Below are 57117 nucleotides of genomic sequence, written 5' to 3'. Positions count from 1 at the left end.
TCATGTTCATGATTAGTTTATATTTTATTGTCTTAGCAGCTGCAGGATGGATGTCATATAAGAAAGATCTATTGACATTGGCAGGTGCAGCAGGGATGACGGTGATTGGAATCACGATTATCCTGGCATTTGGTTTGCCGGGACTCGCGATCATTTTTGTTTTCTTTATTTCATCGAGTCTGATCGGAAGTGCTCTAAAAACGAGTCATAAATTCGAAAAACCGAAAAGAACGATTTGGCAAGTGGCCGCTAATGGCGGGATTCCATTTATAGCTGCTGTACTGTTTCTGCTTCATCCCTCACAAGTCTGGTATGGTGTTTTTATAGGGGGGATTGTTGAAGCCGCTTCAGATACATGGGCTTCAGAGATCGGCAAGACAAGTCGTGAGAGGCCGTTTCATTTTAGATTAAAACGAAGGGTGACCGGGGGGTTATCAGGTGCTGTAACGATCAGAGGAACAACAGCCTCTGTCATTGGTTCATTTGCCATTGCTCTGATATCGGCTGTTTGGTTATCAAGTATAGGAATGAACCATTTTTTGTTTTATATTATTTTATTTACAGCCGCAGGCTATTTAGGCAATTTATTAGACACATTTCTTGGCGCATGGCTGCAAGCGCAATATTATTGCCGCAAGTGCTCTTCTTATACGGATCAGCCGGTTCATTGCAATATGAAAACAGAATGGCAGCATGGATACTATTGGATGACAAACGGTTTTGTTAATTTCCTTTCCTCCCTTTTTGGAGGTTTGCTGGGGGCTTTGGTGATGCTGTTATGAGAGCGTATCATATTGCAGGCGTTCTTTTGTGCGGAGGTGCTTCTCGGCGTTTCGGCCAGCCCAAAGCTTTCTATCCATATAAAAATAAACCGATGTTTATGTATACGTACGAAAGTTTACAAGCTGAAACAGAGAAAACAATGGTTATCACCCGTTCTGAATTCATCAGCCGATTTCAAAGTCTTAATATAGGTGAAGTCTTTGAAGACAGGCCTGCATTTTCCGGCAAAGGACCTCTTGCCGGACTATATACAGCGATGCAAGAGATTCCGGCTTCATGGTACATGATTTTACCTTGTGATATGCCCGGTATAACACCGGCCTTCGTCAGGTATCTGAAAGATCAGGTTCTTAGAGAACAGCAAAATCAATGTTTGATACCTTCGGTTAAAGGATATAAACAGCCGGCAGCAGCGGTTTATCATAGAAGCTGCCTGCCGCATATTGAGCTTTTATTAAAGCAGGAACAATTGAAAATGACTGCCTTATTTGAACGGGTGAATACGTGTCTTGTTTATCCGGAGCAAGCAGGGTTTCCATCGAAAATGTTCTGCAACATTAATACGAAAGCCGATCTCTCCGAAATGGCGCATCTTTATGATAGTGATAAAAAGGTATAAAATAGCCCTCTTTCATTCATATTAAACTTAAGGAGGGTGACGCAGTTGAGAATGCCTATAGTCAGATTAATATTAATTATGCTGTTAAGCTGCTTTGTTTATCATAGACGCCATAGAATTTTTCGTCTAATTGTTGCCATGGCCGGATTTGGCTATGTTATTCTATCCCAGTCAGACCGTATAAAAGAAAATTTATGGAATCTGTTTTTTAAAAGTCGCAGCACGGAAACTGAAATCAGTTAGGCTTTTATTTTCTGTTTGAATAAAGCTAATTTTCCGCTTGCGGTCTTAGTAATAATTAAAAAATGAGTGCTGTTTTTATCATATAAAATGAATGGCACAGAACTGCCGATTGGATTTTCAGTTTGGTTTTCCTTAAGCTTGATGCCTAAAATATAGTTTTTATATAATCCTTCCCATAGTTGACTAACAGCCCTATGGGATGTTTTTTTGTCTAATCCCGGCAACGTATTCTGGTTATAAATATGAAGATATGTTAATGGAAAAATATAATACGATGCCAGATGAATATGAAACTGTTTAGAAGCTTCTTCCAGTATTTCTTGTTGATCCTGCTTAACCGCACTGTCTAAAACGTGATACCAGCCCAATTCCTCAGGTGTGACGGGTACTTTAAAAAATGATATTGGCTGGTTTTTCGGCGCCATCACATATCTTTGATCATAGGACATGATATCTTTTCCTGTATAAACGTTTTGATTTGTATGTTTCTCGGCATGATGAATCGTTATCGCTTCGAAATGTCCGCTGTCATGAAAACTGAGCGTTTTTTCTTGATGAATAGTTTGGGCATTTTTGCGCCATTTCGACAGAATAGAAGCCAAGCGGCCATTTTTAAACAACAGCGAGACATCCTCGCGCAAATAAACTTTTTGATTGGTTTTTGACCCCGTTTGCCACAAAATCTTAAATGGTTTTGATTGGTTTTGGGGCTCGATTGTTAGTGTTGTTTTGTTATAAATATAACTTAATTCACTATCTTCCGGAAAATAAGTGATGCTTTCTTCCAAGTCAGAATGTCTTGTAAAATAGTATAGTAAGAAAGCAACTAGAAATGACAATGCAACAATAAAGAAAAAAGATCTGTATTTTTTCATAAAATGCCCCCTATAAAGACAAACTGCCTCCTTGTCCCATTCTATGCATGGACGGTTGTCAGTTATGATTGGCAAAGTGTATGAAACGAAAAGAATGTGTCAATGCTGTTTTTGGTAAAGAGGGGATAAGGCATCGATTAAGACCATCCAGCTGACCGCATGACTCAAGGTCTAAGGTGCTTTTATAAATATGCCGGTTCATCATAAATATGAAGAAACAACTGCATATGCTGAGATAAATGCTGAAGCAAATCTTAAGATAGTGATTTGGAAGTATGGAAGATGTGATTTTCAGGACTTCGATGCTCCGCAAAAAATCGCCGTCCTGTCTCATTAAAAACAAAGGATCCTGATATTTAAAGGAAATGCTCAGTTATATGACTGGACATTTCCTTTATATTTTAGGAAAATAGAAAAGGTGTACGTTTAAAATAGTTTTGTTAAGTATCAAGAAAGACATAAGGGCAGGGTTTGATAATGAGTAGTAATAAATGGTATATAGGTATTGACCTAGGCGGAACATCCGTTAAAATGGCGTTTATTGATGATGAAGCACAAATCATTGATAAATGGAACATAAAAACTGATACAACAAACAATGGAGAAAATATAGTCAAAGATATTAGCGAAAGCATAAAAACAAAAATTGAAGAACATCAAAAAGATAAAGACCATATTAAAGGCATCGGCATGGGATCCCCTGGCTTTTTAGAAATAGATGAGGGGTTTGTCTACCATTCGGTAAACATCGGATGGAAAAACTATCCGCTTAAAGATGAATTAGAAAAGGCAGTCGGACTGCCGGTTATCGTAGATAATGATGCTAACATAGCTGCGATCGGCGAAATGTGGAAAGGAGCCGGCGAGGGCGCCAAAGATGTGCTTTGTGTGACATTGGGAACCGGCGTCGGCGGCGGTGTTATCACTGATGGCGAAATTGTTCACGGTGTCAATGGCATGGCCGGGGAAATCGGCCATACGACGGCGGTATTAAAAGGCGGTGTGCTCTGCAATTGCGGCAAGACCGGCTGTCTGGAAACCGTTTCATCTGCCACTGCTATCCGGAGAATGGCCATTGAAGGATTTAAGGATCACCCTGAAAGCCGCTTGAAGAAAAAGTATGATAAAGAAGGCGATATCAGTTCTAAAGATGTTCTCGATTTCGCCAAAGAACAAGACCATTTGGCGATGGCCGTAGTGAAAAAAGCTTCTTTCCATCTAGGGTTTGCCTTAGCAAACTTTGCTACGGTAATGAACCCTGCAAAAATAGTGATTGGCGGGGGCGTTTCCAAAGCAGGGGATACGCTGCTGGATCCTGTTAAACATTATTTTAGAATGTATGCTCTCCCTAGAGTTAATGAAGGTGTGGAAATAGTCGCCGCTCAATTAGGCAATGATGCAGGTATAATTGGAGCGGCATGGTTAGCTAAGACAAAGCTGTAAAGCCTCCGGGATAAAAACAATAAGTCCCTCTCCGCGTTATATCCTTGTTTCATTTCTCATATTTTTATCAAGACCATTCATAGGATAGATATAGGAAAAGACGAGGAGGGGGAAATAATGAACGTTAATGTTCGAGAGGGCGATACCCTGTGGTACTACAGCCAATTGTTTGATGTCCCGCTGCAATTGGTCATAGATAGCAACCCAAAGATTAATCCCGAAAACTTGACACCTGGACAGACTGTTGCCATCCCGGGTTATATCAGACATAAGCATACATTGGAGAAAGGGGAAAGCTTTTGGTCAATTGCTACAAAAAGGCGTTTGCCTCTTGACGGCCTGTTATTATTAAATAAAGACATAGACCCAGAAAACCTTCACGTTGGCGAAACGATCCATTTACCTTTAAGGGTTGAAAAATCAATTGTCAAAGGCAGAAGGAAATACGATTATGAAACATTGGTCCGGGATTTGAAGCGTTTGGAGGCCGTTTATCCATTTATAAAGAAGGAAATCATCGGCCAGTCGGTTGAGGGGAAGCCATTGTATGAAATCCGTTTGGGAAATGGCCAAAAGCGTGTTCATTACAACGGATCATTTCATGCAAACGAATGGATCACGACACCGGTCATTATGACTTTTTTAAATGATTATCTCGTTTCCTTAACTAACCGCCGGACGATTCGCGGATTAAGCGTAGCGCCGTTTTATGATAATGTCACGTTGTCTATTGTGCCAATGGTGAATCCAGATGGTGTTGATTTAGTATTGAACGGACCGGCTCCGGAAAGCGAATATCGGGAAAATGTATTTGAATTAAATAAAGGGCAAAATGATTTTAACGGGTGGAAGGCAAACATTCGCGGTGTTGACTTGAATGATCAATTTCCTGCCGACTGGGAAGTTGAACAGCAAAGAAGAGAGCAGGCCCCGTCGCCGAGGGACTATCCTGGTACAAAGCCGCTGTCTGAACCAGAGGCAAAGGCTTTGTCAGAATTGACAAGAAAACGTCAATTTGATCGTGTATTGGCCTTTCATACGCAAGGTGAAGTCATTTATTGGGGATATAAAGAACATGAACCTCCAGAAACAGAGAAAATTGTTAAAGAATTTGCCAGAGTCAGCGGTTATGAACCAGTCAGATACGTAGACAGTACGGCAGGCTACAAAGATTGGTTTGAGCAAGAATGGCAGCGCCCGGGTTTTACTGTCGAATTGGGCAAGGGCAAAAATCCTCTCTCTTTGAAACAGTTTGATGAAATCTACCAAAGAAGTTTAGGGATTTTTTTGGCGGGTTTATATATGTAGGAAGATCTTTAAATTGAAAGAGCAGGGGCTCAGATGATAGGCTCCCTGCTCTCGTTATTTATCAGCTTCCGACTTGAACCCCGCCGCCATTAAGAACATCAATAATGGTCATAATAGAAAACCAGCCGAATACAGCGAGTGTGATAACAGCATATCCCGCTCCAAAGAAATTTCTGCTTTTAAACGCCCTGATGGCACCGATCAAACAAAGAATAGCAATAAGCAAAAAAATAATGCCGACGGCCACGAAATATCACCTCCCAAACAATTCTAAAAATTCACCTAATTATATTTCATATTTTACCTTTTTATGATTCGTTTGTCGAGGTTATTTAAATTGTTTATACTTTAGTCAAGCACAAAAAAATAAAATAGCTCTATAAAAAGGGAGGCAGAAGAATGAAGTGGACACAAATACCTTTAGGCGCTATTCAAACCAATTGTTATATCCTTGAAAATGAAAGTAAAGATGCCTTGATTATAGATCCGGGCGATGAATACGAAAAGATTGTCAGCTTTATTGAAGAAAATAGCCTAAAACCATTGGCGGTTCTTTTAACACACGCCCATTTTGATCACATTGGCGCAGTTGATCAAGTACGGTCCAAATGGAAAATTCCTGCGTATTTACACATTAATGAATCTGATTGGTTACAAGATCCGGAAAAGAATGGCTCCGCTCATTTCCCGATTGTGGAGAATTACCATTGTAAGCCGTCTGAGGAAATAATTGGTTCTGAACAAGAGATGTCCATCGGCTCTTTTCGTTTCAAGGTATTAGAAACACCAGGACATTCTCCTGGGAGCGTATCCTTTTATTTTAAAGATAAGGGAGTTATTTTCTCCGGTGATGCACTATTCTATGGAAGCATCGGCCGCACGGACTTATATGGAGGCGATCAAGAAGTTTTATTAGAAAGCATTCACCAAAAGCTTTTGCTGTTGCCAGAAGAAACGATCGTAGCCCCGGGCCATGGTTTTGAAACAACCATTAAAAATGAAAAAGATACTAACCCTTTTTTATAACATTTGAGTTCGAACTTCATCATAAGTGATTGTATTTGTTTTAGAATGCTGTGTATGAACCCCTTTGCCTCACTCTACATAAAATATGTTGATTAATAGGGTAAAGGGGAGGCAATTGTGAATAATCGTAGATACATTGATTTTTTGGCAAAAATGGGCATTAGCAGTGCTCATCCTGGAGGAAAACCGCTGACCGAGGCGCTTTTTTATCATGTACAGCTTGGAGAAAATGAAAAAATTTTAGATGTTGGCTGCGGTACAGGCGAGACTTCGTTTTATATCGCGAATAAGTATCGCTGTGATGTGACAGGAATAGATTTGCACCCGGAAATGGTTAGAAAGGCTCAGGAAAGATCAAAAAATTCATCCGTTCCTTTTCAAATCATCCAAGGCAATGTAGAGAAAATGCCGTTTAAAGAACAAAGTTTTGACAAGATCTTATCTGAATCAGTCACTGTCTTCACGAACATTCCTGTAACGTTAAAAGAATATTGCCGCATATTAAAAACGGGCGGCCAAGCATTAGCGATAGAGATGACAGTTGAGAAACCGCTGGAAGAGAAAGACGCTCAAGAGATACAAAATCTTTATGGCGCCACAAAGTTGTTAACTGTAAATGAATGGATAAATGAATTTAATCAGGCGGGTTTTTCGCAAGTTGATGTTATCCGCGGCGAAAAAATAATCGCCGGACCTCAAAGTATTAGTGATGTGTCAACCTTTAACTTCTCAAATCATCTTGATCTTGAAGCATTTGAGGTATGGTGGGACCACATTCAATTAATGGATAAATATCGGGGAGTATTAGGTTATCGCATCTATAAAGCGATAAAATAAAGACGCTGGGACACTTCACCTTCCCGGCGTCTTTTCATTTATGAATAATTATTTTTTCTCTTCAGCGATTAGCCTTTGCCGGGCATCATCATAAAGGCGGACCAATATGTAAAACCGACAAAAAATAATGTTAAATATGCACCAAAGATATAAATATATACACGTTCAGATAAGTTCAAAAAGCTGACAGCAAAGAAGAAGACTGTTTGCGCATAGAATAGCAGAGCCATTGGCCAGAGGTCGCCAACCATAGCCATTACCCCTATAGCCGCAGTGAAAAAACCAAGCACTCGATACATGTTCGGCATTTCTGTCCCTCCTTTAGAGAACTAATTTTCTTAATATTATTATAAGTTTAAAAAAGTATATTGTAAATGTTTTTAAGCAAAAAGTAAACCGTTTTAAAGAGGCGGTGCCGATGGTTTGATTTTTTTATTATTTTTTTTAAAAAAAAGAAGGATTTTGTCTGTTAAAGGCGAATAATTAGCGTAACCAAATAGAAAGAAGGTGCCAAATTGGATGGAGTAGAAGAAAAGGGGCGGCAAATACTTTGCGAAGCCTGCAGCATAGAAGCCTCAGATATCCACTTTATTCCCCGCCAGAACGACACGCTTATTGAACTCCGCATTCACAGTCATCTTTATGAACTTGAGATCCTCCCGAAAGCATTCAGCGAAAGAATCATTTCACACTTTAAGTTTTTATCAGGCATGGATATTGGTGAAAGAAGAAGGCCGCAAAACGGTGCGATGACCTTAACGATAAATAATCAGAAAGTTAACCTAAGGCTGTCAACGCTGCCTGCCGCGTATGATGAGAGTTTGGTTATCCGCTTATTGCCGCAAAACCGCCAACTTAAGGTGGCCGATTTGTCTATTTTTTCTGAGTCAACATCACAATTATTGTCTCTTCTCAACTATGACAATGGCTTAATATTATTGTCGGGTCCAACAGGTTCAGGCAAAACAACCACGCTTTACACACTTCTTTCCGCCGCACAAAAAAGTTACAACTCCCGGATTATAACATTAGAAGACCCCGTTGAAAAAAAGCATGAATCATTCGTTCAAATGGAAGTAAATGAAAAAGCGAATTTTAACTATGCCGACGGCTTTAAGGCTATATTGCGGCATGATCCAGACATGATTATGGTAGGAGAGATCAGAGATCTTGAAACCGCTAAAATCGCTGTACGAGCGAGTCTGACCGGGCATTTAGTATTTTCAACAGTCCATGCATCGGATACAATGGGAACCATTCAACGCCTTATAGAATTAGGTATTCCCCGTTTTGATTTAAAGGAAACTTTAGTTGCCGTTATTTCCCAAAGACTCGTTATGATTCATTGTCCCATGTGCGGGGCGGTTTGCAAGCCGGACTGTCTGAACCGCGGTCACCCTAAAAGAACAGGGATTTTCGAGATTTTGGCCGGAATGTCTTTACATGACATTCTCACTAATGAAAAGAGAAAAACACGCGTGTCCTTTAAAACATTAGATGATTTTATAAGGCAAGGCATATCTGCAGGCTACATTCCGAAACAGATGCCATTAAAACAGCAAGGTGATCATTATGTTTACCCATAAATGGAGCAAAAAGGACCGTGCCCATTTTTTAATAAATACCGGAAAATGCCTCAGTCAAGGATATCCCCTGCATTTAGCCATTAAACTGCAAGGCTATCATCAGAAAAAAACAGTGATGAGGCTTATAGACAAAATGCTTGGTTTATTGCAGAAAGGCTGCCCCCTTCATCTTGCATTGAATGATTTATCTTTCCCAAATGATGTTTGCAGTTTCATTTATTATGCTGAAAAAAGCGGTCAATTGGCCAATGGTCTTTGTGAAAGCGGCGAAATGCTTAGCAAGCGGGAAGAACATAAAGAAACGATGCAAAAATTGCTCCGCTATCCATTATTTTTGTTATGGATGTTTATGATGATGATGTTTTTGATCTCGCAGTATTTATTTCCGAGTTTTCAAAGGCTGTATCAGTCAATGGACATCGAATTGCCGTTGTTCAGTAAACTTCTATTGTTAGTCAGCGATCATTTGCTGATAATCGGAGGCTTTATTCTGATGTCCGCCTGTTCTGCTGTTGCTTTGATCTTGTTCCTCTATCATCGGCTATCCCCTGACAAGAAAATTTTTATTCTGCTTCATATACCAATCTTACGCATCTATACCCGCCTCTATCTAACCCATTATTTTTCCTTTCATTTTGGCAGTTTGCTTAAAACAGGAATGTCTATTAACGAAGCATTAAAAACGCTCGCGGAACAGCAACTGATGACTTTTTTCCAACATGAAGCCATTAAAATGCAATCTGATTTAAAGAGGGGAGAACGCTTAGAACAAGCCATCCAGTCCCGGCCCTTTTATGTTAAGGAATTCTCTCACGTTATTTACAACGGGCAATTGAACGGCATGCTTGGCGCGGCTCTCTTTGACTACAGCGGCCTAATATTAAGAAAAATGGAGGAACAAACAAAAACATGGCTGGCCGTGATACAGCCAATGACGCTTGTGTTTATCGGCTTGCTCGTCTCGCTGCTTTTTTTGTCTATTATGTTACCGGTATTCAACGTTATGAACGGATTATAAAATGAGGAGGATGTTTCAGGTGAAATGGATAAAACATAGCCAGGATGGTTTTACTCTGATAGAAATGATGATTGTACTGATGATTATTTCAATTTTATTGTTAATTGCTGTGCCAAGCATGTTAAAAAGCAATAAAATTGTAGAATCAAAAAGCTGCCAGGCAACGATAAAGTTAGTCAATGGACAAGTTGCAGCTTATAATATGGATCATGATGCCAAACTAGCGAACCTTGAAAACTTAAAAACAGAAGGATATGTAGACAGCATTAGTTGTCCCGATGGAAGCAAGCTTGTGTTAGACAGTGATGGTAAAGTGGTCAAATCCGGAAAGAAATCATGAATCAAGAAGGCTTTGCTTTAATCGAAACTTTGATTGTCGCATCAATTGCTTTCATCATTATTCCTATATCTTTTATTAAGTTCTCATCTGTCCATCAAACACAATCGCTTGATTATTTTGTAAATCAATTGAAGGAAGCATTGCATCAAGCGCAAATAACGGCAATGGCAAAAGGAAAAACTGTAAATGTGCTGATTGATGATCAAAATCATCTCGTCAAGATTCAAGAAGGCGGAAATGACATTAAAAGTTTTCATTTTGATAAGGATATTGAAGTTGAAAAAGGGACTCAAGGGAAAAAAATAACCTTTTTAAAAAACGGACACATTCAAAAGACAGGTACGATATTTCTAAAGTTGGGAAAAAAGAAGTACAGACTAGTATTTTTACTGGGACAAGGAAGGTATTACTTTGAAAAACAATAGCGGTATTTTTTTAATGGAAGCCATGTATGCGCTGTTAATGATTGTTGTCGCAGTGCTGACTCTTTTTCCAATGGCTTCCCGTGTCTATACAGAGAAGATGAGTATCAGTGAAACGCATTGGGCGATTAATATCTTAAATGACCAACTATTAAACTGGCAATTAAATGATACAGTGCCTCCCAAACAAATCAATGATCATGGAAAGATATTTTTGCTGACTTCGCATTTAATAGAAAAGAACCATTTAAGCGTCTGTGTCCAATGGAAAGGGAGCAATGAACGTATGTTGAAACAATGTGCCGAGGCAAAAAGATGAAAAATCAAAATGGTTTTACCCTTTTATCGATGATGTTGGCAGTTAGTGCGTTAGGAGCAGCTGCTTTTATGTTAACATTAATCATGACAAGTGTTGAAAAAGGATCTAACCCGCTTAAAGCGAATAGCAAAGAAGTGTATACTTTTTTTCATCAGGTTACATCAGAAATTCATCAATCCTCATCGCTGGACTGTAAACACAATAAGCTTTATTTGGATAAAGACAGCGACCGGGTGTCATATCAGCAGTCGCGTCAAAGGGTTTTTCGCCAGGTAGAGGGAAAAGGCTATGATATTGTTCTTCAGCAAGTTTCCAATATAAAGTTTTTCTGTAAAAAAGACAGGGTAACCATAATAGTTAAGGATCTCAACGGGAAAGAAAATCATTGGGCCGCTTCTCTGGTTATTCATACGAGGAAAAAGCCATGAAACAGCAAGGGTTTATTTTGCCATTAGCTGTAATCGTCGTGTCCATTTTTACCTTTTTCCTTCTTCATGTTATCCTCATCTCCGAAATAGACCGCGATTTTCTTAGAGAGAGAATCAGCTTATTTGAATTTGGAGAATTAGGTCAATTAGCCAGAACCGATATAACGGCAAAAATAACAGAAAAGAATGTTCCCAAAAAAGGGAGCATGCATTATGCCGCCGGAGATGTCAAATACCGGACGAGAAAAATAAATGATGATGTTGTAGAGGTTGCTATGACATTAGAAAAAAGGGCGATAAAGAAAAAGCAAACGTTTCATTTTGATATAAAGCAAGGTCACATTGTGAAATGGGAGGAAGGACAATGACAGGTGAAACAATCTACTTAACCGGTTTTATGGGAGCTGGCAAAACAACAATCGGCAAGAAGCTTGGCGAAGAACTATCGATGACTGTGGTTGATACCGATAAGATGATTGAGGAAATATGCCAGAAAAAAATTTCAGATATCTTTAAGGAAGACGGCGAAGTGCGCTTTCGGGAATATGAAAGCCGGATTCTTAAAAGCTTATCGCTGAAACATGCGATTGTAACAACTGGCGGCGGTATCATTAATAGTCAAGAAAATCGGCGTTTTATGAAGGAAAATGGCATCGTGATTTATTTGCATTGCGATCCTAAGGTCATTTTAAGGCGGCTGCGTGATGACACGACACGTCCGCTCCTTGAAAAAAATAAAGATAAGACAGTGGTGAATATGCTTGATGCGCGTCTGCCCTATTATTTAGAAGCGGATTATACAGTTAATACAACGATGAAGAGTGTCGATACGATCATTACAGAAATGACTCATTTTTTGAATAGATATTCGTTTTGTTGGGCACAACATAAATAGGTGATTCTATGAAATCAAATGATTATGTGAAATTTTTGACTGAACAATTCGTTCAGTATATGGAACAGCCGAGAACAGTAAGAAAAAATATAAGGCAAGAAAAGCGCCAATATCGAAAGCCTCTTAAGAATGAATTGTTTGGTCTGATTCCAAATGCTTGCTCCCATTATTATCATTCAGCCAAAAACAAAATATTAAAAAAACGAAACAAATAAAAACGGGCGAATTTTCGCCCGTTTTTATTTGTTTGTTTCATATTCATGTTGGGTCCGGCATGTTATGATACCAGTAAAGGGGGATGAAAATGGCACGGATGCAATCATTGTTAAAGGATAAGCTTCATAGACCGCTTCGGGATTTGCGTATCTCTGTGACCGATCGATGCAATTTTAGATGCACTTATTGTATGCCAAAGGACGTTTTTGATAAAAACTATCCTTTTCTGAATAAAAGCCAGCTATTAACTGATGATGAGATCATCAGATTGTCAAAATTATTTGTTAAATCCGGTGTAAAAAAAATTCGCATTACTGGCGGTGAGCCGTTATTAAGAAGAAACTTAGACAAAATAATTTCCCAATTATCCAGGATAGAGGAAGTTGAAGATATCGCCTTAACGACAAACGGCGTATTGCTTCCTAAAAAGGCAAAGCAGCTGAAAAATGCCGGGTTAAAAAGGGTGACCGTCAGCCTTGATTCATTAAGTGATAAACGGTTTGGAAAAATTAACGGACAAGGCATTCCTGTATCTTCTGTATTGACGGGTATTGCTTCGGCTGAAGAAGCCGGTTTAGAAGTGAAAATTAATATGATGGTACAAAAGGATGTGAACGATGATGAAATAATAAATATGATCAGACACTTTGAAGGTTCGGGGCACATTTTGCGTTTTATTGAATTTATGGATGTTGGAAATTCGAATCAATGGTCATTAAAAAAAGTATTGACCAAAAAAGAAATTTTAGAGAAGATCAAACAATTTTATACAGTTGAGCCTTTAGATCAAAATTATTTCGGAGAAGTCGCCTCAAGGTTTCGTATAAAAGAAACGGGTGAAGAAATTGGCATTATTTCTTCAATTTCTGATGCTTTTTGTTCAAGTTGTACAAGAGCGCGGTTATCCGCGGATGGTTCGGTTTATACATGTTTATTTTCTTCGTACGGTACCAGCTTAAGAAATCCCTTGCGCAACGGCGAGTCTGATGACATGTTATTGGAGCGGATTGAAGAATTATGGCAGCACCGATCGGATCAATATTCTAAAGAGCGGCGACATATACAAGACGATAAGAAAAGAAAAATCGAAATGTCTTATATCGGCGGCTAAAAGAAATATTGGCTTTCATAAAAATGAGCCGGTACCGGTGCCGTCACTTGAACCAATGGGTCTTCGCCGTTGTTAGCCGGTATCGACTCCTGCTTAAAAACCTTTATAGGAAAGTTGATTGATCCAGGTAAAAAAGGCCTCCATTAATCATTTGAACAATGACTTTTGGTTCGTATTGTTCTTTTAATGCTTCTTTTTCCTTTATATAGGCATTGAGAACATCTTCGTCTGTTTCGTTTTCATAAAATTGATCCAGCAATTGCAGATCTTTTTGCCACCGCATCTTTGCCTGTTTGGCCCATTGATGGTCTTCTTCCTTTATTTTTCCTTCAATAAAATGCTCTAAGCGTTTTAACCCGCTGACTGGCTTGATCATTGGCGTTAAGGTATAGCAATAATCCGGAATTTTAGGTGTCAAAGGCATCTGTTTCAGATGCGCATGAAATCCTTCGACAATCGCACCGTTCATTAAATTAAGGCCAAGGGACAGCAAATCATCTTTTTTTAAATCACATTGGCAGCTGACTTTACTATTGATGCAAAGCCAAGGAACTAATGGTGTGAAACGGCCCTTTGTGTCCGTTTCTTGATAAAGCCTGATATATGGCGATAATTGCTTTGCAGCGCGAAAAATTTGGTGCAGCCTTGGGGAGCCAAAATGAATTAATTCACCGTCTTTATCTTCTGCAGGTTCTGTTTTTAACGTTAGTGTCATCGTTTCCGGAACCCCGCCGGTTTTTTCAATATAATGCCAATAGAAAGGTCTATTTGTAAGCAGCTTATCCAGTTCAACGGTTAATTTTACTTTTAACAGACCATTCTTGTTTTCTATGAGTTCGCATTCATTAGCTTTGAAAAATTGCTCAAGAAAGTTATGAATAGCCGCTTGCTGCATTCCCTTTATCCTCCTCTATGTGATCCCGTTCTGAATTAATAACACTTGTTAAATTGTCCATTTTAATTTTAATTTCCCCGGCTGATTCCGATTCCTCAAAAATGGCAGCGATTTGTTTATCGAGATTTTTTATATCCAGACGCGTTAAAATGTCATCAAGTTCGCCGATAACATTTTCAAAGAGGTGGATTTTATCGTAAAGCAATCGCAGAATGTGTTCTTCAACAGTATTCTTCGTCGCAAAATTGTAGATATAAACATCATGTTCTTGGCCAAGACGATGGACTCTGCCGATTCTTTGCTCTATTCGCATAGGGTTCCATGGCAGGTCATAATTGATGATATGGTGGCAAAATTGCAGATTTATCCCTTCCCCGCCGGCTTCCGTAGCGATTAAAACCTGTGCATTGTTTTGGAAGAGTGTTTTCATCCAGTCTTTTTTACTTCTTTTGAATCCGCCGCGAAACGGAACAGATGAAATGCCATTTTGCTGAAGAAACCATTGAAGGTAAAGTTGAGTTGCCCGATATTCGGTAAAAATGATCACTTTGTCGTTAATCTTTTTAATCAGCTCCAATGCTTTTTCTGCTTTAGAATTTCGATTGATATTTTGGATCTTATCCATAATAGGCTGAATATAATCTGCCATCATGCTATGTTCATCAGCATTTTCAAGCATTTTTTTTAAGGTCATATAGACAGCTTCACGGCTTGAGCATGCTTCCCTTTGCAAGGTTAATAATGAGAATCCTTGTATAAAAGAAGCCTCTTTTAATTGATTAAGTGAGTCATATAAATCGCGTTCTTCGTTGGACAAAGGGATTTCCACAGATTCAACGATTCTTTTCGGCCAATTCATTTGAGTGTCCTTGCGCCGGTTTCTTACCATCACTTGATTTATGAGCTCACGCAGTTTCTCTTCATTTTTGATATCATTTTTCCCGGACCGGTAATCTTGAGCAAAGCTATCAGCATTGCCTAAGTAACCCGGCTTTAACAGCGAGACGAGATAAAACAATTCATCTAAGCGATTTTGGACAGGTGTTGCGGTTAATAATAGACAAAATTTCTTTTTTAATGACTGGACAAATTGATAATTTTTCGTTTTATGATTTTTTAATTTATGAGCCTCGTCAATCACAATAAGGTCGTAGTTTTGTTTTGAAATAATGTCTTTATGCGGACTTCGTTTCGCTGTGTCAATCGATGAGATAACGACATCGCATTGTTCCCAGACATAAGACTTCCTTTGGGGAACGGCCGGAATATAAAATTTGCTGTTCAGCTCGCTGGCCCACTGTAAAACTAATGAAGCCGGAACCAGTATCAATATTTTCTTTGCCAGGCCTCTAATCATATATTCTTTCATAATCAATCCTGCTTCTATGGTTTTGCCCAATCCGACTTCATCTGCAAGTATCGCTTTGCCATGCATCTTTTCTATGACCGTTTGGGCTGTTTCAACTTGATGGGGAAGCAATTTAAGATTCGGCAGCTGTTCGGGAGCAATTAAGCCATGAAAAGACGGAACAATCAGCTGTTTTTCGGCTTCATAAGCAAGCTTATACATATCCCAATTCGCCCATGGACCATCCGTGTCAATTTTTGAAAGGAATTCCTCATACCAAGAACGGTGAAAAACGATTTCGGGACTCATATTGTCCATCCTTTCATCCTAAATTAAACATTGCAAAAATTGATGAAAAAAGTTAGGATAATACTTGTAGTATGAACATTATCATTGAGACATATAAGCATGAGTTAAAATTGAAGATTTGAGCGAATGAAAGCAAGGGGAGAGACCCGGCAGTCAGAGCATTGAACCCGGGCGCCGAAGGAGCAAACAATATTTGTGAATCTCTCAGGCAAAAAGACTCTTGCTAGACGCACCTCTGGAGAGCGCTCATTGAGCCACCAACGGGGAATCCAATTCAGCTTATTTTTGGCTGCTTTGGGATAAAACTTTCAGGTCTAAGGACAGGGGAACACAGTCATGTAATGTGTTTCTTTGTCCTTTTTTTACTGTCAGAAACTTTTGTTTTTTGAAAGTTGATGAACAGACACTTGATTTTTCGCTTAAGTCAGATTTTATCAAGACTATTAATGGAGGGGATGGCATGACTCAAGGAAAAAAAACACCGATGTATGACATTTACAAGAGCCAAGGCGCCAAGCTGATTGATTTTGGCGGTTGGGATCTTCCTGTTCAATTTGCAAGTATTAAAGAAGAGCATGAAGCAGTCAGAACAAAAGCGGGTTTATTTGATGTTTCTCATATGGGGGAAATAGAAATTACTGGAAAAGATGCAGAATCCTTTATACAATATTTGGTTACCAACGATCTGTCAAAGCTGTCGGAAGGCGCTTGTCAGTATAATGCTATGTGTTATGAAGACGGCGGAACCGTAGATGATCTCATCGTTTATAAAAAAAGCCATGATAACTTCCTCCTGGTTGTTAATGCTGCTAATACAGATAAAGATTTTGACTGGATTAAATCGCATCAAAAGGGCGATGTTGAGATAAAGAATATATCCGGCGAGATTGCTCAGCTTGCGGTTCAAGGTCCAAAAGCGCAACAAATTTTACAGAAGCTGACAGACTTTGACTTGAGCACAATCGGTCCTTTTAAATTTAAAGAAATTGATGTGAACCGCGTCGGCGCATTGGTGTCCCGAACAGGCTACACCGGCGAAGATGGCTTTGAAATATACTGTTCGTGGGACGAAGCGCCGGGTTTATGGAAAGATATTCTTGATGCAGGAAAGGACGAAGGCATTCTTCCTTGCGGATTAGGCGCGCGGGATACGTTAAGATTTGAAGCAAAGCTGGCGCTGTACGGACAGGAACTCTCAAAAGATATTTCACCGATTGAAGCGGGCATCGGTTTTGCTGTAAAAACAAAGAAAGATGCTGAGTTTATTGGCAAAGAAGCTTTAAAAAAACAAAGAGAAAACGGCGCCCCTCGCAAACTAGTAGGGATAGAAATGATAGATAAAGCGATTCCGAGAACAGGTTATCAAGTTTTTGCCGGGGATAAAAACATTGGCTTTGTCACCAGCGGCACGCAATCGCCGACATTAAAGAAAAATCTGGGCTTGGCCTTGATTGATACAGATTATGCAGAAATTGGCGTCGAATGTGAAGTTGATATTCGCGGCAAACGCCGTAAAGCTAAAGTTGTAAAATCACCATTTTATAAGAGAAGCTAATAAGGGGGCGATACCATGACAACATTTCGATATCTTCCTATGACAGACCAAGATCGTCGTGAAATGCTGGATACTATCGGCGCAGCATCCGCAGATGAGTTGTTTTCTGATGTGCCTGAGAAAGTGCGGTTTAAAGGTGATTTAAAGGTTGAGAAAACTTTATCCGAACCTGAACTTCTTAAGTTCATGTCAAAGCTTGCCGAGAAAAATGTTAATACTAAAGATATCCCTTCTTTCCTAGGGGCAGGGGTCTATGATCATTATATTCCGTCTATCGTTGACCATGTTATCTCACGTTCTGAATTTTATACCGCTTATACCCCTTACCAGCCGGAAATATCGCAAGGCGAATTGCAGGCTATTTTTGAATTTCAGACGCTTATTTGTGAGTTAACGGGCATGGAAGTCGCAAATTCTTCAATGTATGACGGTCAGACTTCGCTTGCAGAAGCTGCTATGCTAAGCGCTTCTGTCACACGCAAAAAGAAAATCATTGTATCGGGCAGCGTCCACCCTGAAGCGCGTCAAGTCTTGAAAACTTATGCTAAAGGGCCGAAAATCGAAGTTATTGAGGCCCCTGTTAAGGACGGAAAGACAGACTTGGAAGTCCTTAGGGCAATGGTTGACGATGATACAGCGTCCGTAATTGTTCAATATCCTAACTTTTACGGACAAATTGAATCGTTAAAAGAAATAGAACAAGTCGCAAGGCAGGGCAAGAAAACAATGCTTATCGTATCAAGCAACCCGCTGTCATTAGGAATGCTTGCGCCGCCTGGCCAATTTAATGCTGATATCGTTGTGGGCGATTGTCAAGTATTAGGTATTCCATCCTCCTTCGGCGGTCCGCATTGCGGCTATTTCGCAACAACAAGCAAGTATATGCGTAAAATTCCTGGCCGGCTAGTCGGAGAAACAGTTGATGAAGAAGGGCGCCGCGGCTATGTATTAACGCTTCAAGCCCGTGAACAGCATATCCGGCGCGATAAAGCGACATCAAATATTTGTTCAAACCAAGCTTTAAATGCCCTTGCATCATCAGTGGCAATGGTGGCGTTGGGCAAGCAAGGCATCCGGGAGATCGCTTATCAAAATATACAAAAAGCCCACTATGCGGCTGAACAATTAAAATTAAATCATGTCGATGTAGTGTTTGAACCTTCTTTCTTTAACGAATTTGTCATCAACTGCGGCAAGTCTGTCAAAGAAGTCAATCGCCGCTTGCTGGAATCAGGACTGATCGGCGGATATGATCTTGGGCGCGACGATGACAGTTTAGCCGGGCATATGCTGGTGGCCGTTACCGAACAGCGTACAAAAGAGGAAATTGACCGCTTCGCAGAAGTGTTAGGGGGGCTCGTTCATGAATAAACAAGACCAGCCATTAATCTTTGAATATACTAGACCGGGACGGGTTGGCTATAGTTTGCCTGAACTCGATGTACCTGCTGAAGATGTTCACGCATTTATTCAAGACGATTATATTCGAAAAGAATCACCGGATTTGCCAGAAGTATCCGAATTGCAAATTATGAGGCATTATACGAGCTTGTCCAAGCGCAATCATGGCGTAGATTCCGGTTTTTATCCGCTTGGCTCATGCACGATGAAATATAATCCGAAAGTGAATGAAGTGGTTGCGCGTATGCCGGGTTTCAGCCATATTCATCCTTATCAAGATGAAGAGACTGTTCAGGGCGCTTTAGAGATGATGTACCGACTTCAGAAAAACCTCGCGGAAATTACCGGTATGGATGAAGTCACACTTCAGCCGGCAGCCGGCGCCCACGGTGAATGGACCGGATTGAGCATTATTCGCGCTTATCATGAAGCTAACGGCGACTTTAATAGAACAAAAGTGATTGTCCCGGATTCAGCTCATGGCACAAATCCAGCATCAGCGACAGTCGCCGGATTTGAAACGGTGACTGTTAAATCAAATGATCAGGGTCTTGTAGATCTTGAAGATTTAAAACGTGTCGCCGACGAGCATACAGCCGCTTTAATGTTGACCAACCCAAATACACTGGGCTTATTTGAAAAAGATATTCTTGAAATAGCCGCAATTGTTCACGAAGCGGGCGGCAAGCTGTATTATGACGGGGCAAACATGAATGCCATTATGGGCGTCACGAGACCTGGCGATATGGGATTCGATGTTGTCCATCTTAATCTTCACAAAACCTTTACCGGACCGCACGGCGGAGGCGGACCGGGTTCCGGGCCAGTGGGTGTTAAAGAAGAGCTTGTTAAATTCTTGCCAAAACCTGTCCTTGTGAAGAAAGATGATAGGTATACTTTTGATTATGACCGCCCTGAATCTATCGGCCGCGTCAAACCGTTTTACGGAAACTTTGGCATTAATGTCAGAGCCTACGCTTATATCCGTACGATGGGGCCAGCCGGTCTTGCTCAAGTATCCAAAGATGCTGTCTTAAATGCTAATTACTTGATGAGAAGATTGGCGCCTTACTTTGATTTGCCGTTCGATCAGCACTGTAAGCATGAATTTGTTCTGTCCGGCAGCCGTCAGAAGAAACAAGGTGTCAGAACATTAGATATGGCTAAACGGATGTTGGACTTTGGCTTTCATCCGCCGACCATTTATTTTCCAATCATCATTGACGAATGTCTCATGATTGAACCGACTGAGACGGAATCTAAAGAAACACTTGATGAATTTGTAGATGTAATGATTCAGATTGCCCGTGAAGCAGAAGAAAACCCGGAAATTGTTCAAGAAGCGCCTCACAGCACCGTTGTGAGCCGTTTGGACGAAACCAGGGCTGCAAGACAGCCGATCCTGCGTTATGAAAGGCCAAAACAAGAAGTATAAAAAAAGACTGACGCAACCGCATAACAGCGGTTTAGCGTCAGTTTTTTTATTATCCGAAGCGGTCTTTTTGGCTCGAATTAGCGCGAACCAAGTTTTCTTATTTTGAGTTTTTTATTTTACCGGACCACTTTTTGAATCCGCCTTTTAGAATACTGATATCATTGCAGCCGAGTTTCTTCAGCATGGCAGCAGCTCTTGTGCTTCTCATGCTGTTTTGGCAATAAAGATAAATGGGCTTATCTTTGCGAATTTCCGTTTGGCGCATTTTGAGTTGTGTAAGAGGAATATTTCTCGCCCCTAGAATATGTCCGTTGTCAAATTCATTAGGCTCTCTTACATCGATAAGCTGTGCTTTACGGTAGCCGGAACGGAATTCTTCTTCCGATAGCGTTTTGATGTATGTCCGTTGATAGAGAGCTCTGGCTACGCTAATGATAATTATGATAGCAATAACAGCCAATAGAATAATCCATTGCAGCATTTATATCTTCTCCTTTAATTATTGTTCAATGATTAGTTCGATTTCTGGGCCATTTTCTTTTATTATAACTTTTTATGTTTATTTTTTAAATAAAAGAGCGATATTAAATTGACTTTAATAGTTAAAAGTTGGCTTGTGCAAGAGCATTGCATTTTAAACAAAATGATGTGATAATGGACAGGCTGATTTTGTTTTTTAACCTCTCCCATTCATCATCAATAATCAACTCACAAAATTATTCAAATAAAATGTTTTTATAATAATAACTCGTCTAAACTTCAAAAATCGCCGGGTTTTGACGTTTTTTGAAATTGACATTTTCTCATAAATCATATTGAATGTACAATATGTAGTGTATGTACGGATATTAAACACAATATATTGTGTCTTTTTAGGAAAAAGGATAAAATAATCATAGTACATAACATGAACGCGGCATCGACAATTGTTTTGTCTATACGGCTTTAAATGTCTAAGGAGGATGGTTATGAGTACGGTTATGTCGGACCATATGGTTATTAATAAACATCAATTGAATGAGGATATCAAGGAATTCCCTCAAGTATTTCCAATTACAGACGATATGAAAATCACCCATAGCGGTGTATCGAGATTAGTGATGCTTGATAGATATTCTTTTAAAGATACAGAAAAAAGAACATTGAAAAAAGGCGATTTTGTCGTTTTAACTGTTAAACAAGATCCGAAATTTCCGGCTAGAGGACTGGGATTTATTCAATCCATAGACTGGGCGGAAAACAAGGCGGATATTCTGATAAATGAGGAGTATCGATCGGTTCTTGAAGATGAAACAGAACGAGAAACGGGTTTAATTACGAGATCTCTTGACATTATAGACAAGCCGTTAGAAGTTTATTATGAACAAATTGCTAAAAGAAATGCTAAAGGCTTATCTGATGTAGAGGAAACCGAAGAAAAGCAGCAGGAGTCATTTGAACGGTTTTATCATGAATTGGTGAATATGAATTTTGTTCCTGCCGGCCGTGTTTTGTATGGGGCGGGAGCAAATACTAACGTCACTTACTTTAATTGCTATGTTATGCCTTATATAAAGGATTCAAGGGAAGGGATTGCTGAGCATCGCAAAAAAGTAATGGAAATTATGAGCCGCGGCGGCGGTGTAGGCACAAACGGATCAACATTAAGGCCAAGAAATACTTTGGCGCGAGGTGTTAACGGCAAATCATCGGGATCAGTATCATGGCTCGATGATATTGCAAAGCTGACGCATTTAGTTGAGCAGGGCGGTTCAAGGCGCGGCGCACAAATGATCATGCTTGCCGATTCTCATCCGGATATTGTTGAGTTTATCATCTCAAAAATGCAAAATCCGCGGATTCTCCGTTACCTCCTTGAGACAAGCGAAGATGAAGAAATCAAAAAAGTTGCTCGTGAAAAGTTAAAATTCACGCCGCTCTCTGAAACAGAAAGAGCGATGTATCAAGGCATTGTTAACTATAAACATATCCCTGGCCAAGGCGGCTTTGATCCTAAAGTCATAAAAGAAGCTGAAGATAAGCTGGCGGCAGGCGGGAATTATACAGTTAATAACCCTGATTTTCTAACAGGCGCCAACATTTCCGTTTGCTTAACCAGAGACTTTATGAGAGCGGTCGAAAATGATGAGGATTTCGCCTTGCGGTTCCCGGATGTTGAACATTATTCTCCTGAAGAAATGGAGATTTATAATAAAGAATGGCATCTGTGCGGAGATGTTAGAGAGTGGGAAGCACGCGGATATGCGGTTCGTACTTACCGTAAGATCAGAGCAAGAGAGCTGTGGAATTTAATTAATGTTTGCGCAACATATTCAGCGGAACCGGGGATTTTCTTTATTGATAACGCCAACGATATGACCAATGCCAAAGCATACGGACAAAAGGTCGTTGCAACAAATCCTTGCGGCGAGCAGCCGTTAGCGCCTTACTCAGTATGTAACCTTGCAGCTGTGAACTTAGCGGAAATGGCTGACAAGGAAAACAAAACCGTCAATTATGAGAAGCTGAGAAAGACGGTTGCTGCGGGGGTCAGAATCCAGGATAATGTGATAGACGCAACGCCGTACTTCTTAGAAGAAAACCGCAAACAGGCTCTTGGTGAACGCCGCATTGGCTTAGGTGTTATGGGTCTTCATGATTTGCTCATTTATTGTGAAACTGAATATGGTTCAGAAGAAGGAAATAAACTTGTCGATAAAATATTCGAAACGATTGCCATTACCGCCTATCAAACATCGATTGAATTGGCGAAGGAGAAGGGCAGCTTCCCGTTTTTAGCCGGAAAAACGGAAGAAGAAACAAAACAGTTAAGGAAAAAGTTCACAGAAACAGGCTATGTCAAGAAACTGCCTGAAGATATTAGAAAAGATATCTTGAAATACGGCATCAGAAACTCCCATCTGCTCACAGTGGCGCCGACAGGTTCTACAGGAACAATGGTAGGTGTATCAACTGGCCTTGAACCTTACTTTTCATTTTCGTATTTTAGAAGCGGCCGTTTAGGCAAATTTATCGAGGTAAAAGCAGATATCGTAAAAGAATATTTAGAAGCTCATCCTGAAGCTGATGAGAATCACCTGCCGCATTGGTTTGTTACGGCTATGGACTTAACGCCGGAGGCTCATGCAGATACGCAATGCGTCATTCAGCGATGGGTGGACAGCTCGATTAGCAAAACGGTTAATGCGCCTAAGGGATATACTGTCAAACAAGTGGAAGCAGTATATGAACGACTTTACAAAGGCGGCGCTAAGGGCGGTACCGTGTATGTTGACGGCAGCCGAGATTCCCAAGTATTAACATTGAAAGCCGAGGAAAACAGCCTTGATGATGAGCTGAATGATCATTCTGATGATCAAAAAAAGGTTGTGCTTGTAGACACCATTACCCAGCTCGATAAAACGAATGTCACGTACGGTTCTGAAGTGGGGGATACTTGTCCGGTCTGCCGCAAAGGAAAGGTCGAAGAAATAGGCGGCTGCAACACATGCACAAACTGTAACGCTCAATTAAAATGCGGCCTGTAAAAACATTAGCTTCCTTTGTTAAGCGCTGCTTAAACGCTTGACTGAACTGAGATGATACGATGTTAAAAGATTGGACCCTGTCCAGTCTTTTAACATGTTTAATGACGCTTAACACGCTTGTTTTTGAAAAAGATGTATAGTAAGATTTTATTAGAAAATAAAAATTGGCGACAATGTTAGGGGGGGACCACATGCCGCCAACACCGAGCATGGAAGATTATATAGAACGAATATATTTATTGATTCAAGATAAGGGTTATGCCAGGGTATCGGATATCGCCGAAGCCCTTGAAGTCCACCCCTCTTCAGTGACGAAAATGGTTCAAAAGCTTGATAAAGACAACTATCTGATATATGAAAAGTATCGCGGCTTTGTGCTTTCGCCAAAGGGCGAGAAGCTGGGGAAAAGGCTTGTCGACCGTCATGAACTATTAGAAGGATTTCTCCGGGTTATAGGAGTAAATCAAGATAATATATACGCGGATGTTGAAGGTATCGAACACCATTTAAGCTGGGATGCTATTGACAGGATAGGTGATCTTGTCCAATATTTTGAAGAGGACCCTTCTCGTATAAAACAATTAAGAGACATACAACAACAAAATGAGAACATGTAAAAAATACCGGAATATGCCGGTATTTTTTTGCGTGTGCCATTGACGGCTTTATTTACCTTCGCGGAAACTTCCTCTGAGATGCCTCATTATAAGTTTAAATGAAACGATGTTGTATTAGCGGAAGCATCACGAAGTCATCCAACGCGATGAAGCCCGCCAGCCGCAGTTTCGCGAACCATTATGGTAAGTGAAAACCCTGCTGATGAAGTTTCACTTTATTGGTCTATTCTCACGTCATTTAAACTAAACATCTAAAGTAAGAGGGGAGGGGCAGCTTTGTGGATTGACGGCGTTTTTTCAGGCGGCGGCGTTAAGGGATTTGCCTTTGTAGGTGCTCTGGAAGTCATAGAAAAAGCCGGATTTCGTTTCCGGCGGGTAGCCGGAACAAGCGCTGGATCAATTATAGCAGCATTGTTGGCAGCTGGTTATACGAGCGAAGAAATTCATTATCATATGGAGAATATGCACCCGGATATTTTTCTTGACAAAAAATCATTCTTTCGTTTTCCGTTTTTTAAATGGTTAACATTATACTGGAAAATGGGTTTGTTTAAAGGGAATGTTTTAGAGAAATGGATGAAAGACCTTTTATATGATAAAGGCGTTGAATCATTTTCCGACTTAGGCACTGATACGCTTAAAATTATTGCATCGGATTTATCGAGAGGATCATTAGTTGTTATTCCTGATGACTTGGTTCATTACGGCATTGATCCAGACAAATTTTCTGTGGCAAGAGCAGTAAGGATGAGCTGCGGTTTGCCTTTCTTTTATGAACCGATCACGCTCTATAATCAAAAAGGAGAAAAATGCCTTATTGTTGACGGCGGTGTGTTAAGCAATTTTCCGCTTTTTGTGTTTGATACACAAAATAATTTGCCGGTAAGGCCTTTTTTGGGATTTCAATTAAGCGGTCAATCCGAAATGTTCACGGCAAAAAAAATTAAAAACGCAGTGGATCTTTTTCATAGACTGTTTCTAACGATGAAAGAAGCCCATGATGCGAAATATATATCAAAATACGCGGCATCAAATATTATATTTATTCCGGTTGATAAAGTGCACACAGCTGACTTTAAATTAACTAAAGAAGATCGGGATGAACTTGTCAATATTGGGAGAAAGCGCGCTGAGAAATTCTTAAAAAAATGGACATATTAAAAAACGGTTTGGAGATGATATCCAAGCCGTTTTTTACTTGATTTCTTTAGAAAAGCATGCGTTTCTTCTTTTTATTTTTTTTGCCGTCGATAACGGTCAAATGCCCGTGATTTTTTCGTTTTGTCACAGATGATGGTCTTTTATTCTGCTGTGAACGTATGACCTTGAGATTTGAATTTCGGGCGGCACGGGACTTGTGAGCCGATTTTAGCCGCTTTTTTGATTGTTTAACCGCTTTTCTGTAGGCTGCTGATTCATTGTTCTTATTAGATTGATGGTTGATGAAGCGTTTATAAAGTAAAACCCCTAACCCAATCACAAGTCCACCTATTGCCACCTGAATGATAAGAGATACAGGATCAGCTGCTATGAATGAAACTAATCCAATGATACTCAAAATGATTAAAAAATAGAAAATGAGGTTATACACAGACGCGTTCATCACCAATCACCTCCTTGGAATTTAAAAACAAAACAGGCGGTACAAATACTCTATACCCCTTTATTTACTTTTAAAGAATTGAGATTAACTTGACTCTTTTCGTAAATGGCATCGCGTTTTCGCATTTCTTCAAAAGCGCAGATCGCCACTTCGATTTGTTTTGGCTCAGGTTCTTTGGTTGTTAAGAGCTGCAGCCATAAACCTGGATACCCTAACCATTTTAAAACAGGAATATGCCGAAGTTTATTTGTGAAACGAAGCACCTCATAAGCGATTCCTAAATCAACCGGAATTAACAAAATTCGATAGATAAGCCGCAGCCAAAGCGGATAAATTGGCACAAAAAAGTATAGGGCAATACTGATGATCGCAGTAAAAAGAATGTAGCTGCTTCCGCATCGATAATGAAGGCGCGATTGTTTTTGCACATTTTCAACGGTCAATGGAACGTCATTCTCAAACGCATTAATGACTTTATGCTCGGCGCCGTGATATTGAAAAACACGCTTCATTAATGGTGTTAAAGAAACGAAATAAATGTATCCAAGCAATAAAATAACCTTAAAGAAACCTTCTAATAAAATCTGTGATGTTTGTCCTCTAAAAATAGCAATCGGTTTAAATAGATCTGCTATTACTGCGGGAACAATGGTAAAAACAAATTTCGCAAAAATAAACGATAGAACGCCAATGATGGCAATGCCAATAATCAATCCCGCATTTGACGTTTTCTTCTGTTCTTCACTATTAATAGATGACCGGTCTTTTGGGCCGGCATCATAGGCATCCGAAGCGAAATTTAAATGTTTTGTACCTAAGGCGCTTGCTTCTAATATGCCAACTATCCCTCTTATAAATGGAATCTTTTTTAGCATATTGACAAGAGGGAAGGATCTTTTGGGGCATTCATAATACTCAATTGAATGATCCTTAAGGCGAACAGCTGTTACTGTCGTATGTTTTCCGCCCATCATAACGCCTTCTATGACTGCTTGCCCGCCATAAGCAGGCTGCTTTTTATCCATGGAATCACCAACCTATATGACTTCAACTTGTTATTCCCATTTTACTAGAAATAACCGAAAAGCTCTAGCAGTCACCTTATTCGTATTTTTACCTGGCAGAATAAATTTATACACTCAAAACTCATTATCTTTTTATATCTTTTGGATATACTACCTTAAGAAAAGGATTGGAGGTAGTGAGTGATGAGTGGATCTTCAAAACCAGAACAGAATAAAAAAGCAAAACAAGCGACCTCTAACGGCCGGGTGGCGCTAATTGGCTTTTTCGGCGGGTTGATTTGGAGTTTAATCGGCTATTTGGCGTATCTGATTCATTTTTCAAAAGTAGGTCCATCCCTTATTTTAGCGCCATTTGTATTAGGAAAGTGGAAAAATAAAATTGGCGGTCAATTTTTGGGAATATTAATCATTTGCATTGTTTCCATTCTTATTGCGCTCTTATATAAGTATGCTCTTGGAAAAATAAAATCCATGTGGGTCGGCATCATTTTTGGACTAATGCTTTGGGTGATTGTTTTTTATGTTTTGCAGCCTTTAATACCTGGATTAGACCCCGTAAGTAAATTAGGAAAAAATACGAATTCGATATCTTTGTGCTTGTATGCATTATATGGCTTATTTGTCGGGTACTCCATTTCCTTTGACTTAGAAAGTTTAGCAAATGAGGAAGCTGGATCAAATCAATAGCCCAAGAGCGGGAAGTCATTATGTCCATAATAAAAATTTCTACATCCTTAGGGACAAACCTGCAAAATTTAATAAAAAATTCCGCTTAGCCTGTCAATGATCTGTCTTTTCAGGGAGCTAAGCTGTTTATATAAAACGGTCGAAACGAAACAGGATAATGCCCTGAGTCCGTGAGTAAAAATTTACTCTGAATGTCGATTTTCATTGCCACAACGACATTATACAGTTAAAATATTTTAGGGAGAGCTTACCGTTGGAATTGAAAGGAACTAAAAGTACATAGTGATAAGGTTCCGAGAAGTTAGAGGAGGAAAAGTTAATGATATCAGTAAATGATTTTCGTACAGGGTTAACAATAGAAGTGGACGGCGGGATTTGGTCTGTTATCGAGTTCCAGCACGTTAAGCCTGGAAAAGGCGCTGCCTTCGTAAGGTCTAAGCTTCGCAATTTAAGGACCGGGGCTATACAAGAAAAAACATTTCGTGCAGGTGAAAAGGTAAATAAAGCTCACATTGAAAACCGTAAAATGCAATATTTATATGCTAACGGTTCTCAACACGCTTTCATGGACTTGGAAACTTATGAACAAATAGAATTAGACGCCGAACAAATTAAAGATGAATTGAAATTCTTGAAAGAGAACATGGAAGTTAATATTCAAACGTATGAAGGCGAGACGCTTGGTGTTGAACTGCCGAATACCGTTGAACTTGAAGTGACTGAAACTGAACCTGGCATTAAAGGTGACACCGCTTCAGGCGGATCAAAACCGGCTACATTGGAAACAGGCTACGTGGTTAACGTTCCATTCTTTGTCAATGTAGGCGACAAACTTGTCATTGACACACGTTCCGGCGAATATGTCTCCCGTGCATAATCAGTCATATAGCAGAGACTGTCTGTATCATTTTACAGGCAGTCTTTTTGTTTTAGCGTTTTTCTCCTTCATTATCTAACAAACCTCCTTTTAATATTTTCCTCCCCAATCTCTCTTTATATCGCATAAAGCGTACAAGCCTGCATATATTGGTGTTAAGCAAATACAAGCATTCTATTAGAAAAATAAGTTCAGAAAGACAGAGGACTTTTCTGACTTTTTGAAGAGGATGATGGTGATGAATGAGGTCATTCGCCTTTTGCCAAAAACGGTTAAGGAATGCATACAAAAATTGCCTGAACACAAAAAAGATCTTATCGAAGAAATAAGGCTCCGTGTTCAACGTCCCATTGAATTATTGATTGAAGGAAGCCCTTACACATTAAATAATCAAGTGATTTTTTCTGCCCAAGAAGCAAGGGAACTGATAGATCGGCTAAGCGAATTTTCCCTTTATACATTGGAAGAAGAGCTTAGAAGAGGATATGTCACTATTAAAGGCGGTCATCGTGTCGGATTAGCCGGAAGGGTGATTACCCAAAAGGGACAGGTTAAGATGATTAGAGACATCAGCTCCTTTAACATCAGAATTGCTCATCAGCAAATAGGCGCAGCGGTCCCGCTTATTCCCTACTTATACAATCGCGGACGGTGGTTAAGCACGCTTGTCATCGGCGCCCCCCAAACAGGGAAAACAACCATGCTGAGAGATTTAGCGAGACTCATCAGCCAAGGGGTTAGAAATAGACAGATTTTTTCGCGAAAAGTAGGGATTGTTGATGAACGCTCAGAAATCGCAGGGTGCGTCAAAGGTATTCCGCAAAATGAATTAGGGCATCGCGTGGACGTATTGGATGCCTGCCCAAAAGCGGAAGGGATGATGATGATGATTCGCTCGATGAGTCCTGAAGTCTTAATCGTAGATGAAATTGGAAGGAAAGAAGATGCCGAGGCGCTGCAAGAAGCTTTAAATGCAGGGATAAGTGTCATTGCAACAGTCCATGGCAGCAGTTTGGATGATTTGATAAAACGTCCGACGCTGAAATCATTGTTGGAGGGGTGCATTTTTCAAAGGTTTGTTGAGTTAACTCGCGACAAAAGGGCAGGGCGAATCCGCCGGGTGCTGAATGAGAATGGCAAATCCATACGTTTGATAGGCGAAGCCACATGATGATAAAAATCATCGGCGCTTGCATGATTATCGCGTCGACAACAGGGGCTGGCATGTTCATTTCAAGGCAATTCAGTGAAAGGCCTAAACAGCTCAGACAATTAAGGTCTGCTCTTCAATCTCTTGAAGCAGAAATTATGTATGGATTAACACCCGTTAAAGAAGCAGCATCCCGTCTATCCGGTCAACTCCCTAAACCTTTATCTCTGTTCTTTGAAAAATTGGCAGTAAAACTTTCCGAAGAGGAAGAGGCTGTTACCTTACAATCCGCATGGAAGGAATCATTGGAAGCATTTTGGCAGCAAACCGCCCTGCAAAAAAATGAAAAAGAAATTATGTACCAGTTCGGGGCAACATTGGGCAAGCATGATAGCGAAAATGAAAGAAAACAGATCAGACTTGCTCTTGCACATCTGGAAAGAGAAGAAAATGAAGCCCGCAACGCGCAAAGCAAATACGAAAAAATGGCAAAAAGCTTAGGGCTGCTTGCCGGATTGCTTATTGTTTTGCTGCTGTTATAAAAGGAGGAAGGTTCATGTCATTTGATGTCAATACCATCTTTCAAATTGCCGGCATCGGAATCATCGTTGCCATGATTCAAACAGTGTTAAAGCAAATGGGAAAGGATGATTGGTCTCAATGGGTTACGTTAATAGGATTTGTTGTTGTCCTCTACATGGTGGCATCAATTATTAGTGACCTATTCGATAAAATTAAAAGTGTTTTTTTATTTAAGTAGCGAGATTTTTTGTTTTTGTTAAGGAAATTCCAATTGGAGGTGATGTCGATTGGTATTTTACAAATTGTCGGCTTAGGATTAGTCGCCACTTTTCTAGTCTTAGTCCTTAAAGAGCAAAAACCTGTCTTTGCATTTTTATTGACCGTTTTTGTCGGTGTCTTTATCTTTCTATTTTTAATTGACCAAATCAAAGAAGTTATCAACATGTTAGAAAAAATAGCTGAAAGCGCCCACCTTAATCCTGTATATGTTGAGACGATTTTGAAAATCATCGGCATCGCCTATATTGCAGAATTCGGCATGCAAATTACTAAAGATGCGGGACAGGGCAGTTTGGCGTCAAAAATCGAACTCGCCGGAAAAATACTTATTCTCGTGATGGCCATCCCGATTATGACGGCCATAATTAAAACAGTCATAGACCTCATCCCCCATTAAACAAGCACTTCGATGATTAACTTCAGCGCAGCCAACACGCCTGCGCCTATTTTAAAGGAGGGGATAGCATCCAAAACCATGGACATTCAAGCGGCTCTCCATTCATTAAGCGTCATCAGAAACTTTTAAGAAATATTATGGTCGTTTTGTTCATCGTGATCATCTTTTTATATTTTTACCCGCATTTGGCGCATGGACAAACTTCCCAACAAGAATGGGTGAACAACCAATTATCAGAGCTGGATACAAAAGGTATTCAAGAATATTGGGACAAAGTCATTACAGAATATCATGGTTTTCTGCCAGAAAGCCAAACTATGGATTTTCAAAGCTTTTTAAAATCAGATAAAAGCGATCTTTTTCAGAGCTGGATCAAGGGCTCATTGAAATATTTATTTCAGGAATTGCTTGCCAACGGAAAATTATTAGGCATGCTGATTTTATTGACTGTTTTTTCAATGATTTTGCAAACGATCCAAAATGCTTTTGAGCATCGGGCGGTATCGAAGGTTGCTTATGCCATTGTTTATTTAGTGTTAATGATTTTTATTTTGAATAGTTTCAAAGTTGCCATTTCATATACTACCGACGCTATCAGCACGATGAGTCACTTTTTGTTAGCCTTAATGCCGCTTATTCTAGCTTTAATGTCGTCTGTGGGCGGCATCACTTCAGCCGCCTTTTTCCATCCGATTATTATGTTGTTAATCAATATCAGCGGCTGGCTGGTCGGAAAATTTGTTTTGCCTCTTTTGTTTTTGTCGACGCTGCTGCAGATCGTCAGCACGCTCTCCGATCATTATAAAGTGACTAAGCTTGGGAGCCTTCTAAGAAACATAGGTGTAGGGACTTTAGCTGTTTTCTTCGCTATTTTTTTAGGTGTGATGTCGGTGCAAGGATCAGCTACGGCCATTGCAGACGGTGTTCTTATCAAAACCGCAAAGTTTCTGACCGGAAATTTTGTTCCAGTCGTTGGCAGAATGTTTACAGACGCAACAGATACTATTGTCAGCGCCTCCGTACTTTTGAAGAATACAGTCGGTTTAGCAGGGCTGTTTATCCTTGTTTGCTTAATCGCTTTACCGCTGATAAAAGTATTTACAATAGCTCTAATTTACAATTTAGCAGCGGCAATTTTGCAGCCTTTAGGCGGGGGGCCGGTTATAGAGAGTCTATCAATTATGGGGAAAAGCATGATTTATGTCTTTGCCTCGCTGGTTATGGTCTCTTTAATGTTTTTCTTAGCCATCACCATCATTATAGCCTCAGGTAATCTATCATTAATGGTTCGATGAGGAGGAGTTTATGTGTCGTTTATTTCTAACTGGTTGACACAGATTATATTAATTATCATGTTTGCTATCATTTTGGAGTTGCTGCTGCCGAACGACAATTTCCAAAAATATGTCAAGATGGTGGTCGGTTTAATTATTATCATCGCCTTATTAAATCCAATTATGAAGCTATTAAATGTCGATGTAGACCATATTATTGCCAGTATAAGTCAGGCGGGGCATCGGCAGGACCCTTTAAAAAATTCAATAAAAATGAAGAAAAGTGAAATAGAACAGACCCAAGCTGCATATATTCATAAACAAGTGGCTGTCCAAATGAAAAATTATGCAAAGGGGGCTTTGGTCGACCGCTATGGATTAACTATCAAAGATTTAAAATTAAAACTAGATGAAAAAACCAACTTAAATCAAAACAACAACTTAGATCAAAACAATATCCCTATACAGCATGTCGATGTGGTGGTAGGACAAGCAAACAAACAACAGCAAAATCAAGACAGCAAAAGTCAGATTAAACCGATTAGAGAAATTAACGTCACTATTGATCAAACCCAAAAGGAACATCAACAAATAACCGCCCGGGAAAGTCAAAAAGAAAAAAAAGTAACAGCGTTTCTTGCCAGCAAGTGGGGTATCAATCCGAGCAAGATAACGGTCCATATGGAAGGAGGCGATGGCTAAACAATGAATCTGCTAAACCGGCTGTTAGAAAACTTGAGAGCGGCATTTTTCACAGATAAAGGCTATCAGGAAAAAGCAAAAAAGAAAAAGTCGCCAATCCGCACTTTAGCTCTGCTCTTACTATGCGGGGTTGCTCTTATGCTTGTCAGTCATTTTACAACAGGGCGGTCTGCTGATGAAAAGGCCGCATCGAGCGAGGTGCTCAGCAACCAATCTAAACCACAAAAACTATCAGCCATCAATTCCAAACTGGACAAGAATAAACACTTTTCTTCTATGGGTGAGTATGAAAAATATTATTCCGATCAGCTCAGAAGTATTTTAGAACAAATCAACGGCGTATCCGATGTTTCTGTCATGGTTACCTTAGCTTCTTCAGAGAAAAATATTTATCAGGAAAATGAAAAAAGGCAAACGAACCGCACTAAAGAAACAGACCGCAATGGCGGAACAAGAGTCGTTAATGAAACGAATGAAGACGGTGAAGTTGTAACGGTTGAGAACGGCCAAGAAAAAAAGCCGGTGATCATCGGAAAGGAAAAACCTGAAATCCGCGGCGTACTTGTTGTCGCCCAAGGCGCAGAAAGCCCGACGGTTAAAGCTTCGATAATGGAAGCGGTCAGCACCGTGCTTGATATACCTGATTATAAAGTTCAGGTGCTGCCAAGAAAATCTAAGGGGGATTACTAATGTTATTAAAAAAACAGACAGTATGGCTATTGACGATGTTGAGTCTTATTATTGTACTTTCAGTCTATTACATTACTTCTCCGGGACAGTCGCCAAGTGAAAAGATTGTTGCCAATGATCAAAAGCAAGCGAAAGAGCAAACCAAAAATAAAGGTAAAGAAAGCGCTGCTGTTACGGCTCCGGTATCAAGTGATAAGCTTGCAGAAATTCGCTTGAAAAAAGCTGACGACAGAAAGAAGCTTGCTGAACAATATCAAGAAGCCATTTCTTCCAGCAAAAGCACAGCCAAAAGCAGCAAAGCATATGATAAGCTCGAAGCATTGAACACATTATCAAATAGTGAAAAACTGCTCGAAGATATGATAAAGTCGAAAGGATATTCTGACGCAGTCGTCGATACAAGCGGAAATGATGTAAATGTTTATGTCGCCTCCGACAACATGTCAAGCAAACAAGCAGCGCAAATTGTTAATATGACTCATGAATATTTGGGCAATAACAAGCTTGTCAGCGTGAAATATGAAACATCTAAATAACACCCGCCCGAGCTGTTGTAAAAAAACAACAGCTTATTTTTTTGTTTTAACGCTGTAAAACTATGGATAACCCTCTTGCCATACATTTAAAATTGAATTATGTTATAATAAGCTTAAAATTATTGTTTGATTTAAAGGAGTGCTAGGTCTTGTTAAAAATACAAGAAATAAAAGAACTAATTAAACTTATTGATGAATCTACAATTGATGAATTCAAATACGAACTAGATGAGTCCAAAATAACAATTAAAAAAGCAAAACCGGAAATTGTACAAGCAGCCCCCGCTGTCCAATCTGTACAACCTGTACAGCCAGTGCAGGCTGCACCTGCGCCAAAAAGCGAAACGAAAGAAATCGCTGCACAGGATGAAAGTGCCGAAGCGAAACAAGAAAGCAATTTACATAAAATTGAATCGCCGATGGTTGGGACTTTCTACGCGGCTTCAAACCCTGATTCAGAACCATTCGTAAAAGCGGGATCAAAAGTTGATGAAAAATCCGTGGTTTGTATTGTGGAAGCCATGAAATTATTTAATGAGATTGAAGCGGAAATAAAAGGTGAAATAGTAGAAGTCCTTGTTGAAGATGGACAACTTGTTGAATATGGACAACCTTTATTTTTAGTTAAGCCAGAGTAAGGGGATTGACATGATAAAAAAATTACTTGTAGCTAATAGAGGAGAAATTGCAGTTAGAATTATTCGTGCTTGTAAAGAGTTGAATATTGAAACTGTAGCTGTTTATTCACAGGCTGATAAAGAAGCGCTTCATGTCCAATTAGCAGATGAAGCTTATTGCATTGGGCCAAAGACCTCAAAGGACAGTTACCTTAACTACGCTAATATTATGAGCGTTGCTACCTCTGCCGGAGTCGATGCCATTCATCCTGGCTACGGCTTTTTGGCCGAGAATGCCGACTTTGCAGAAATATGCGGAGAATGCAACATTACATTTGTCGGTCCGAGTCCAAAAGCTATTAGTAAAATGGGAATCAAAGACATCGCAAGAACAACAATGAAAGAAGCAGGGGTTCCTACTGTGCCGGGGTCAGAAGGCGTCATTGCATCGATCGATGAAGCGATACAAGTCGCTGAAGACATCGGCTACCCGGTCATTATTAAAGCGACAGCAGGCGGCGGCGGAAAAGGCATCCGCGTTGCCCGCAACGAGGAAGAACTGCGCAAAGGCGTCGCGATTACCCAACAAGAAGCGGAAACCGCGTTTGGCAATCCGGGTGTCTATATTGAGAAATATATTGAAGACTTCCGTCATGTGGAAATACAAGTTTTGGCGGATAATTATGGAAATGTTATTCACCTTGGAGAAAGAGACTGTTCCATTCAGAGAAGGCTGCAAAAGCTTGTTGAAGAGGCTCCGTCTCCAGCACTGACAGAAGAAAAACGCCAAGAAATGGGCGAAGCTGCGGTCAGAGCCGCAAAGGCGGTCGATTATTCCGGCGCGGGCACCGTAGAATTTATTTATGATGCTGACGGAAATTTCTATTTCATGGAAATGAATACGCGGATTCAAGTGGAGCACCCGGTTACTGAGTATGTCACAGGCATTGACTTAGTTAAAGAACAAATATCCGTTGCTTCAGGAAACAAATTGAATTACAAACAAGAAGATATTAAATTAGACGGCTGGGCTATTGAATGCCGGATTAACGCTGAAAATCCAAGCAAGAATTTTATGCCGTCACCGGGTAAAGTCGGATTGTATTTAGCGCCGGGCGGTCCTGGTGTCAGAGTAGATTCCGCTGTATATCCGGGTTATATGATACCGCCGTATTATGATTCAATGGTTGCGAAAGTTATTACGCACGGCAAAACAAGACAAGAAGCTGTTGATAAGATGAAGCGCGCCTTAGGAGAATTTGTTATTGAAGGCATTCACACAACAATTCCTTTTCATCTGAAGTTATTGAATCATCCCGTTTTTGCCGGCGGAGATTTTAACACGAAGTTTTTAGAAAACTATCCATTGATGGAACAGGATTAATTATGGAGGTGATCAGGATTGGAAGAAAATAAAATGTTTGAAATGGAAGAAACCCAATCCGACCTTGGAAAAGTCGAAATTTCGCCTGAAGTCATTGAAATTATTGCCAGTTTGGCAGCGACTGAAGTGAATGGCGTTGCTGCCATGCACGGCGGATTTGCGACTGGAGTTGCCGAAAAAATCGGCAGAAGAAATTATGGGAAAGGCGTTAAAGTGGACCTGACCGACGAAGGCATACTAATTGATGTGCAATTGCATATGAAGTATGGCGTATCTATTCCAGAAGTGGGTCAGCAAGTCCAAGAAAACATTTTAGAAACACTAAAAACAATGACCGCTTTGGATGTTAAAGCCATCAACATTCATGTTATTGGTGTACAATTCGAACATCAAGATAAAAAAAGCATTGAAGAATAAACCAACTTAAAATCAAAGAGGTTTAACCTCTTTGATTTTATTTTACATTAAGGGAATGGATAGAAAGCTGCAGCATGAAAAAACCTTAGCAGTTTGCGGCAAGAAAGGGCGTTTCGCTGTTGAATTCCTTTGAGCCCCGTTTCCTTTTAATCAAACAGCGCCTTTTAAGGCTTGCCATTCGGCAAGTTTTCTTTACTTTTGGAGAAAATTTTAGAATGAAGTAGTGTATAACTAAAGTTGAATGTTATACTTCATTATGGTTACTATTTGATAAACGCTTAAAAACAGAGGAGTCAAGTTATGAATCGAAGACAAGCCAGAGAAAAAGCTGTCCAAGCCTTGTTTCAAATCACCTTGAGTGATACAGACCCGGAAGAGGCAATTGAAAATGTGACCCATCAAAAAGGGGCCGATCCGTTCTTAATGCAATTAGTTCAAGAAACAGTCAGCCATTTAGATGATATTGATGAGGTCATTAAAACCCATCTAGTCAATTGGCAATTTAACCGAATCGGCAATATCGATAAAACAATTTTACGGTTAGCCGTATGTGAATTGAATTATTTTGAAGATATCCCTTCTAATGTAACGCTGAATGAAGCAATCGAGTTATCAAAAACATTTGGTGATGAAAAGACAAGAAAGTTTGTCAATGGAGTGCTTGCTAAAATTGTAAAATAATAAGTTTAAGGGAGAGGTGCCGAATGACTGCAAAATTAATCAATGGCAAAGAAATTGCCAAAGACAAACGCCAAGCCATGAAACAAACCATTGAAGAGTTAAAGAACAAAAATATTCATCCCGGGCTTGCGGTATTATTAGTTGGGGAAAATCCAGCTTCCTTATCTTATGTTAAAGGAAAGATTAGAGACTGCGAAGAAGTTGGCATCCATTCTGAATTGAAACAGTATCCAACATCAATATCTGAAGATGACCTTTTAAATGAAATAAAAAAATATAATCAAGCGGATCATATTGACGGCATCCTCGTGCAATTGCCGCTTCCGGATCATATTTCCGAACAAAAAGTGATTGAAACAATCAGCCCGGAAAAAGATGTAGACGGATTTCATCCGATAAGCCTCGGGAAAATGTTAGCCGGACAGGACACATTTTTGCCGTGTACGCCATTTGGGATCATTGATATGGTTAAGCGCATGAATATTGAAATATCCGGGAAGCACGTTGTCATTGTCGGCCGCAGCAATATTGTCGGCAAGCCGGCAGGACAGTTGTTTCTTAATGAAAATGCTACAGTTACATACTGCCATTCAAAAACTCAAGATTTGCGTTATTATACCAAACAAGCTGATATTCTCGTTGTTGCCGCAGGTAAAGCAGAACTCATCGGCCGGGAGGATGTCAAAGAAGGCGCCGTCGTTATTGATGTAGGCATGAATCGCAATGATTCAGGCAAGCTGGTTGGTGATGTTGCATTTGATGAAGTAAAAGAAAAAGCGGGCTATATTACACCAGTCCCAGGCGGTGTCGGACCTATGACACGTACAATGCTCCTTCATAACACCATTAAAGCGGCAAAACTCCGCAAAGGAAAGGATATATAATAAAGTGGATCAAGAGAGATACATCAGTGTCAGTACGCTGACCAGGTATCTTAAGAGAAGATTGGAATCTGATCACCGCCTTCAAGATGTTTGGTTAAGAGGAGAAATTTCAAATTTCAAAAGACATACCCGCGGGCATATGTATTTAACCTTGAAAGATAATCACTCGCGTATCCAGGCTGTCATGTTTTCCAGTCAAAACAAAAAATTGCCTTTCCACCCAGAGGACGGCATGAAGGTTCTGATCCGCGGGGAAGTTTCCGTATATGAGCCTTATGGGCAATATCAGCTTTATATTAAAGAGATGCAGCAAGACGGCATCGGCAACCTGTTTCTCGCCTTTGAGGCTTTAAAAAAGAAATTGGCTGAGCAAGGTTTTTTTGCGGAAGAAAAGAAAAAACCTTTGCCGGCTGTACCAAGTGAAATTGGTGTCATTACTTCGCCTTCTGGAGCGGCCATAAGGGACATTTTTACAACTGTCAAAAGACGCTTTCCGGCTGCAAGGATAACTGTATTTCCTGTTTTAGTTCAGGGGGATAAGGCTGCAGATTCTATTGCCCGGGCAATCAACCATGCCAATGCCATGGGTTCTATCGATGTCCTGATCGTCGGCCGCGGCGGCGGATCTATTGAAGAATTGTGGGCGTTCAATGAAGAGATTGTTGCCCAATCAATTTTTGATTCTGCTATTCCAATAATTTCAGCTGTCGGCCATGAGACGGATTTCACAATCGCCGACTTTGTCGCTGATATTCGGGCGGCGACACCGACAGCTGCGGGCGAGTTAGCTGTTCCGAATGTTGAAGAGCTGATGAGCCGCATAAATGATCGGCTTGGCCGGCTCAATTATGCTATGAAACGAAAAGTGGAGCAGGAAAGAGAGAAACTGCACCGCTTAAAGAACTCATATGCTTTCCGTTATCCTGCCCAGCTGATGAGGCAAAAAGAGCAAGATTTGGACAGGCTGATTGCACAAGTAATGAAAAATGCAAAAAGACACTTACAACTGAATAGGGAAAAGGCTGGCCACCATTTGCGTTTGTTATATAAACATCATCCAGCCGAACAAATAAAACGATCAAAAAAACAAGTCAATGATTTATCAGTTCGTCTTAAACGGGCCATGGCCATTCAAAATAAACAAAAGCAAAATGATTTAAAACAATTAATAGCCCAGTTAAATGCGCTTAGTCCATTAAAAGTAATGGAACGCGGCTATAGTCTCGCTTATGATGAAGAGAACCGTTTGGTAAAAACAGTGGAACAAGTACAGCCCGGTGATCCATTAAAAATAAAAATGACGGACGGTATCCTTGATTGTCAAGTTTGGGGAATAGAGGAGAGTGAGTCCTATGTCCGAAGAAAAGAAAAAGGAAAATGAACAACATCTGAGTTTTGAAGAAGCCATGGCGAATCTTGAGGAAATCGTTAAACGTTTGGAGGAAAATGATGTTCCTCTTGAAGAGGCCATAGATTTATTTCAACAGGGTGTTTCCCTATCAAAACAATGCCATCAAAGACTGCAAAAAGTTGAAGAAAAAATGGACCAAATCATTGAAGCAGATGAAATAAGACCGTTTAAAATTCAGGAGGAAGACATGGGTGAATAACGATTTTAACCAATATCTTAAGGATAAAAAGCAATTGATAGATACAGCTTTGCCCGACTACATTACAAAATTGCAAGCTCCCGATCTTTTGAAAAAATCAATGATTTATTCGTTGAAAGCGGGCGGCAAGAGACTGCGGCCAATCCTTTTAATAGCTTCAATTGAAGCGCTGGGCCACGACGGACAAAAAGGCATTGAAACGGCTGTTGCTCTTGAAATGATTCATACGTATTCATTAATCCATGATGATTTGCCGGCTATGGATAATGATGACTTGCGGCGCGGGCAGCCAACCAATCATAAGGTCTATGGCGATGCCACGGCAATACTCGCGGGAGATGCTTTACTTACTTATGCTTTTGAATGTATTGCAAGCATTGAGCATCCGGAAATCGACAGCGATATGAAAATGGCTTTAATAAAGAAACTGGCAAACGCTGCCGGACCTGAAGGAATGGTCGGCGGCCAACAAGATGATTTAATCGCCGAAGGAAAATCATTAACCATAGAAGAACTGGAAAGCATTCACTTGAGAAAAACAGGCCGGCTATTGGGATTTGCTGTTGAAGCGGGAGCCATTCTCGGTCAAGCGAATGAACAGCAAGCCAGTCATCTTTCAGATTTTGCGAAACACCTCGGGATTGCCTTTCAAATTAAAGACGATATATTAGATATTATCGGCGATCAAACGAAACTGGGCAAACCTGTCGGCAGTGATGTCACTAATGATAAGAATACTTATCCTAAATTGCTGACACTGGATGGCGCCAAAGAAAAAATGAATAAGCATGCGGATGCTGCTCTGCACCACTTAACAGCGGCGAATATTGACTCATACCTATTGCAGCAGTTAATGGGCTATGTTTTAGACAGAAACCATTAAGAACCTTTTTGCATTTTTGATAATAAATTATCACATTGAGTCTTATACTATAATATGTTATGATAATAGGTAGAATGTAAAGGTGGTGCAGTATTCTAGTCAGTCTTCCTGTTTCTGAAGGCGGGGCTAAAAATCCGCCAAAGGGCACATCGATGAAGTTCTTAGTGTTGGCTTGGGGCGCCCAGCCTTGGGTCAATGCTGGGAGTAAAGAAAGTAGGGCGATCCACAAGGGCATGTGGGCGATGACCCTGCTTTCGCGGAGGCTCACTTTTGACTATTCAAAAGTGAGAAAAACCTGGTTGTTGGCCGAAGATTCGGTACGACAAGCAGCGTAGCCTGCCTTGAGTGGAGTTTGAGGGGATTATGATTATTTAGGAGTATGATCTGTTTGGCCGACGATCAGATTTCTTATCATATGAAATCATCTCTGCAAAAGAGGCTAGGAAACAGCGTTGGCTGTTGAGGAAAACTCCTAGACTGTTCGCATTTCGACATTTGGAAAGGATTATAGTGCGGTCTAAGTGGCGATCCAGTTCAACGTTTGGCGACAGCGTTGGCAAGGCTTTAAAAGGAAACTGCCAAGGTGGCGACGCCTCGGTAGCCTTGCGGGAAAACCTACTGGACCTTAAGCCGCAGCGTTTACTTTTCAAATGACCACCTTCTCTTATTTTTTACATAGGGGAGTAACATGAAGGTTGATATAAAGAAGTCTTTAAAGTGGACCATTAGCATAGCCGTTATCACATTCGTGTTAGCGGCTCTTTTTTCAGTTGTTTCTAATATTTTACTTAATGGCGTCAGCTGGGCCACCGGAATGATCATTGTTTTGGGCATTGTCCTGATCGGTATTTTTTTTGATATTATAGGCGTTGCGGCAACAGCCGCCCAAGAAATACCATTTCATGCCATGGCTTCGGAAAAAGTTAAAGGCGCTAAGCAGGCGATTGCCATCACTCGCAATGCAGACCGGGTCGCTAATTTCTGTAATGACGTCATAGGCGATATATCCGGCATAGTAAGCGGAACAGCCTCAGCTGTTGTTGTTATTGAGCTGGTGGTTCAATTCGGAAAAGGTGAAGGGACAGCTCTGCAAAATACGGTTTCTGTTCTGCTTACTTCTATCGTTTGCGCTCTTACAGTAGGAGGCAAAGCCTTTGGAAAATCGTTTGCTATGAAGTATTCAACAAATATCATTTTTCAAGTTGGCAGGGCCTTTTACTTTATTGAAGAACATTTTCATATTAAATTATTAGGCAGCGGCAAAAAGAAAAAGAAAACCGCCGGCAGAAACGTCAAATAATTAAGGTGAGTGATGACTCATGAAGCTAAAAGATATTAAGAACCCGGATGTTTTAAAGGGCATGGATGTTAAAGAAATGGAGGCCCTTGCAGCTGAGATCAGGGAATTTTTAATCACCAAGCTTTCAAAAACAGGTGGACACATTGCTCCTAACCTAGGTGTGGTGGAGCTTACTTTAGTTTTGCATAAATTGTTTGAAAGCCCGAAAGACAAATTAATATGGGATGTTGGACATCAATCGTATGTCCATAAAATTTTAACCGGCCGCTCGGAACAGTTTAGCACACTGCGCCAATACAAAGGTTTATGCGGTTTCCCTAAGCGTTCGGAAAGCGAACATGATGTATGGGAGACTGGACATAGTTCAACGTCGCTGTCCGCTGCAATGGGCATGGCAGCGGCTCGGGATATTAGAGGAACGAACGAGCAAATAGTGCCTATTATTGGCGATGGCGCACTGACTGGCGGCATGGCTTTGGAAGCACTTAACCATATTGGACACGAGAAGACCAATATGGTTATCATCTTAAATGATAATGAAATGTCAATAGCTCCCAATGTAGGGGCTATGCACAATATGCTTGGAAGGCTGAGAACTGCCGGAAAATATAAGAAGGTCAAAGATGATCTGGAATACTTAATGAAGAAAATCCCGGCATTCGGCGGAAAAATTGCAAGTGCTGCTGAACGCTTAAAAGATTCAGTGAAGTATATGCTTGTTTCCGGCATCTTTTTTGAGGAGCTTGGCATCACTTATTTAGGGCCTGTCGACGGACATAATATCAGCAATTTGATTGAGAATATAAATTATGCTAAAAAGACAAAAGGTCCGGTGCTTGTTCACGTTCTAACGCAAAAGGGAAAAGGCTATAAACCGGCTGAATCAGATGTTTCCGGAAAATGGCACGGCACAGGTCCGTATAAAATAGAATCAGGCGACTTTATTAAACCGGTCGATGCGCCGCCGGCATACAGCAAAGTTGTCAGCGAAACACTAAGAACGGTTGCCAGAAAAGATGACCGTGTTGTGGTGATCACTCCTGCAATGGTTATCGGATCTAAATTAGAGGGCTTTGCGGAAGAGTTTCCAAACCGGCTCTTTGATGTGGGGATTGCTGAACAGCATGCGACAACGATGGCGGCAGGTTTGGCTGTTCAGGGCATGAAACCCGTTGTCTCTATTTATTCAACATTTATGCAGCGTGCTTATGATCAAATTGTACACGATGTATGCAGACAAAACCTGAATGTTGTCTTCTCTGTTGACCGTTCGGGACTCGTTGGCGCTGATGGAGAGACGCATCAAGGCGTATTTGATATTGCGTTCCTTAGAAGTTTGCCGAATATGGTTATAGGCATGGGCAAAGACGAAAATGAATGTCAGCATCTCGTATATACCGCTCTAAAATATGATAAGGGGCCTATTGCGGTAAGATGTCCTAGAGGCAACGGACTAGGTGTTCATATGGACAAAGAATTGCAAGAGCTGCCAATAGGCAAGTGGGAAACATTAAAAGAAGGCAGCGACATTGCTATCCTTTCATTTGGCCCTATGCTTGAAACGGTTATGGAGGCAGCCAAGCAATTGCAGGCGGACGGCATTTCTGTTAATGTGATCAATGCAAGGTTTATTAAGCCGTTGGATCATGAGATGTTAAGACATATCGCTGAAAGGCATATGCCTGTTTTAACTGTTGAGGAAAGCGTGTTGCAAGGCGGTTTTGGAAGTGCAGTACTGGAATTTTTCCATAATGAAGGCTACCACGATATGGTGGTTGACCGAATGGGCATTCCTGATCGATTTATAGAGCATGGCAGTGTGAAAGATCTGCTTAAGGAAATTGGATTGACCTCCGAGAATATTTACCGCCATGCCAAAAAATTAATTCCAAACCATCGTCAGAGGGCATAATTATGAAGGAAAGAATAGACATCATGCTCGTCAGAAAAGGCTTTTTTGATTCCAGAGAAAAAGCGCAAAAGGCCATTATGGCGGGCTTGGTTTTTTCTAAACAGCAAAGAATTGATAAACCAGGTACAAAAATAGACAGCGATGCAAGCATTGAAGTAAAGGGCAACCCTCTTCCGTATGTCGGCCGGGGAGGGCTAAAACTAGAAAAGGCTCTCAAGGTTTTTAATTTCCCAGTTGAAAATAAAATCATGCTGGATATCGGTTCTTCGACCGGCGGTTTTACTGATTGCGCGCTTCAAAACGGGGCAAGGCTTGTCTATGCATTGGATGTTGGCTACAATCAGCTGGCTTGGAAGCTTAGAAACGATGATCGGGTCATTGTTATGGAAAGAACCAACTTCCGCTACTCAAAACCAGAAGATTTTCAGCACGGATTACCGGAAGTCGCTACAATGGATGTTTCTTTTATCTCAATAAAAAAGATGCTGCCGGTTCTTTCCCATATTCTGATTCCGGACGGACAAGCAGTTACTTTAATAAAGCCTCAATTTGAAGCTGGAAAAGAAGAGGTTGGCAAAAAGGGGATTGTAAAAAATCCGGCGACCCATTTCCATGTGATTAGAGATATATTGGATTTTGCTTCGTCTTTAGGTTATGACATCATTGCGCTTGACTTTTCCCCGGTGACAGGCGGAGACGGCAACATTGAATTTTTGGCCCATCTGGAATGGAAAAGCCCAAGCATGACAGGAAGAAACATCAGTGACAATGATATTCGCAAAGTTGTTGATGAAGCGCATGCTCAATTAAAATAGGAACTCGTCAAGAGGACGGGTTCCTTTTTTGCGTTAAAATAGTTTTAAGGATTAGTGAACCGCGATTTTCTTGACTTGACGAAATGAGACGAATCACGTAACAATAAATAGAGAACAAAAATTCGGGTCAATATCAGATAAAGGGGTTTAGTTACTTTGCTAATAGAATGCCGAGTTGAAAATTTTGCAATTATAGAAAAGTTGAATATTTCTTTTGAACAAGGGCTGACTGTATTTACAGGTGAAACTGGAGCGGGAAAATCAATTATCATCGATGCGATTAGTTTGCTTATCGGCGGAAGAGGCTCTGCAGAATATGTCCGGCATGGCGCCAAAAAAGCTGAGATTGAAGCGCTGTTTGAAATTAATGATACACATCCCGCATTATCTGCTCTAGAAGATTTAGGCATTGAATGCCCTGATCAAATGATCGTGATTCGCCGGCAAATTTCCGAAACCGGAAAGAGCGTATGCAGAATAAATGGTAAATTAGTCACGTTATCTCACTTAAAGGAAGTTGGCCAAAAACTCGTCGATATTCATGGCCAGCATGAGCACCAAGAGCTAATGCACCCGGAAAAGCATATCGGGCTGTTAGATCGGTTTGGCGGCGAGCAGCTGCAAAAGTTGAAAAAACAATATCAAGATTGTTATACAGAAACACAACATATATATAAACAAATTCAAAAACTTAATAAAAATGAGCAGCAGTTAGCCCAGCGAATCGATCTTCTTAAATATCAAATAAAGGAAATTACTGAAGCCAATCTCAAAGATAATGAAGAAGAAGAACTTTTAGAAGAACGCAAGCAACTCGTTAATTTTGAAAAGTTGTATCAATCAATGCAAATCAGTTATGAAGCCTTATACGGCGAGAATAAAGGACTTGACTTTATAAGGCAAGCAGTGAATCACCTAGAATCGATTCAAGAATTAGATGCAAATATAAAAGCGATTTCTAATGCCGTTTCTAACAGCTTTTACATATTAGAAGAAAATGCGTTCGCCTTAAGAGAACATTTGGAACAGCTGGAATACCAGCCTGAACGATTAAATATGATTGAAACCAGATTAAGCGAAATTGGTTTATTAAAGAAAAAATACGGACAAACTGTTAAAGACATTCTTGAATATTTAAAGAGTATTGAAAAGGAATACCAAGATTTATCTAATCATGATCAAACCATCGGCGAACTCGAAAAGAAACTGGCGAAACAGCTTGACATTCTTAAGGATAAAGCAACAAAACTGTCGCTTAAACGCCGCCGGATTGCAGCTGATTTATCCAAGGCGATAAACCGTGAATTAAAAGATCTGCATATGGGAAAAGCGGTATTTGAGGTTAAAATAACAACGCCTGATCAGTTGGATGATTTTAATTTTTATCATATACAAGGCATTGATGAAGTCGAATTTTTAATTTCTACAAATCCGGGCGAACCGTTAAAAGCATTGGCTAAAATTGCTTCAGGCGGAGAAATGTCTAGAATTATGTTAGCCATTAAATCAAATTTTAAATCGTTGGTCGGTCTTACTTCGATTATATTTGATGAGGTTGACACGGGTGTCAGCGGCAGAGTGGCCCAGGCAATGGCGGAAAAAATTTATCAATTATCTCATGCTTCTCAAGTTTTTTGTATTACGCATTTGCCCCAAGTTGCTGCAATGGCTGATCAGCACCTTTATATATCCAAAGAGGTATCGAATAAACGGACGGCAACAAAAGTGAAAACTTTGGATGATAAGGAGAAAATTGCCGAAATAGGCCGGATGATTTCCGGAGTAGAAATGACTGACCTTACAAAAAAGCATGCTGAGGAACTGCTAAAATTGGCTAAGGAAATAAAATCATAACTAAGAATCGCTATCCAACAATGGATAGCATTTTATTTACATCGGGTTATAAATATCTAAGGCAAAGGCAAACTTATAAATGCAACAAATAAAGGGTGTGGGTTAGGAGTGAGGAGAGTGATTTATGAAAGACTGGATAAGGCGGATAACAGGTATAGTTCTTCTCGGCTTTATTGTAAGCTTGGGATTTCTCCAACCTGTTAAAGAATATTTAAATATACCTGATCATATGACTTTATTTCAAAATCAAACATCTGCACTTGCTTCGCATATACCGCAGGGGATTCGCTTGAAATTCCAAAATAAAGCAGTTGCTAACGGTTCTGCAGCTCATCAACAGCTTCATTTAAAGGGGAATTTAACCGGAAAGACGGATATGCTTTTAACAGCGGGACATATGCCCGTTAAAAAGGTGGATGTGAGAGTGTTGCCCGATCTTCGCTTAATACCAGGCGGTGAATCCATTGGTGTTAAACTCAACACCTTAGGAGTGCTCGTTGTCGGCTATCATTTAGTTGATACAGAAAATGGACAAAAATCCCCTGGTGAAGCAGCAGGGGTAGAAGTTGGGGATATTATAACAAAAATTAATGGAAAAAAGATCAAAAGCATGTCGGATGTTAAACAACTAGTAACTGATGCGAAAGATCATGAACCATTAAAATTAAATATTATCAGGCATAACCAAAAAATAACTAAAAAATTGACACCGTTAAAAGATAAATCCGATCATAAACCGCAAATTGGGTTATATATACGCGACTCCGCGGCCGGCATTGGAACATTGACTTTTTATGATCCTAAATCTGAAAAATACGGAGCCTTAGGCCATGTTATCTCAGATGTCGATACTAAACAGCCGATTGTTGTCAGTGATGGACAAATTCTTAAATCGACTGTTACGGCTATTGATCGCGGCGAAAATGGACAACCTGGCGAAAAGATTGCTTCATTTCCCGCAGATGAAAAGCCAATAGGCAAAATTAATAAAAATACACCGTTTGGCATATATGGCAGTTTAAATCAAACTGTAAATAACGGTATAATGAATAAGGCACTGCCTATTGCATTATCAGATGAGGTCAAAGAAGGGCCCGCAAAAATTTTAACCGTATTAAATGGAAATAAAGTTCAGGCCTTTGATATTAAAATTTTGAGTTCTGTTCCGCAAAAATTTCCTGCAACCAAAGGTTTGGTCATTAAAGTAACTGATAAACGATTATTGAAAGCAACCGGAGGCATTGTTCAAGGCATGAGCGGCAGTCCCATCATACAAAACGGCAAAATTGTCGGTGCGGTGACTCATGTTTTTGTTAATGATCCGACCTCAGGCTACGGTGTTCATATTGAGTGGATGCTTCAGGAAGCCGGCATAAATATATATCAAAATAATCATGAAAGGAAGGCAGTGAGCTAGGGAATCCAAGCTCCTTCCCTTCTTTACATATTTTTCGACAAAATAATAATTGCATAAATGTCAAATGACTAAAATGGTCGAATGGGGAAGCAATTGCATGAAAAAGAAAGAAAGGCATAAAAAATAGTATTATATTCACAAAAAAATAAAAAAGGGGAAAATATTATTCGTGTCGAAATCATATGATGTAGAAATATGATCTGGAGGAGGAACAATTTGTGGAGAAAATAAAAGTATGTTTGACAGATGACAATCAGGAACTTATAAAGCTTATCCAAGAATACTTAGAAAATCAAGAGGATATTGAAGTAGTTGGTACGGCTTATAATGGACAGGAATGTCTTTCACTTATAAAAGAAGTTAGACCGGATGTTCTTGTTTTAGATATCATCATGCCGCATTTAGACGGATTAGGGGTGCTTGAACAAATCAGACAAGACGCCGAACTTCCCGACCCAAATGTCATTATGTTGACAGCATTTGGACAGGAGGATGTGACGAAGAAAGCTGTGGAATTAGGCGCGTCGTATTTTATACTAAAACCATTTGATATGGAGAATCTGGTCAATAATATTCGTCAAGTTGCCGGAAAACAACGCGCTTCCGTACCTCAAGCCAAGCGAAATTCAGTCATAAATACCGCAAATAATAAACCTCAAAACCTCGATGCAAGCATTACAAGCATTATTCACGAAATCGGTGTCCCTGCCCATATTAAGGGATATATGTACCTTCGTGAAGCTATTTCTATGGTTTATAATGATATCGAGCTGCTTGGCTCGATTACAAAAGTGCTATACCCAGATATCGCGAAAAAATACAAAACAACTTCAAGCCGTGTAGAACGGGCGATTCGTCATGCCATTGAAGTAGCTTGGAGCAGAGGCAATATTGAATCCATATCTTCGCTTTTCGGGTATACGGTGTCTATGTCTAAAGCCAAACCTACTAACAGCGAATTCATCGCGATGGTCGCTGATAAATTAAGGATTGAACATAAGGCAGGATGAAACATTTAGATATTCACGCCGGCAATCATTACAATAATATTATTAATTTTAATAAACCAACATATATACTAAAGGATTTAAAAAACCTTCATTTTTGTGATGCAAAAATGAAGGTTTTTTAAGATCTTACTTTTGATATGTTTTCACAAAAATATAAAACGATAAAACAAGGGAAAGCCAAGCCGCGCCGATAAAAATTCCTCCGATAATATCTGTAGGATAATGAACCCCGAGGTAGACCCGCGACCATCCGATTAAGATAACCAATAATAAAGCAGGCGCCATGCCCAGCCAGCTCTTCGATTGTTTGCCGTTTTTGATAAGAATATGAATTAAAAAAAATAAGAGTGCGCCATAAAAGAACACAGAATAAATCATATGCCCGCTTGGAAAGGAACCGTCACTTGCAGGAGCTAAGTGAATGTTATTCGGGCGCGGACGATATAGCATATATTTTAAGGCTGTCCGGCAATAGCGTGCGCCGATGAATCCAACCAGAAAAGTTATAGAGCTAAAGTATTGACGAAGAAAAAAAAGTATAATGCTGATAATAACTGTCATCGTTAAACAAAAGTGGTAATCTCCAAGATGGGTAATGACCAATGCACAAGATGTTTTAAAATCGTTAATGTATCCTCTGGACAATTTTGTGAGGATCTGATCGATAATCCGGACATAGGCTTGATGGCTTTTTATCGACCATGCTGTTAAAAAAAATAAAATCGTGTTGATGAAAAATAACCCTATCCACGTTCCGGGCTTATACATCGCATCTTTCATAGAGCGAATCCCCCTAAGCGTTTATCTGGTTTATAACGGCTTGTTTTCATTCATATGAATGGATATAGCCGTTCATTACAAAATGTTGGACGGCTTTTAAGGATTCACTGACGAAGCTGATTGACTGTCAAGGAGAAGCGGTATCAGCACGTCGGCAGACTTGAATAATCTGAATAAATATAATAATATAAATAGCATACCAACTAGTTAGTTAGTAAATATTTGAGGATTCAGTATATAAAGTATTTAAGGTCTAACAGTTAATGGCATTGTTTGATTTAACAGGACAAAGCAGCTTGCAGTCAAATGGGTCCCTCACAGCCTATTAAAAGAAATTCTTGAAGCCGAATAGACAACACGAGGCATTTTAGCATCATCGGCAGACTATAAAGAAAGGGTTGCTGCAAGGAAAAACGCGGCCGATATAAATGGCTAAAATCAACCAGGAGTGAGAATATGGCATTTCAAACAGAATTTAAAGTGCGTTTTGGAGAAACCGATCTGCTCGGACACGTGAATAATGTCAGTTATTTTACTTATCTTGAACAAGCAAGAGTTGATTTTTTTAAAGCAATCACGCCGGATCCGGAAACTGAAGATTGGTCATACATATTGGCCTCTGTGAAGTGTGATTTTCGTGCACAGGCCTATTTTGATCAGCGCCTTAAGGTGATAACAGAAGTATCGCGTATAGGAGAAAAAAGTTTTGGACTCCATCAGCCTGTCTTCGATGCTGAGACTGGACAACTAATAGCAGAAGGCGATTCAACCATCGTCTATTTCGACTTTAAAGAGCAGAAATCTAAATCGATTCCTGGCAACATAAGGGCAAAACTGCAAGACTACCAATACAGCCTTCATCAATAGGTCTGTATTACAGCCGCCCGGAAAAAGAAATTGAGAAAGTTTTTATTGCAGCAGAGCATCATTAAGAATGTTATTAAAAGCATAAAGGTAAACATTAATAGATCAAGAATCAAATAGATAGTAATCATAGAGGAGGAACAATGATATGAAGCGTTTTGAGGGAAGAGTCGCATTTATTACAGGAGCCAGTAAAGGGATAGGCAAGGCAATTGCGGAGAAATTTGCGATAGAAGGTGCAAAACTTTGCATTATTGATGTTGATGAACAAGTATTGTCGAAAACTTTTTCAGAATTTAAAGACAAAGGGTTTGACGTTTTTCATCAAGTGGCTGATGTATCCAAAAGAGAACAAGTGGAAGCATTTGTTGACAGCGCTGTCAAAGAGTTCGGAAAGATTGATATTCTTGTCAATAATGCCGGTGTTATCCGCGATAACTTATTATTTAAGATGGAAGATTCTGATTGGGACATGGTCATGAACGTCCATTTGAAAGGCTCATTTAACTGCGCCAGAGCTGTTCAAAGATACATGGTAGACAACAAATACGGCAGAATCATTAATTTGTCGTCAACATCTGCGCTTGGCAATCGCGGCCAAGCCAACTATTCAACAGCAAAGGCCGGGCTGCAAGGCTTTACAAAAACTTTAGCGATTGAACTTGGCAAATTCGGCATTACAGCTAACGCTGTTGCTCCGGGCTTTATTGAAACAGATATGACGAGGGCGACCGCAAAACGAATCGGTATTTCATTTGAAGAACTAGTGAAGCACAGCGTCAGTCAAATTCCAGTCGGCAGGAGCGGCAAACCTGAAGATATTGCCAATGCCGTTTTATTCTTTGCCATGGAGGAATCATCATTTGTTAACGGTCAAGTGCTTTATGTCGCCGGCGGGCCAAAAGCATAATAAAAATAATAATGAAGAGGTGACGCGAATGTTTGAACAAGTGATCGGCACCCGTTCAAAAAAAGTTTGCAATATAGTCGAAAAAGGCGCTGTCAAAAAATTTGCCGAGGCTATCGGCGACCCCCATCCAATTTATTTAGATGAAAATTACGCCGAAAAAACAAGATATAAGAAAAATATAGCCCCTCCGACATTTCCAAGGGTATTTGAGTATGGTACGATTCCGGGCTTGGAGCTGCCAAAAGCGGGATTGATTCATGGCGAACAGCACTATGAATATCGCCGGCCGCTTTTTGTCGGCGAAGTGCTGTACTGTTATTCGGAAGTAGAAAATTATTACGAAAAACAAGGAAGCCAAGGAAATTTAGGATTCTTAGTCATTAAAAGCGTCGGTGAGGATGAATTAGGAAATGAAGTCTTTACGTCAAAGCAAGTCGTTGTCATTACTGATGCCGTAAGAAAGGAGATCGCAAAATGACAAATCTTGCAAAACTTCAGCCCGGTGATACATTAGCGGAGGTGCAGCTGGCTCCGGTCTCGAGGCTTGATCTAATTAAATATGCCGGTGCATCCGGTGATTATAATCCGATTCATACCATAGATGCTGAAGCAGAGAAAGCGGGACTTCCCGGCATTATTGCTCACGGCATGTGGACGATGGGCAATTTAAGCAAACTTTTCACACCATATCATGAGGAAGGATTTATCGAGCAATTTTCCACTCGTTTTTCCGGCATGGTATTTTTAAACGATGTGATTACATTAAAAGCCGAATTAACGGAAAAAGAAGCAGGCTGTGCCTTATTTGATGTCATCGCTGAAAAGCAGGACGGCACCCGCGTGATTAAAGGCAAAGTTAAATTCAATCTATATGAGGATAATGAATAAGCATTAAAAAGAAGCAAGGCAGCATAGAAAAGGCTGCCCTGCTCTTAAACTACTATTCTGTTACCTTTAGCAGTTTATGGAACTCTTCTTCCTCTTCGTCTTGATAGCCTTTAAAAATAACTTCCGCAATATCCTCTTGATTGAAAACGTTGGAATACTCGGGACTGATATACCCTTCAGGATACATAACGCCTATGTAATCGTATTCCTTTGTTGTTTCTTTGACTAAAAGCTGACGTCTCCCATAAATCATTAACTTTTTCTTGCCTTGATTTAATAAAACAATCGAATCGTTAGGAAGGAAATTTTGTTCCACGATAATCTCTCCTCAAATAAAACCTTTTATTGTGCATTGGTTTTGTTATCCTTATGTTGTCTTTTTCTTTCTTCTTTTCGCTTTTGCTTTTCTTTCTTTTTTCGTTCTTTCTCTTTTCTTATTCTGTTTTTCGCTTTTATTTCTGCTTTCAGCGGTTTCTCGAATCGGACCAAGTGAATGTTTTTTTCATAAAAAAATATTTGTGCAAGTACATGACACCGCCATATGCGAATAATCCTGAAAAACTTAAATACCAAATGTTCATAATAAAAGCCATGCCAAGGTCATTAAGGATGCTGAAAAGAAAATTAGCTGCGATATATCCGAGACCAATGGCGTAACTGATTGAATCAAATTGAAACATGCCATAGACAAACTTAAATGAAACAACGATGTATCCAAGAGAAATAATGAAGGATAGAACACCGTAAAAAAGGACGAATTCTAATTGTCTATTATAAGGTTTTATACACATTCTTAATGCCCATATATTTATAAAAATAACCGGTAAAATAACGATATATAAATACAAAGGTATAAATGGATTACCGGAAATAGGTTCTATTATAAATGCATCTACAAACATAATAGTTATAACAATAGCTACCCATCTTATATAAGATACTGGCAGGAAAGACAAGTAAACTTGGAAATGTTCAGGCAACTGGCTAAATCTTTTGTTTTCTATTTTCATTGATGCAGCCACCCTGCCGCAGCTTTTAACCCATTATTTACTTTATCTTTTAGATGATCGGTAAGACTTTCTTTTTTTTTACCTACTTTATCCCCTCAGTAAAATAAGATAAAGTAACAGAAGCCCCGAAAATTAGCAGTTTACAATGGTAATCGGCTCTTGAGGCAACTGCAGTATGCATTTCTATATAACTATCTTCAATAAAATGAAAAGATTTGTAATGAAATGGCTGGCATTTGATTTATCATTTTTAAGGCGTTTGCTATCGTATAATTATAAGTAGCAGTTCTATGATTTGCCTTCTTTAAGGATGTGAACAAACGATGCCAAGCATTTTAATAGCGGATCGCGATCAAACGGAACGAACCGGCATCCGCTGGTTCATTCAATCGAACCGTTTGAATTTTGAAACTATTGGTGAAGCGGCGCAATGGGATGAAATGATTGAATATATTAACAGCTATCAACCGGATGTGGTTTGTTTAGAGTTGGAAATGGTGCCTTCGCATAAAATGACGGAAATAACGATGCTTTTGCGGCAATATGTCAAAACTGTTATTTGTTTAACGGCTGAGGCGGTTTTTGAGCGGGCTGTCCAAGCCATTGAATTTCATGGTATTTCGTTATTAATCAAGCCGTTATCACATGAACAATTAAAAAAGAGTTTGTTTCAAGCCTCTCAAAGTTCCTTGGACAAGTTTCGGCAAAACGAAGCCCTGGAATCATCCGCAGGGCAAATTTCTTATCCGGCATTATTTAAAGCTCAGCCTTTAGAGCAAAATGCATACAGCATGATGATTCTGCGTCCCGATAAGAAAGAACATATGCCGATTTTATCTCACTGGCTGGAACAATATACAATCCCGTATCCTGTTCAATATTTTACTTTAAGCAAGGATGTTGTATGCGTATTGCAGATTCCAAAGCAAAATGAAAGTATTATTTTGCAGCAGGAAGGTCAAAGGATTTTGCAAAGGTGGTCAAGTGAATATCCCAACCGCCGGTTAAATATTGCCATTCATCCTGCCTCTGTTTCAGCAGCAAGTCTAAATGAAATGTATTTGAAAACGGTTAATTTATTTAAATTAAGTTTTTTCAAAGGTATGCAGCAGCTGTTTTGGGCGGACAGAGATGTCAGTTTTTATTCTATTGATCCGTTCTTGACTCCAGAAGAGCAAAGGGAGTGGATGGCTTTGCTTGAAGAAGGCAGCAAACAGGGAATCAAAAATTGGCTCTATGAAAATTTTACAAACTTTAAAGCTCCTTATCCCGAACCCGAACTGCTTCGCGTTCGTTTTACAAGCATTCTTGCACAGCTGCGCCGTTTCATGAAAACCTATTATTTAGATCAAAATCATGAGCTGGAAGACTATTACCATAACATTTTTAATACTGTGTTGTTTGATCCCGTTTTATTTAAAATTGTTCAAGAAGTTATTTTATTTGTTTTTGCTTTAATTGACGGGGCGGAGCGCCAAAAAGAAAAGGCGGCTACCGATGTGATTGAACGGGGACTGCGATTTATGGAACAAAATTATCACATTCATCAGTTAAGTTTGAAAGATATTGCCGAATATGTTGGATTGAGCCCGAGCTATTACAGCCACTTAATGACACAATCTAAAGGCCGGTCATTTCGCAGCATCTTGACTGATATCCGGCTTAGGAAAGCGCGGCAGCTGTTGGTAGAAACGACATTGACAATACAAGAAATTACTGACCAAATCGGTTTTACAGATGCTAATTATTTCAGCCGTGTTTTTAAAAAAGCGGCCGGAAAATCTCCAAGGGCTTACCGTCAACAAGAAAAAAGCAAGAAATCAAAAGAGAAATAAGAGATTATCCTCAGCAGTAAAGCTAAAATATGATAATATCTATACTGAGTGCAGCTGAATTTTAAGATGCCTTGGATTGGAAACTTTAATCATTAATCGCATTGATTCAGCAATAACGATCTACAATTGATTTTAAAGCCAATTAACAAAATACGATCCAAAGGAAGGGTGCTATGAAAAAGCTTTTAACCATCGGCATTTTATTATTAGCATTATTTTTAGCTGGCTGCGGCAGTCAGGAAGAAATGAAAGACATGAATCAATCGAACAAGAGTAAAGAAGATATGTCCGATATGGTGCACGATAGTACCGTACCGTTGAAGTCTTCAAAAGGGAAAAACGAAATCACTTTTCCGAAAATATTAAAACCTGATTCAGTTGATGGCCATCATGTCAGTTATACGATAACTGCGCAGCAAAGAAAGACAGCATTTTATCCGGGCCATAAGTCAGATACTTTCGGCTATAACGGCAATTTATTAGGACCTGTAGTGAAATTAAAAAAGGGCCAGAATGTGAAAATTAAATTAGTCAATCATTTGAATGAGGATACAACGTTTCATTGGCACGGATTAGAAGTCCCTGGAGATGTTGACGGGGGGCCTGATCAAGTCTTAAAGCCGGGTGAAGAAAAAAATATTTCATTCAAAGTAAATCAGCCGGCAGCGACGTTATGGTTCCACCCTCATCCCTCTCCTCACACAGGGGAACAAGTCTATAAAGGATTGGCAGGCTTAATTTATATTGAAGACAATAATAAAAATGCTGAAAAGCTGCCGCATGAATATGGCGTTAACGATCTTCCGTTAATTCTTCAAGATAAGTCATTTGATTCTAATAAACAATTAGATTATGAAAAGGCCAAGAATGATGATGGTACCACGGGCAATACAGGTTTAGTCAACGGGAAAGTCGATCCGAAGTTGACCGTGAACAAAGGATTGGTGCGATTGCGAATCTTAAATGCTTCGAATGCAAGAGTCTATCATTTAAAATTTGATAACGGCATGAAGTTTGACCATATAGCATCAGATGGCGGGTATCTAAATAAGCCAAAAAAAGTTTCAGAGATTCAAATGGCGCCGTCAGAAAGAAATGAAATACTTGTTGATTTTTCAAAAGTTAAAGGAGATCATGTCAACCTCGTTAATGAAGATGGAAAGGTGATATTGCCGATCCATTTCATTGATAGTCATCAATCATTTCAGGCATCTGATGAAAAAATAAGCACTCTAAATCTAAATAATGTTAAAGTATCTCCTAAAGAAAAGGAAATGAAAGCAACTAAAAAAGTTGTATTAGCAGGCATGGGTCAGAACGTAACCATTAATGGTAAAAAATTTGATAAAAATAGAATAGATTTAAAACAAAAAGTGAATAAAACCGAAATTTGGGAAATTGAAAATAAAAAAGGTGCTATGGGAGGAATGGTCCATCCATTTCATCTTCACGGCACGCAATTTAAAGTTATTTCTGTAGACGGCAAAAATCCACCGGAAGAGATGCAAGGCTATAAGGATACAATATCTTTAAATCCGGGACAAAAAGTAAAAATTGCCGTTAGATTTAATCATAAAGGGATCTATATGTTCCATTGCCATAACCTGGAGCATGAAGATAATGGTATGATGGGTCACATCAAAGTTTCATAACAAAGGGCTTGTCTGATAAGTCCTTAAAATGAAGGGCTTGTCTGATAAGTCCTTAAAATGAAGCAAGTGGAGAAAAACAAATTGTTTTTCTCCACT

65 protein-coding genes and 1 riboswitch (1 of these 66 only partly in view) are annotated in these 57117 nt (G+C 39.8%); of the genes, 54 read left to right on the top strand and 11 right to left on the bottom strand.

The window, feature by feature from the left end; translation table 11 throughout:
• The 3 genes in view from JOD45_RS12595 to mobA are tightly spaced (each overlapping or abutting the next) and all read left to right on the top strand, a layout consistent with a single transcriptional unit that may run on beyond the window.
• Positions 1 to 12, top strand: the final stretch of a protein-coding gene (locus JOD45_RS12595; protein WP_205004252.1) for a 5-formyltetrahydrofolate cyclo-ligase. The gene continues 555 nt to the left of window position 1, outside the view; only the last 12 of its 567 coding nucleotides appear in the window; the start codon falls outside the window, past its left edge; the stop codon is at positions 10 to 12.
• Positions 3 to 782, top strand: coding sequence for a DUF92 domain-containing protein (locus JOD45_RS12590; RefSeq protein ID WP_205004251.1), 780 nt, complete (start codon positions 3 to 5; stop codon positions 780 to 782). Before JOD45_RS12595 ends, JOD45_RS12590 begins: the two co-directional genes overlap by 10 nt.
• Positions 779 to 1402 carry a molybdenum cofactor guanylyltransferase gene (gene mobA / locus JOD45_RS12585; protein WP_205004250.1) on the top strand — a complete coding sequence of 208 codons (624 nt, stop codon included), beginning with the start codon at positions 779 to 781 and terminating at the stop codon, positions 1400 to 1402. Before JOD45_RS12590 ends, mobA begins: the two co-directional genes overlap by 4 nt.
• A gap of 239 nt (positions 1403 to 1641) precedes the next feature.
• On the opposite strand, the gene JOD45_RS12580 is transcribed toward mobA, so the two are convergent.
• Positions 1642 to 2520 (bottom strand): hypothetical protein, encoded by an 879-nt coding sequence (locus JOD45_RS12580; RefSeq protein WP_205004249.1) that lies wholly within the window; start codon positions 2518 to 2520, stop codon positions 1642 to 1644.
• 190 nt (positions 2521 to 2710) lie between these two features.
• Between JOD45_RS12580 and JOD45_RS12575 the strand changes: the two genes are divergently transcribed.
• From JOD45_RS12575 to JOD45_RS12565, 3 genes are all read left to right on the top strand, one after another.
• Positions 2711 to 2857 carry a hypothetical protein gene (locus JOD45_RS12575; protein ID WP_205004248.1) on the top strand — a complete coding sequence of 49 codons (147 nt, stop codon included), beginning with the start codon at positions 2711 to 2713 and terminating at the stop codon, positions 2855 to 2857.
• A 140-nt stretch (positions 2858 to 2997) separates the two neighbouring features.
• A complete protein-coding gene (locus JOD45_RS12570; protein WP_205004247.1) occupies positions 2998 to 3963 on the top strand; it encodes an ROK family glucokinase in 966 nt (321 codons plus the stop codon).
• 117 nt (positions 3964 to 4080) lie between these two features.
• Positions 4081 to 5271 carry a M14 family metallopeptidase gene (locus JOD45_RS12565; RefSeq protein WP_205004246.1) on the top strand — a complete coding sequence of 397 codons (1191 nt, stop codon included), beginning with the start codon at positions 4081 to 4083 and terminating at the stop codon, positions 5269 to 5271.
• A gap of 61 nt (positions 5272 to 5332) precedes the next feature.
• Here the strand turns inward: JOD45_RS12565 and JOD45_RS12560 are convergent, their stop codons facing one another.
• Positions 5333 to 5518 carry a DUF2759 family protein gene (locus JOD45_RS12560; RefSeq protein ID WP_205004245.1) on the bottom strand — a complete coding sequence of 62 codons (186 nt, stop codon included), beginning with the start codon at positions 5516 to 5518 and terminating at the stop codon, positions 5333 to 5335.
• A 152-nt stretch (positions 5519 to 5670) separates the two neighbouring features.
• Here JOD45_RS12560 and JOD45_RS12555 point away from each other — a divergent pair, with 152 nt between their 5' ends.
• Both JOD45_RS12555 and JOD45_RS12550 read left to right on the top strand, forming a co-directional pair.
• Positions 5671 to 6297 (top strand): MBL fold metallo-hydrolase, encoded by a 627-nt coding sequence (locus JOD45_RS12555; RefSeq protein WP_205004244.1) that lies wholly within the window; start codon positions 5671 to 5673, stop codon positions 6295 to 6297.
• A gap of 117 nt (positions 6298 to 6414) precedes the next feature.
• Complete coding sequence (locus tag JOD45_RS12550) at positions 6415 to 7134, top strand: methyltransferase domain-containing protein (protein WP_205004243.1); 720 nt, start codon at positions 6415 to 6417, stop codon at positions 7132 to 7134.
• Between the two features lie 68 nt (positions 7135 to 7202).
• On the opposite strand, the gene JOD45_RS12545 is transcribed toward JOD45_RS12550, so the two are convergent.
• Entirely contained in the window at positions 7203 to 7442 is a 240-nt protein-coding gene (locus JOD45_RS12545) for a DUF2626 domain-containing protein (protein ID WP_205004242.1), read from the bottom strand.
• 207 nt (positions 7443 to 7649) lie between these two features.
• Between JOD45_RS12545 and comGA the strand changes: the two genes are divergently transcribed.
• The 10 genes from comGA (at position 7650) to moaA (ending at position 13469) form a co-directional block, all read left to right on the top strand.
• Positions 7650 to 8720, top strand: coding sequence for a competence type IV pilus ATPase ComGA (gene comGA / locus JOD45_RS12540; protein WP_205004241.1), 1071 nt, complete (start codon positions 7650 to 7652; stop codon positions 8718 to 8720).
• Complete coding sequence (comGB, locus tag JOD45_RS12535; RefSeq protein WP_205004240.1) at positions 8707 to 9738, top strand: competence type IV pilus assembly protein ComGB; 1032 nt, start codon at positions 8707 to 8709, stop codon at positions 9736 to 9738. The genes comGA and comGB overlap by 14 nt, the downstream gene beginning before the upstream one ends.
• A 19-nt stretch (positions 9739 to 9757) precedes the next feature.
• Positions 9758 to 10078: a competence type IV pilus major pilin ComGC gene (gene comGC, locus JOD45_RS12530; protein WP_380898697.1), complete on the top strand. Its 321-nt coding sequence runs from the start codon at positions 9758 to 9760 to the stop codon at positions 10076 to 10078.
• The gene (comGD, locus tag JOD45_RS12525) at positions 10075 to 10503 is read left to right on the top strand and encodes a competence type IV pilus minor pilin ComGD (RefSeq protein ID WP_205004238.1); all 429 of its coding nucleotides are present in this window, start codon (positions 10075 to 10077) and stop codon (positions 10501 to 10503) included. The genes comGC and comGD overlap by 4 nt, the downstream gene beginning before the upstream one ends.
• Entirely contained in the window at positions 10490 to 10819 is a 330-nt protein-coding gene (locus JOD45_RS12520) for a hypothetical protein (protein ID WP_205004237.1), read from the top strand. Before comGD ends, JOD45_RS12520 begins: the two co-directional genes overlap by 14 nt.
• A complete protein-coding gene (gene comGF / locus JOD45_RS12515; protein WP_205004236.1) occupies positions 10816 to 11247 on the top strand; it encodes a competence type IV pilus minor pilin ComGF in 432 nt (143 codons plus the stop codon). The genes JOD45_RS12520 and comGF overlap by 4 nt, the downstream gene beginning before the upstream one ends.
• Positions 11244 to 11615 carry a competence type IV pilus minor pilin ComGG gene (comGG, locus tag JOD45_RS12510; protein ID WP_205004235.1) on the top strand — a complete coding sequence of 124 codons (372 nt, stop codon included), beginning with the start codon at positions 11244 to 11246 and terminating at the stop codon, positions 11613 to 11615. The genes comGF and comGG overlap by 4 nt, the downstream gene beginning before the upstream one ends.
• Positions 11612 to 12142: a shikimate kinase gene (locus tag JOD45_RS12505; RefSeq protein WP_239549262.1), complete on the top strand. Its 531-nt coding sequence runs from the start codon at positions 11612 to 11614 to the stop codon at positions 12140 to 12142. Before comGG ends, JOD45_RS12505 begins: the two co-directional genes overlap by 4 nt.
• A gap of 8 nt (positions 12143 to 12150) precedes the next feature.
• Positions 12151 to 12357, top strand: a complete 207-nt coding sequence (locus tag JOD45_RS12500) for a YqzE family protein (protein WP_205004233.1) — start codon at positions 12151 to 12153, stop codon at positions 12355 to 12357.
• An 89-nt stretch (positions 12358 to 12446) separates the two neighbouring features.
• Complete coding sequence (gene moaA / locus JOD45_RS12495) at positions 12447 to 13469, top strand: GTP 3',8-cyclase MoaA (RefSeq protein ID WP_380898689.1); 1023 nt, start codon at positions 12447 to 12449, stop codon at positions 13467 to 13469.
• 103 nt (positions 13470 to 13572) lie between these two features.
• Here moaA and JOD45_RS12490 read toward each other — a convergent pair whose 3' ends face one another.
• Both JOD45_RS12490 and JOD45_RS12485 read right to left on the bottom strand, forming a co-directional pair.
• On the bottom strand, positions 13573 to 14364 hold the full coding sequence (locus JOD45_RS12490) for a YqhG family protein (RefSeq protein WP_205004232.1): 792 nt from the start codon (positions 14362 to 14364) through the stop codon (positions 13573 to 13575).
• Positions 14342 to 16021: a DEAD/DEAH box helicase gene (locus JOD45_RS12485; RefSeq protein WP_205004231.1), complete on the bottom strand. Its 1680-nt coding sequence runs from the start codon at positions 16019 to 16021 to the stop codon at positions 14342 to 14344. Before JOD45_RS12485 ends, JOD45_RS12490 begins: the two co-directional genes overlap by 23 nt.
• 126 nt (positions 16022 to 16147) lie before the next feature.
• Positions 16148 to 16251, top strand: a riboswitch (glycine riboswitch).
• 230 nt (positions 16252 to 16481) lie between these two features.
• On the opposite strand from JOD45_RS12485, the gene gcvT reads away from it, so the two are divergent.
• Genes gcvT through gcvPB form a run of 3 tightly spaced genes read left to right on the top strand, consistent with a single transcriptional unit; the run spans position 16482 to position 20412 of the window.
• Positions 16482 to 17576: a glycine cleavage system aminomethyltransferase GcvT gene (gene gcvT, locus JOD45_RS12480; RefSeq protein ID WP_205004230.1), complete on the top strand. Its 1095-nt coding sequence runs from the start codon at positions 16482 to 16484 to the stop codon at positions 17574 to 17576.
• Between the two features lie 15 nt (positions 17577 to 17591).
• Positions 17592 to 18947 (top strand): aminomethyl-transferring glycine dehydrogenase subunit GcvPA, encoded by a 1356-nt coding sequence (gene gcvPA / locus JOD45_RS12475; protein ID WP_205004229.1) that lies wholly within the window; start codon positions 17592 to 17594, stop codon positions 18945 to 18947.
• Positions 18940 to 20412 carry an aminomethyl-transferring glycine dehydrogenase subunit GcvPB gene (gene gcvPB, locus JOD45_RS12470; RefSeq protein ID WP_205004228.1) on the top strand — a complete coding sequence of 491 codons (1473 nt, stop codon included), beginning with the start codon at positions 18940 to 18942 and terminating at the stop codon, positions 20410 to 20412. The genes gcvPA and gcvPB overlap by 8 nt, the downstream gene beginning before the upstream one ends.
• 97 nt (positions 20413 to 20509) lie before the next feature.
• Here gcvPB and JOD45_RS12465 read toward each other — a convergent pair whose 3' ends face one another.
• Positions 20510 to 20890, bottom strand: a complete 381-nt coding sequence (locus JOD45_RS12465; RefSeq protein WP_239549266.1) for a rhodanese-like domain-containing protein — start codon at positions 20888 to 20890, stop codon at positions 20510 to 20512.
• Between the two features lie 490 nt (positions 20891 to 21380).
• On the opposite strand from JOD45_RS12465, the gene JOD45_RS12460 reads away from it, so the two are divergent.
• The 3 genes from JOD45_RS12460 (at position 21381) to JOD45_RS12450 (ending at position 25717) form a co-directional block, all read left to right on the top strand.
• Positions 21381 to 23939, top strand: coding sequence for a vitamin B12-dependent ribonucleotide reductase (locus JOD45_RS12460; RefSeq protein WP_205004226.1), 2559 nt, complete (start codon positions 21381 to 21383; stop codon positions 23937 to 23939).
• A 191-nt stretch (positions 23940 to 24130) separates the two neighbouring features.
• Entirely contained in the window at positions 24131 to 24556 is a 426-nt protein-coding gene (gene mntR, locus JOD45_RS12455; RefSeq protein ID WP_205004225.1) for a transcriptional regulator MntR, read from the top strand.
• Between the two features lie 276 nt (positions 24557 to 24832).
• Positions 24833 to 25717 (top strand): patatin-like phospholipase family protein, encoded by an 885-nt coding sequence (locus JOD45_RS12450; protein WP_205004224.1) that lies wholly within the window; start codon positions 24833 to 24835, stop codon positions 25715 to 25717.
• Positions 25718 to 25763: 46 nt separating this feature from the next.
• On the opposite strand, the gene JOD45_RS12445 is transcribed toward JOD45_RS12450, so the two are convergent.
• Complete coding sequence (locus tag JOD45_RS12445) at positions 25764 to 26159, bottom strand: SA1362 family protein (RefSeq protein ID WP_205004223.1); 396 nt, start codon at positions 26157 to 26159, stop codon at positions 25764 to 25766.
• 50 nt (positions 26160 to 26209) lie between these two features.
• Positions 26210 to 27184, bottom strand: coding sequence for a DUF1385 domain-containing protein (locus JOD45_RS12440; protein WP_205004222.1), 975 nt, complete (start codon positions 27182 to 27184; stop codon positions 26210 to 26212).
• A gap of 183 nt (positions 27185 to 27367) precedes the next feature.
• Here JOD45_RS12440 and JOD45_RS12435 point away from each other — a divergent pair, with 183 nt between their 5' ends.
• The 24 genes from JOD45_RS12435 (at position 27368) to spo0A (ending at position 49082) form a co-directional block, all read left to right on the top strand.
• Positions 27368 to 27871 carry a YqhR family membrane protein gene (locus JOD45_RS12435; RefSeq protein ID WP_205004221.1) on the top strand — a complete coding sequence of 168 codons (504 nt, stop codon included), beginning with the start codon at positions 27368 to 27370 and terminating at the stop codon, positions 27869 to 27871.
• Between the two features lie 319 nt (positions 27872 to 28190).
• Positions 28191 to 28748: an elongation factor P gene (gene efp / locus JOD45_RS12430; protein WP_205004220.1), complete on the top strand. Its 558-nt coding sequence runs from the start codon at positions 28191 to 28193 to the stop codon at positions 28746 to 28748.
• A gap of 238 nt (positions 28749 to 28986) precedes the next feature.
• Positions 28987 to 29919 carry a stage III sporulation protein AA gene (spoIIIAA, locus tag JOD45_RS12425; RefSeq protein ID WP_205004219.1) on the top strand — a complete coding sequence of 311 codons (933 nt, stop codon included), beginning with the start codon at positions 28987 to 28989 and terminating at the stop codon, positions 29917 to 29919.
• Positions 29919 to 30440 (top strand): stage III sporulation protein SpoIIIAB, encoded by a 522-nt coding sequence (gene spoIIIAB, locus JOD45_RS12420; RefSeq protein ID WP_205004218.1) that lies wholly within the window; start codon positions 29919 to 29921, stop codon positions 30438 to 30440. Before spoIIIAA ends, spoIIIAB begins: the two co-directional genes overlap by 1 nt.
• 14 nt (positions 30441 to 30454) lie before the next feature.
• On the top strand, positions 30455 to 30658 hold the full coding sequence (gene spoIIIAC / locus JOD45_RS12415; RefSeq protein WP_205004217.1) for a stage III sporulation protein AC: 204 nt from the start codon (positions 30455 to 30457) through the stop codon (positions 30656 to 30658).
• Between the two features lie 42 nt (positions 30659 to 30700).
• Positions 30701 to 31096 (top strand): stage III sporulation protein AD, encoded by a 396-nt coding sequence (gene spoIIIAD, locus JOD45_RS12410; RefSeq protein WP_205004216.1) that lies wholly within the window; start codon positions 30701 to 30703, stop codon positions 31094 to 31096.
• 137 nt (positions 31097 to 31233) lie between these two features.
• Positions 31234 to 32391 carry a stage III sporulation protein AE gene (spoIIIAE, locus tag JOD45_RS12405; RefSeq protein WP_205004215.1) on the top strand — a complete coding sequence of 386 codons (1158 nt, stop codon included), beginning with the start codon at positions 31234 to 31236 and terminating at the stop codon, positions 32389 to 32391.
• 12 nt (positions 32392 to 32403) lie between these two features.
• Entirely contained in the window at positions 32404 to 33072 is a 669-nt protein-coding gene (gene spoIIIAF, locus JOD45_RS12400; protein ID WP_338056096.1) for a stage III sporulation protein AF, read from the top strand.
• Between the two features lie 3 nt (positions 33073 to 33075).
• Complete coding sequence (spoIIIAG, locus tag JOD45_RS12395; protein ID WP_205004213.1) at positions 33076 to 33762, top strand: stage III sporulation protein AG; 687 nt, start codon at positions 33076 to 33078, stop codon at positions 33760 to 33762.
• Positions 33762 to 34298 (top strand): SpoIIIAH-like family protein, encoded by a 537-nt coding sequence (locus tag JOD45_RS12390; protein WP_205004212.1) that lies wholly within the window; start codon positions 33762 to 33764, stop codon positions 34296 to 34298. The genes spoIIIAG and JOD45_RS12390 overlap by 1 nt, the downstream gene beginning before the upstream one ends.
• A 149-nt stretch (positions 34299 to 34447) precedes the next feature.
• Positions 34448 to 34936, top strand: a complete 489-nt coding sequence (gene accB / locus JOD45_RS12385; RefSeq protein ID WP_205004211.1) for an acetyl-CoA carboxylase biotin carboxyl carrier protein — start codon at positions 34448 to 34450, stop codon at positions 34934 to 34936.
• A 10-nt stretch (positions 34937 to 34946) separates the two neighbouring features.
• On the top strand, positions 34947 to 36299 hold the full coding sequence (gene accC, locus JOD45_RS12380) for an acetyl-CoA carboxylase biotin carboxylase subunit (RefSeq protein WP_205004210.1): 1353 nt from the start codon (positions 34947 to 34949) through the stop codon (positions 36297 to 36299).
• A gap of 18 nt (positions 36300 to 36317) precedes the next feature.
• Entirely contained in the window at positions 36318 to 36716 is a 399-nt protein-coding gene (locus JOD45_RS12375) for an Asp23/Gls24 family envelope stress response protein (RefSeq protein WP_205004209.1), read from the top strand.
• A 300-nt stretch (positions 36717 to 37016) separates the two neighbouring features.
• Complete coding sequence (gene nusB / locus JOD45_RS12370; RefSeq protein WP_205004208.1) at positions 37017 to 37397, top strand: transcription antitermination factor NusB; 381 nt, start codon at positions 37017 to 37019, stop codon at positions 37395 to 37397.
• 23 nt (positions 37398 to 37420) lie between these two features.
• Complete coding sequence (gene folD / locus JOD45_RS12365; protein WP_205004207.1) at positions 37421 to 38281, top strand: bifunctional methylenetetrahydrofolate dehydrogenase/methenyltetrahydrofolate cyclohydrolase FolD; 861 nt, start codon at positions 37421 to 37423, stop codon at positions 38279 to 38281.
• 4 nt (positions 38282 to 38285) lie between these two features.
• A complete protein-coding gene (gene xseA, locus JOD45_RS12360) occupies positions 38286 to 39662 on the top strand; it encodes an exodeoxyribonuclease VII large subunit (RefSeq protein WP_205004206.1) in 1377 nt (458 codons plus the stop codon).
• Complete coding sequence (gene xseB, locus JOD45_RS12355; protein WP_205004205.1) at positions 39634 to 39891, top strand: exodeoxyribonuclease VII small subunit; 258 nt, start codon at positions 39634 to 39636, stop codon at positions 39889 to 39891. The genes xseA and xseB overlap by 29 nt, the downstream gene beginning before the upstream one ends.
• Complete coding sequence (locus JOD45_RS12350; protein WP_338056095.1) at positions 39884 to 40774, top strand: polyprenyl synthetase family protein; 891 nt, start codon at positions 39884 to 39886, stop codon at positions 40772 to 40774. Before xseB ends, JOD45_RS12350 begins: the two co-directional genes overlap by 8 nt.
• A 688-nt stretch (positions 40775 to 41462) precedes the next feature.
• On the top strand, positions 41463 to 42074 hold the full coding sequence (locus JOD45_RS12345; RefSeq protein ID WP_205004204.1) for a hypothetical protein: 612 nt from the start codon (positions 41463 to 41465) through the stop codon (positions 42072 to 42074).
• Between the two features lie 19 nt (positions 42075 to 42093).
• Positions 42094 to 43986 carry a 1-deoxy-D-xylulose-5-phosphate synthase gene (gene dxs / locus JOD45_RS12340; protein WP_205004203.1) on the top strand — a complete coding sequence of 631 codons (1893 nt, stop codon included), beginning with the start codon at positions 42094 to 42096 and terminating at the stop codon, positions 43984 to 43986.
• 2 nt (positions 43987 to 43988) lie between these two features.
• On the top strand, positions 43989 to 44801 hold the full coding sequence (locus JOD45_RS12335) for a TlyA family RNA methyltransferase (RefSeq protein ID WP_205004202.1): 813 nt from the start codon (positions 43989 to 43991) through the stop codon (positions 44799 to 44801).
• Positions 44802 to 44957: 156 nt separating this feature from the next.
• A complete protein-coding gene (gene recN, locus JOD45_RS12330; RefSeq protein ID WP_205004201.1) occupies positions 44958 to 46655 on the top strand; it encodes a DNA repair protein RecN in 1698 nt (565 codons plus the stop codon).
• A gap of 124 nt (positions 46656 to 46779) precedes the next feature.
• Positions 46780 to 48072 (top strand): SpoIVB peptidase, encoded by a 1293-nt coding sequence (gene spoIVB, locus JOD45_RS12325; RefSeq protein WP_205004200.1) that lies wholly within the window; start codon positions 46780 to 46782, stop codon positions 48070 to 48072.
• 218 nt (positions 48073 to 48290) lie between these two features.
• Entirely contained in the window at positions 48291 to 49082 is a 792-nt protein-coding gene (gene spo0A / locus JOD45_RS12320) for a sporulation transcription factor Spo0A (RefSeq protein WP_205004199.1), read from the top strand.
• A gap of 126 nt (positions 49083 to 49208) precedes the next feature.
• On the opposite strand, the gene JOD45_RS12315 is transcribed toward spo0A, so the two are convergent.
• Positions 49209 to 49862, bottom strand: coding sequence for a phosphatase PAP2 family protein (locus JOD45_RS12315; protein ID WP_205004198.1), 654 nt, complete (start codon positions 49860 to 49862; stop codon positions 49209 to 49211).
• 456 nt (positions 49863 to 50318) lie between these two features.
• On the opposite strand from JOD45_RS12315, the gene JOD45_RS12310 reads away from it, so the two are divergent.
• From JOD45_RS12310 to JOD45_RS12295, 4 genes are all read left to right on the top strand, one after another.
• Entirely contained in the window at positions 50319 to 50729 is a 411-nt protein-coding gene (locus JOD45_RS12310) for a thioesterase family protein (RefSeq protein WP_205004197.1), read from the top strand.
• Positions 50730 to 50874: 145 nt separating this feature from the next.
• Positions 50875 to 51636 (top strand): SDR family NAD(P)-dependent oxidoreductase, encoded by a 762-nt coding sequence (locus JOD45_RS12305; RefSeq protein WP_205004196.1) that lies wholly within the window; start codon positions 50875 to 50877, stop codon positions 51634 to 51636.
• A gap of 28 nt (positions 51637 to 51664) precedes the next feature.
• Positions 51665 to 52114: a MaoC family dehydratase N-terminal domain-containing protein gene (locus JOD45_RS12300; protein WP_205004195.1), complete on the top strand. Its 450-nt coding sequence runs from the start codon at positions 51665 to 51667 to the stop codon at positions 52112 to 52114.
• A complete protein-coding gene (locus JOD45_RS12295) occupies positions 52111 to 52524 on the top strand; it encodes a MaoC/PaaZ C-terminal domain-containing protein (RefSeq protein WP_205004194.1) in 414 nt (137 codons plus the stop codon). Before JOD45_RS12300 ends, JOD45_RS12295 begins: the two co-directional genes overlap by 4 nt.
• A 52-nt stretch (positions 52525 to 52576) precedes the next feature.
• Here JOD45_RS12295 and JOD45_RS12290 read toward each other — a convergent pair whose 3' ends face one another.
• Positions 52577 to 52840, bottom strand: a complete 264-nt coding sequence (locus tag JOD45_RS12290) for a DUF4176 domain-containing protein (RefSeq protein ID WP_205004193.1) — start codon at positions 52838 to 52840, stop codon at positions 52577 to 52579.
• Between the two features lie 148 nt (positions 52841 to 52988).
• A complete protein-coding gene (locus JOD45_RS12285; RefSeq protein ID WP_205004192.1) occupies positions 52989 to 53534 on the bottom strand; it encodes a hypothetical protein in 546 nt (181 codons plus the stop codon).
• Between the two features lie 323 nt (positions 53535 to 53857).
• Here JOD45_RS12285 and JOD45_RS12280 point away from each other — a divergent pair, with 323 nt between their 5' ends.
• Positions 53858 to 55369 (top strand): helix-turn-helix domain-containing protein, encoded by a 1512-nt coding sequence (locus JOD45_RS12280; RefSeq protein ID WP_205004191.1) that lies wholly within the window; start codon positions 53858 to 53860, stop codon positions 55367 to 55369.
• Between the two features lie 173 nt (positions 55370 to 55542).
• Positions 55543 to 57021, top strand: coding sequence for a multicopper oxidase domain-containing protein (locus tag JOD45_RS12275; RefSeq protein WP_205004190.1), 1479 nt, complete (start codon positions 55543 to 55545; stop codon positions 57019 to 57021).
• The last annotated feature ends 96 nt before the right edge of the window (positions 57022 to 57117 follow it).

This window comes from Scopulibacillus daqui, from assembly GCF_016908855.1.
In the GTDB taxonomy this organism is placed as follows: Bacteria; Bacillota; Bacilli; order Bacillales; family Sporolactobacillaceae; genus Scopulibacillus_A; species Scopulibacillus_A daqui.
Note: the sequence above shows the minus strand (reverse complement) of the source record. Positions and strands in the feature narration are given on the sequence as shown.

Bases quoted from the DNA above. Each gene is read 5' to 3' on its own strand.
- JOD45_RS12580 (WP_205004249.1), bottom strand. From the start codon at position 2,520: ATGAAAAAATACAGATCTTTTTTCTTTATTGTTGCATTGTCATTTCTA.
- comGF (WP_205004236.1), top strand. From the start codon at position 10,816: ATGAAAAATCAAAATGGTTTTACCCTTTTATCGATGATGTTGGCAGTT.
- JOD45_RS12565 (WP_205004246.1), top strand. From the start codon at position 4,081: ATGAACGTTAATGTTCGAGAGGGCGATACCCTGTGGTACTACAGCCAA.
- JOD45_RS12280 (WP_205004191.1), top strand. From the start codon at position 53,858: ATGCCAAGCATTTTAATAGCGGATCGCGATCAAACGGAACGAACCGGC.
- JOD45_RS12390 (WP_205004212.1), top strand. From the start codon at position 33,762: ATGTTATTAAAAAAACAGACAGTATGGCTATTGACGATGTTGAGTCTT.
- JOD45_RS12505 (WP_239549262.1), top strand. From the start codon at position 11,612: ATGACAGGTGAAACAATCTACTTAACCGGTTTTATGGGAGCTGGCAAA.
- JOD45_RS12285 (WP_205004192.1), bottom strand. From the start codon at position 53,534: ATGAAAATAGAAAACAAAAGATTTAGCCAGTTGCCTGAACATTTCCAA.
- JOD45_RS12435 (WP_205004221.1), top strand. From the start codon at position 27,368: ATGAGTGGATCTTCAAAACCAGAACAGAATAAAAAAGCAAAACAAGCG.
- gcvPA (WP_205004229.1), top strand. From the start codon at position 17,592: ATGACAACATTTCGATATCTTCCTATGACAGACCAAGATCGTCGTGAA.
- JOD45_RS12570 (WP_205004247.1), top strand. From the start codon at position 2,998: ATGAGTAGTAATAAATGGTATATAGGTATTGACCTAGGCGGAACATCC.
- JOD45_RS12445 (WP_205004223.1), bottom strand. From the start codon at position 26,159: ATGAACGCGTCTGTGTATAACCTCATTTTCTATTTTTTAATCATTTTG.
- JOD45_RS12555 (WP_205004244.1), top strand. From the start codon at position 5,671: ATGAAGTGGACACAAATACCTTTAGGCGCTATTCAAACCAATTGTTAT.
- spoIIIAG (WP_205004213.1), top strand. From the start codon at position 33,076: ATGAATCTGCTAAACCGGCTGTTAGAAAACTTGAGAGCGGCATTTTTC.
- JOD45_RS12575 (WP_205004248.1), top strand. From the start codon at position 2,711: ATGCCGGTTCATCATAAATATGAAGAAACAACTGCATATGCTGAGATA.
- comGD (WP_205004238.1), top strand. From the start codon at position 10,075: ATGAATCAAGAAGGCTTTGCTTTAATCGAAACTTTGATTGTCGCATCA.
- spoIIIAE (WP_205004215.1), top strand. From the start codon at position 31,234: ATGGTCGTTTTGTTCATCGTGATCATCTTTTTATATTTTTACCCGCAT.
- JOD45_RS12295 (WP_205004194.1), top strand. From the start codon at position 52,111: ATGACAAATCTTGCAAAACTTCAGCCCGGTGATACATTAGCGGAGGTG.
- spoIIIAA (WP_205004219.1), top strand. From the start codon at position 28,987: ATGAATGAGGTCATTCGCCTTTTGCCAAAAACGGTTAAGGAATGCATA.
- JOD45_RS12440 (WP_205004222.1), bottom strand. From the start codon at position 27,184: ATGGATAAAAAGCAGCCTGCTTATGGCGGGCAAGCAGTCATAGAAGGC.
- JOD45_RS12460 (WP_205004226.1), top strand. From the start codon at position 21,381: ATGAGTACGGTTATGTCGGACCATATGGTTATTAATAAACATCAATTG.
- comGG (WP_205004235.1), top strand. From the start codon at position 11,244: ATGAAACAGCAAGGGTTTATTTTGCCATTAGCTGTAATCGTCGTGTCC.
- JOD45_RS12310 (WP_205004197.1), top strand. From the start codon at position 50,319: ATGGCATTTCAAACAGAATTTAAAGTGCGTTTTGGAGAAACCGATCTG.
- mobA (WP_205004250.1), top strand. From the start codon at position 779: ATGAGAGCGTATCATATTGCAGGCGTTCTTTTGTGCGGAGGTGCTTCT.
- JOD45_RS12275 (WP_205004190.1), top strand. From the start codon at position 55,543: ATGAAAAAGCTTTTAACCATCGGCATTTTATTATTAGCATTATTTTTA.
- spoIIIAC (WP_205004217.1), top strand. From the start codon at position 30,455: ATGTCATTTGATGTCAATACCATCTTTCAAATTGCCGGCATCGGAATC.
- mntR (WP_205004225.1), top strand. From the start codon at position 24,131: ATGCCGCCAACACCGAGCATGGAAGATTATATAGAACGAATATATTTA.
- JOD45_RS12315 (WP_205004198.1), bottom strand. From the start codon at position 49,862: ATGAAAGATGCGATGTATAAGCCCGGAACGTGGATAGGGTTATTTTTC.
- accC (WP_205004210.1), top strand. From the start codon at position 34,947: ATGATAAAAAAATTACTTGTAGCTAATAGAGGAGAAATTGCAGTTAGA.
- folD (WP_205004207.1), top strand. From the start codon at position 37,421: ATGACTGCAAAATTAATCAATGGCAAAGAAATTGCCAAAGACAAACGC.
- JOD45_RS12590 (WP_205004251.1), top strand. From the start codon at position 3: ATGTTCATGATTAGTTTATATTTTATTGTCTTAGCAGCTGCAGGATGG.
- gcvPB (WP_205004228.1), top strand. From the start codon at position 18,940: ATGAATAAACAAGACCAGCCATTAATCTTTGAATATACTAGACCGGGA.
- dxs (WP_205004203.1), top strand. From the start codon at position 42,094: ATGAAGCTAAAAGATATTAAGAACCCGGATGTTTTAAAGGGCATGGAT.
- JOD45_RS12485 (WP_205004231.1), bottom strand. From the start codon at position 16,021: ATGAGTCCCGAAATCGTTTTTCACCGTTCTTGGTATGAGGAATTCCTT.
- comGB (WP_205004240.1), top strand. From the start codon at position 8,707: ATGTTTACCCATAAATGGAGCAAAAAGGACCGTGCCCATTTTTTAATA.
- JOD45_RS12335 (WP_205004202.1), top strand. From the start codon at position 43,989: ATGAAGGAAAGAATAGACATCATGCTCGTCAGAAAAGGCTTTTTTGAT.
- efp (WP_205004220.1), top strand. From the start codon at position 28,191: ATGATATCAGTAAATGATTTTCGTACAGGGTTAACAATAGAAGTGGAC.
- spoIIIAD (WP_205004216.1), top strand. From the start codon at position 30,701: ATGTCGATTGGTATTTTACAAATTGTCGGCTTAGGATTAGTCGCCACT.
- spoIIIAB (WP_205004218.1), top strand. From the start codon at position 29,919: ATGATAAAAATCATCGGCGCTTGCATGATTATCGCGTCGACAACAGGG.
- JOD45_RS12490 (WP_205004232.1), bottom strand. From the start codon at position 14,364: ATGCAGCAAGCGGCTATTCATAACTTTCTTGAGCAATTTTTCAAAGCT.
- spoIVB (WP_205004200.1), top strand. From the start codon at position 46,780: ATGAAAGACTGGATAAGGCGGATAACAGGTATAGTTCTTCTCGGCTTT.
- JOD45_RS12300 (WP_205004195.1), top strand. From the start codon at position 51,665: ATGTTTGAACAAGTGATCGGCACCCGTTCAAAAAAAGTTTGCAATATA.
- JOD45_RS12500 (WP_205004233.1), top strand. From the start codon at position 12,151: ATGAAATCAAATGATTATGTGAAATTTTTGACTGAACAATTCGTTCAG.
- JOD45_RS12345 (WP_205004204.1), top strand. From the start codon at position 41,463: ATGAAGGTTGATATAAAGAAGTCTTTAAAGTGGACCATTAGCATAGCC.
- gcvT (WP_205004230.1), top strand. From the start codon at position 16,482: ATGACTCAAGGAAAAAAAACACCGATGTATGACATTTACAAGAGCCAA.
- nusB (WP_205004208.1), top strand. From the start codon at position 37,017: ATGAATCGAAGACAAGCCAGAGAAAAAGCTGTCCAAGCCTTGTTTCAA.
- moaA (WP_380898689.1), top strand. From the start codon at position 12,447: ATGGCACGGATGCAATCATTGTTAAAGGATAAGCTTCATAGACCGCTT.
- JOD45_RS12545 (WP_205004242.1), bottom strand. From the start codon at position 7,442: ATGCCGAACATGTATCGAGTGCTTGGTTTTTTCACTGCGGCTATAGGG.
- JOD45_RS12305 (WP_205004196.1), top strand. From the start codon at position 50,875: ATGAAGCGTTTTGAGGGAAGAGTCGCATTTATTACAGGAGCCAGTAAA.
- xseB (WP_205004205.1), top strand. From the start codon at position 39,634: ATGTCCGAAGAAAAGAAAAAGGAAAATGAACAACATCTGAGTTTTGAA.